The organism is Treponema sp. TIM-1 (assembly GCF_046533115.1).
Classification (GTDB): Bacteria; Spirochaetota; Spirochaetia; order Treponematales; family Breznakiellaceae; genus JAIRMO01.
Window position 1 is genome coordinate 115,344 of sequence record NZ_JAJQRC010000001.1, and the last position, 57,671, is coordinate 173,014.

44 protein-coding genes (2 of these 44 cut by a window edge) are annotated in these 57,671 nt (G+C 53.9%); 33 read left to right on the top strand and 11 right to left on the bottom strand.

All coding sequences use genetic code 11. The features are described 5' to 3' along the window. Positions 1–899, bottom strand: the 5' portion of a protein-coding gene (locus LQZ21_RS00550) for a polysaccharide biosynthesis protein (RefSeq protein WP_411042141.1). It extends 598 nt beyond the left edge of the window; 899 of the gene's 1,497 nt are visible here — the first part of the coding sequence; it begins with the start codon at positions 897–899; the stop codon falls past the left edge of the window. Beyond that, positions 896–1,465: an antiterminator LoaP gene (gene loaP, locus LQZ21_RS00555; protein WP_411042142.1), complete on the bottom strand. Its 570-nt coding sequence runs from the start codon at positions 1,463–1,465 to the stop codon at positions 896–898. The genes LQZ21_RS00550 and loaP overlap by 4 nt, the downstream gene beginning before the upstream one ends. Before the next feature lie 156 nt (positions 1,466–1,621). Here loaP and LQZ21_RS00560 point away from each other — a divergent pair, with 156 nt between their 5' ends. Both LQZ21_RS00560 and LQZ21_RS00565 read left to right on the top strand, forming a co-directional pair. Then, positions 1,622–2,128: a hypothetical protein gene (locus LQZ21_RS00560; protein WP_411042143.1), complete on the top strand. Its 507-nt coding sequence runs from the start codon at positions 1,622–1,624 to the stop codon at positions 2,126–2,128. A gap of 41 nt (positions 2,129–2,169) precedes the next feature. Continuing rightward, positions 2,170–3,216 (top strand): SPOR domain-containing protein, encoded by a 1,047-nt coding sequence (locus LQZ21_RS00565; protein ID WP_411042144.1) that lies wholly within the window; start codon positions 2,170–2,172, stop codon positions 3,214–3,216. A 24-nt stretch (positions 3,217–3,240) separates the two neighbouring features. Here LQZ21_RS00565 and secA read toward each other — a convergent pair whose 3' ends face one another. Next, entirely contained in the window at positions 3,241–5,994 is a 2,754-nt protein-coding gene (secA, locus tag LQZ21_RS00570; protein WP_411042145.1) for a preprotein translocase subunit SecA, read from the bottom strand. Positions 5,995–6,321: 327 nt separating this feature from the next. On the opposite strand from secA, the gene LQZ21_RS00575 reads away from it, so the two are divergent. From LQZ21_RS00575 to amrS, 29 genes are all read left to right on the top strand, one after another. Beyond that, the gene (locus LQZ21_RS00575; protein WP_411042146.1) at positions 6,322–6,582 is read left to right on the top strand and encodes an OadG family protein; all 261 of its coding nucleotides are present in this window, start codon (positions 6,322–6,324) and stop codon (positions 6,580–6,582) included. A gap of 60 nt (positions 6,583–6,642) precedes the next feature. After that, positions 6,643–8,676, top strand: coding sequence for a sodium-extruding oxaloacetate decarboxylase subunit alpha (gene oadA / locus LQZ21_RS00580; protein ID WP_411042147.1), 2,034 nt, complete (start codon positions 6,643–6,645; stop codon positions 8,674–8,676). Positions 8,677–8,752: 76 nt separating this feature from the next. Beyond that, positions 8,753–10,153 (top strand): sodium ion-translocating decarboxylase subunit beta, encoded by a 1,401-nt coding sequence (locus tag LQZ21_RS00585; protein WP_411042148.1) that lies wholly within the window; start codon positions 8,753–8,755, stop codon positions 10,151–10,153. Between the two features lie 81 nt (positions 10,154–10,234). Beyond that, complete coding sequence (locus tag LQZ21_RS00590; RefSeq protein WP_411042149.1) at positions 10,235–11,404, top strand: carbohydrate kinase family protein; 1,170 nt, start codon at positions 10,235–10,237, stop codon at positions 11,402–11,404. Positions 11,405–11,541: 137 nt separating this feature from the next. Then, the gene (gene ileS / locus LQZ21_RS00595; RefSeq protein WP_411042150.1) at positions 11,542–14,895 is read left to right on the top strand and encodes an isoleucine--tRNA ligase; all 3,354 of its coding nucleotides are present in this window, start codon (positions 11,542–11,544) and stop codon (positions 14,893–14,895) included. A 3-nt stretch (positions 14,896–14,898) separates the two neighbouring features. Continuing rightward, positions 14,899–15,798 (top strand): hypothetical protein, encoded by a 900-nt coding sequence (locus tag LQZ21_RS00600; protein ID WP_411042151.1) that lies wholly within the window; start codon positions 14,899–14,901, stop codon positions 15,796–15,798. Positions 15,799–15,920: 122 nt separating this feature from the next. After that, positions 15,921–16,253, top strand: a complete 333-nt coding sequence (locus LQZ21_RS00605) for an FmdB family zinc ribbon protein (protein WP_411042152.1) — start codon at positions 15,921–15,923, stop codon at positions 16,251–16,253. Between the two features lie 617 nt (positions 16,254–16,870). Continuing rightward, positions 16,871–17,635, top strand: coding sequence for a DeoR/GlpR family DNA-binding transcription regulator (locus LQZ21_RS00610; protein ID WP_411042153.1), 765 nt, complete (start codon positions 16,871–16,873; stop codon positions 17,633–17,635). 89 nt (positions 17,636–17,724) lie between these two features. Further along, positions 17,725–17,916 carry a DNA-directed RNA polymerase subunit omega gene (locus LQZ21_RS00615; RefSeq protein ID WP_411042154.1) on the top strand — a complete coding sequence of 64 codons (192 nt, stop codon included), beginning with the start codon at positions 17,725–17,727 and terminating at the stop codon, positions 17,914–17,916. 7 nt (positions 17,917–17,923) lie between these two features. After that, positions 17,924–18,889, top strand: coding sequence for a tRNA (adenosine(37)-N6)-dimethylallyltransferase MiaA (gene miaA / locus LQZ21_RS00620; RefSeq protein WP_411042155.1), 966 nt, complete (start codon positions 17,924–17,926; stop codon positions 18,887–18,889). An 80-nt stretch (positions 18,890–18,969) separates the two neighbouring features. Then, the gene (gene secG, locus LQZ21_RS00625; protein WP_411042156.1) at positions 18,970–19,314 is read left to right on the top strand and encodes a preprotein translocase subunit SecG; all 345 of its coding nucleotides are present in this window, start codon (positions 18,970–18,972) and stop codon (positions 19,312–19,314) included. 24 nt (positions 19,315–19,338) lie between these two features. Further along, positions 19,339–19,812 carry a PTS sugar transporter subunit IIA gene (locus tag LQZ21_RS00630; protein ID WP_411042157.1) on the top strand — a complete coding sequence of 158 codons (474 nt, stop codon included), beginning with the start codon at positions 19,339–19,341 and terminating at the stop codon, positions 19,810–19,812. Between the two features lie 14 nt (positions 19,813–19,826). After that, positions 19,827–20,135, top strand: coding sequence for a hypothetical protein (locus LQZ21_RS00635; RefSeq protein ID WP_411042158.1), 309 nt, complete (start codon positions 19,827–19,829; stop codon positions 20,133–20,135). A gap of 1 nt (position 20,136) precedes the next feature. Beyond that, on the top strand, positions 20,137–21,183 hold the full coding sequence (locus LQZ21_RS00640) for a V0D/AC39 family V-type ATPase subunit (protein WP_411042159.1): 1,047 nt from the start codon (positions 20,137–20,139) through the stop codon (positions 21,181–21,183). Positions 21,184–21,197: 14 nt separating this feature from the next. Beyond that, on the top strand, positions 21,198–23,237 hold the full coding sequence (locus tag LQZ21_RS00645) for a V-type ATP synthase subunit I (protein WP_411042160.1): 2,040 nt from the start codon (positions 21,198–21,200) through the stop codon (positions 23,235–23,237). Between the two features lie 223 nt (positions 23,238–23,460). Beyond that, the gene (locus LQZ21_RS00650; RefSeq protein ID WP_411042369.1) at positions 23,461–23,790 is read left to right on the top strand and encodes an ATP synthase subunit C; all 330 of its coding nucleotides are present in this window, start codon (positions 23,461–23,463) and stop codon (positions 23,788–23,790) included. A gap of 6 nt (positions 23,791–23,796) precedes the next feature. Beyond that, the gene (locus LQZ21_RS00655) at positions 23,797–24,138 is read left to right on the top strand and encodes a V-type ATP synthase subunit F (RefSeq protein ID WP_411042161.1); all 342 of its coding nucleotides are present in this window, start codon (positions 23,797–23,799) and stop codon (positions 24,136–24,138) included. 8 nt (positions 24,139–24,146) lie between these two features. Next, positions 24,147–24,782 carry an ATPase gene (locus tag LQZ21_RS00660; protein WP_411042162.1) on the top strand — a complete coding sequence of 212 codons (636 nt, stop codon included), beginning with the start codon at positions 24,147–24,149 and terminating at the stop codon, positions 24,780–24,782. Then, entirely contained in the window at positions 24,775–26,565 is a 1,791-nt protein-coding gene (locus LQZ21_RS00665; protein WP_411042163.1) for a V-type ATP synthase subunit A, read from the top strand. The genes LQZ21_RS00660 and LQZ21_RS00665 overlap by 8 nt, the downstream gene beginning before the upstream one ends. Positions 26,566–26,602: 37 nt before the next feature. Beyond that, positions 26,603–28,015, top strand: coding sequence for a V-type ATP synthase subunit B (locus LQZ21_RS00670; RefSeq protein ID WP_411042164.1), 1,413 nt, complete (start codon positions 26,603–26,605; stop codon positions 28,013–28,015). Positions 28,016–28,024: 9 nt separating this feature from the next. Beyond that, positions 28,025–29,680, top strand: coding sequence for a FumA C-terminus/TtdB family hydratase beta subunit (locus tag LQZ21_RS00675; protein WP_411042165.1), 1,656 nt, complete (start codon positions 28,025–28,027; stop codon positions 29,678–29,680). Between the two features lie 354 nt (positions 29,681–30,034). Further along, positions 30,035–31,861 carry an ABC transporter substrate-binding protein gene (locus tag LQZ21_RS00680; RefSeq protein WP_411042166.1) on the top strand — a complete coding sequence of 609 codons (1,827 nt, stop codon included), beginning with the start codon at positions 30,035–30,037 and terminating at the stop codon, positions 31,859–31,861. Beyond that, positions 31,858–32,943, top strand: a complete 1,086-nt coding sequence (locus LQZ21_RS00685) for an ABC transporter permease (protein WP_411042167.1) — start codon at positions 31,858–31,860, stop codon at positions 32,941–32,943. Before LQZ21_RS00680 ends, LQZ21_RS00685 begins: the two co-directional genes overlap by 4 nt. Next, positions 32,944–35,106 carry a dipeptide/oligopeptide/nickel ABC transporter permease/ATP-binding protein gene (locus LQZ21_RS00690; protein WP_411042168.1) on the top strand — a complete coding sequence of 721 codons (2,163 nt, stop codon included), beginning with the start codon at positions 32,944–32,946 and terminating at the stop codon, positions 35,104–35,106. Next, positions 35,106–36,107 carry an oligopeptide/dipeptide ABC transporter ATP-binding protein gene (locus LQZ21_RS00695; protein ID WP_411042169.1) on the top strand — a complete coding sequence of 334 codons (1,002 nt, stop codon included), beginning with the start codon at positions 35,106–35,108 and terminating at the stop codon, positions 36,105–36,107. Before LQZ21_RS00690 ends, LQZ21_RS00695 begins: the two co-directional genes overlap by 1 nt. 221 nt (positions 36,108–36,328) lie before the next feature. Continuing rightward, positions 36,329–36,796: a hypothetical protein gene (locus tag LQZ21_RS00700; protein ID WP_411042170.1), complete on the top strand. Its 468-nt coding sequence runs from the start codon at positions 36,329–36,331 to the stop codon at positions 36,794–36,796. A 189-nt stretch (positions 36,797–36,985) separates the two neighbouring features. Then, the gene (nudC, locus tag LQZ21_RS00705; RefSeq protein ID WP_411042171.1) at positions 36,986–37,741 is read left to right on the top strand and encodes an NAD(+) diphosphatase; all 756 of its coding nucleotides are present in this window, start codon (positions 36,986–36,988) and stop codon (positions 37,739–37,741) included. 56 nt (positions 37,742–37,797) lie between these two features. Continuing rightward, positions 37,798–38,175: a hypothetical protein gene (locus LQZ21_RS00710; protein ID WP_411042172.1), complete on the top strand. Its 378-nt coding sequence runs from the start codon at positions 37,798–37,800 to the stop codon at positions 38,173–38,175. Continuing rightward, positions 38,172–39,203 carry an AmmeMemoRadiSam system radical SAM enzyme gene (gene amrS / locus LQZ21_RS00715; RefSeq protein WP_411042173.1) on the top strand — a complete coding sequence of 344 codons (1,032 nt, stop codon included), beginning with the start codon at positions 38,172–38,174 and terminating at the stop codon, positions 39,201–39,203. The genes LQZ21_RS00710 and amrS overlap by 4 nt, the downstream gene beginning before the upstream one ends. Before the next feature lie 67 nt (positions 39,204–39,270). Here the strand turns inward: amrS and LQZ21_RS00720 are convergent, their stop codons facing one another. Next, entirely contained in the window at positions 39,271–40,317 is a 1,047-nt protein-coding gene (locus tag LQZ21_RS00720) for a hypothetical protein (protein WP_411042174.1), read from the bottom strand. A 268-nt stretch (positions 40,318–40,585) separates the two neighbouring features. Beyond that, entirely contained in the window at positions 40,586–44,974 is a 4,389-nt protein-coding gene (locus tag LQZ21_RS00725; RefSeq protein ID WP_411042175.1) for a DEAD/DEAH box helicase, read from the bottom strand. 127 nt (positions 44,975–45,101) lie between these two features. Here LQZ21_RS00725 and LQZ21_RS00730 point away from each other — a divergent pair, with 127 nt between their 5' ends. Further along, positions 45,102–47,909: a hybrid sensor histidine kinase/response regulator gene (locus LQZ21_RS00730; protein ID WP_411042176.1), complete on the top strand. Its 2,808-nt coding sequence runs from the start codon at positions 45,102–45,104 to the stop codon at positions 47,907–47,909. A gap of 61 nt (positions 47,910–47,970) precedes the next feature. Here the strand turns inward: LQZ21_RS00730 and LQZ21_RS00735 are convergent, their stop codons facing one another. The 6 genes from LQZ21_RS00735 to LQZ21_RS00760 form a co-directional block, all read right to left on the bottom strand. Beyond that, positions 47,971–50,154: a DEAD/DEAH box helicase gene (locus LQZ21_RS00735; RefSeq protein WP_411042177.1), complete on the bottom strand. Its 2,184-nt coding sequence runs from the start codon at positions 50,152–50,154 to the stop codon at positions 47,971–47,973. Next, positions 50,151–51,458: an ATP-binding protein gene (locus tag LQZ21_RS00740; RefSeq protein WP_411042178.1), complete on the bottom strand. Its 1,308-nt coding sequence runs from the start codon at positions 51,456–51,458 to the stop codon at positions 50,151–50,153. The genes LQZ21_RS00735 and LQZ21_RS00740 overlap by 4 nt, the downstream gene beginning before the upstream one ends. Continuing rightward, positions 51,455–53,956, bottom strand: coding sequence for a TerB N-terminal domain-containing protein (locus tag LQZ21_RS00745; RefSeq protein ID WP_411042179.1), 2,502 nt, complete (start codon positions 53,954–53,956; stop codon positions 51,455–51,457). Before LQZ21_RS00745 ends, LQZ21_RS00740 begins: the two co-directional genes overlap by 4 nt. A 46-nt stretch (positions 53,957–54,002) precedes the next feature. Then, complete coding sequence (locus tag LQZ21_RS00750; RefSeq protein ID WP_411042180.1) at positions 54,003–54,914, bottom strand: polymerase; 912 nt, start codon at positions 54,912–54,914, stop codon at positions 54,003–54,005. A gap of 4 nt (positions 54,915–54,918) precedes the next feature. Beyond that, positions 54,919–56,082: a LysM peptidoglycan-binding domain-containing protein gene (locus tag LQZ21_RS00755; RefSeq protein ID WP_411042181.1), complete on the bottom strand. Its 1,164-nt coding sequence runs from the start codon at positions 56,080–56,082 to the stop codon at positions 54,919–54,921. A 221-nt stretch (positions 56,083–56,303) separates the two neighbouring features. Next, on the bottom strand, positions 56,304–57,290 hold the full coding sequence (locus LQZ21_RS00760; protein ID WP_411042182.1) for a tol-pal system YbgF family protein: 987 nt from the start codon (positions 57,288–57,290) through the stop codon (positions 56,304–56,306). Between the two features lie 200 nt (positions 57,291–57,490). Between LQZ21_RS00760 and LQZ21_RS00765 the strand changes: the two genes are divergently transcribed. After that, positions 57,491–57,671 carry the beginning of a LiaI-LiaF-like domain-containing protein gene (locus tag LQZ21_RS00765; protein ID WP_411042183.1) on the top strand. It continues 371 nt past the right edge of the window, so the window shows 181 of its 552 coding nt (coding positions 1–181); it begins with the start codon at positions 57,491–57,493; its stop codon lies off the right edge, out of view.

A 57,671-nucleotide genomic window follows, 5' to 3' on the forward strand; every position in this document is an offset into this window, starting at 1 on the left:
TTCAAAACAAGCCCTTCACAGAGATTTTTGGAAACCCCATAGACAGAAACAGGATCCACCGCCTTATCGGTGGTGATAAGGACAAACCGCTTAACCCCATGTTTCCGGGCCCCGTGGACCAGGTTATCCGTACCGAAAACATTATTTTCAATGGCCGCCACAGGGTTTTCTTCCATCATAGGGACATGTTTATAAGCGGCGGCATGGAAGATCACATCCGCCTTGAGCCGTCCCAGGATATAATCAATATAATCCCTATCCTTAAGATCCCCGATAATGGGCACCAGGGTAGCTTTTTCACCCACCCCCTCATCCTGGAGGAGTCTGAGTTCCCGATCTATCTGGTAGATTGAATTTTCCCCATGCCCGAAAAGGTAGAGCCGGGATGCCCCTCCGGAGAGGAGTTGCCGGCATAGCTCACTGCCGATGGAACCTCCCGCCCCGGTTACCAGGACCCGTTTTCCCCGGAGATAGGAGAGGCTTTGTTTCAGATTTACCGTTACCGGGGTACGGCCCAGGAGGTCCTGGGGGTCAATGGAACGGGTTTGTATCAGATGGGCATCCCCTTCGATAATTTGGGATATCCCCGGTAAGATTCGGATACGATCAAACCCCGCCCGTTTGAGGATTCCGTAGAGTTCCTTGAGGTATTCCCGGGAAGCGCTGGGAATGGCGATGACGGCTTCGTCGGCGGGGTTCATCCTGAGGAGCCGGGCCACATCCCTAATTGGACCCAGGACAGGGATTCCGTCAATTTTTCGGCCTATTTTTTCCGGATCATCATCCAGAAAGGCCACCACTTCCCCAAAGATGGCCTTGGTCTTGATTTCATTTGCCAAGGTCTGTCCGGCAAATCCCGCGCCGATAATATAAAGGCGTCCCGCTTTTATGGTATTCATATAAATTGAACAAAGTTCTTTTGTGGTCTCTTATCAACCGGTATTGCCGCTGGTTCCAGATATTCAAAGGCTAAATCAATGGCAAAGGATTCATGATAGAGATCCAGTTTGATCTTTGCCCTCCCTTTTCTTTTATCGACCTTTATGATGTTTCCCTCCAGTCCTTTTAATGGGCCGTCTAGTACCACAATCCGGGAGTTTTCATCCAGGTAGACCCGGGATTTTCCCGCCACGGGACCGACCTTTTTGATAAAATGGAGGACGAGGTTAAGGTCCTCGTTTTCCAGGGCTACAATATTCTGATTTGATTCCAAAAAACGAAAAAATCCGTCGGTTCTCCTGAAATACCATTGATAGTCGGTAATATTTTTACCCGCTTCCAATTCAATAAAAATATACCCCGGGAATATACCCCGGGTGGTATGAACCCAAACCCCCTTGCGGCGTATATCAAGGGTCCGTTTGGGAAAGTAGATTTCCACCGGTAGTTCAGGGTAGCGGCTCTTAAAAAGCCTGATATACCGTTCCTCGGCTCTGGTCTTTATCTGAGCCGTATAATACTTCATGTCAGGTTAATACCACAAAAAACCTCCTTCCGCAATATTGGGCGGCTGCCGGCTCGGGACAAAGCCATTTACCTTGAACAGAGGAAGAGGGGTCGTATTTTGAAACAGCCCCTATAGAAACCCGGTTTTTTGCCGATAGTAAAAAAGGAGGCTTCGATGGGTTTTATAAAGCGGGGATATGTTCTGGTCATGATATTGTTTTTATTGGTCCCTCAAATTTTTGCCGCTAATATTTCTTTTCTTGTCATAGAAACGGGGATTCGGGAGGGGAATCCGGTTAACGAATCCTCAAATCTCTGGGAAACCATCCTCTTGGATGTATTTTTTGACGCGGGACATATCGTTAGTAACGCCCCCATTATGCGGCTGCCTAATCCCCAGGGCAAAGAAATTCCCGACGAAGCCCGGGAGAATCTGGAAGATGCCGTCCGGGGTGGAGCCGACTTTTTTGTAGTAGCCCTCCTGGATTATCAGGGAGCCGCGGCCGTTAATTCTCCAAAAATAAAACCGCAAGGGGTGTCTTTGCGGCTTTTTAGTATGAATCCTTATAAATTTTTATATGAACAGTCTTATTCCGCGCCGACACAATCCCCGGAAAATGATGAATTGGCCGATGCGAAACGTATTGTCCGAATGATAATACCCCATTTAGGGGATAGATAAGCCGGTTTTAAACTTGTTCTGAAAGGAAGGGTAGGTAAAGTATGAAAAAAATTCGTATGACGATAGGTATCATGGTTGCTTCGGTTTTTTTTATCGGTGCTTCTATTTGGGAAGGAGCCGCCGTAGCCGCTCCGGGGAATGAATTGCCCCAGGAGGGATATTTTGCGGCTACCAATTCTTTTCCCCCTAATACGGTGGTATATATGACCAACCTTGAAAGCGGAAAGACCATCCAGGCCGTCATCACCTCCCCGCTTGATTCACCGGTCCTGCTCGCCATGCTTTCCCGGGATGCCGCCCAAGCCATAGACATCCAGGATCAATCCATAACCAGGATCAGGATCATCCAGCCCGGTGAACCGGCGATAGCTTCCCATTTTGCCGAAAGCATATACCCCGAAGGAACGGCTATAACGAAGGGTCCTGAACAAGATCAGGGGTTTCTCTTATTATCTCCGACAATTCAGGATAAGGCCACCGATGTCCCCATACCGGAAGAATTAGCCGCCGGCGCTTATTCATGGTATGAAGATCTTCCCGAAACCGGGACAACCGTTCCCCAACCGGAAGCAGGGAACCCCGGGACTCTTGGAGGGTATGATCTGTCTTTGATTCCCGCTGAAGAACGCCCCCCAACGGAAATCACCAATTCCTGGCGGCTTCCTCCGGAAGCGGAAATAACCGCCCTGGATTCCTCCTTTTCCGAATCCTCCACTGAAGCAGCAGCAATAGATCCCTCCCTGATTATACCCTCCTGGGAGGATAGGGAACCCGCCGCGTCTCCGATTCAGCAAGCGTCCGCTCAGCACGGGGAAAGTCTCCTTTTTTCCGTGCCGGTGATTAGTTCTCTGGAAAAAGGGAAATACTACCTCCAATTACGGGCCTTCGGCCAAATCGAATTGGTAGAAGCGGAGTTATCAAGGATAGGAAAAAATTATCCCCTGGTCATTCAACCCTCGGAGGGGTCCAACGGCTCCGTATACCGTATCCTGTTAGGTCCGGTTGGTTTGGGGGAAAGCGGCGCCCTGTTACAACGGTTTAAAAGCATCGGATATGGAGACGCCTTTATTCGGCAGGGGATATATTAGCATTGTTCGGAAACCGAAGATCCCTTATGTATGTTTTCCGTGGCAGAATTTGTACTTTTTCCCGCTGCCGCAGGGGCAAGGGTCGTTTCTTCCTACTTTGGGATACGCCCTGACCACAGTGACCGCCTCAGGTTGGGATTTTGCCGAAGGACCCGGAGCGGTTCCTCCGCCGCTTTGTCCCGTTCCTGAGGAAAAGGCTGTCAAGCTGCCGTGGGATTGGACCGTTACCGTAGGTCTGCCCCGCCATTCCCGGTCTCCCGCGGCTTGGATCCGTACCAAATGTACCCGGGAGGCTATTTCCTCCCGGATCATATCGATCATGGTATCGAAGATCTGGAACCCCTCTATCTTGTATTCCGTCAACGGATTTTTTTGTCCGTAACTGCGGAGATATACCGCCTCCCGCAGACCTTCCATATTTTCCAGGTGATCCAGCCATTTGCGATCTATGGCCTGAAGGTACTGCATCCGAATAAAGGCGTTTAAATTAACGGTCCCTACCAGGTTTTCCTTTTCATCCAGGTCCTTTTCCAATTCCTCGATGATCTGCGCTTCCAGGGCCTCGGGATTGGCTTCCTTCCCCTCAATTTTGAGGGTATAGCCGAACTTTTCCTTGAGGTAATTGCCCAGTTCCTTAATGACCCCGGCCTGATCCCGGCGTTGGGATGCACGATATGTTTCCAAGGCGCCCTTTACCATGGAAAGGGTGGCGTCGTTTACCCGATCTTTGAGGTTTGTATCCCGTAATATGGCATCCCGTTGTTCATAAATATACTTTCGCTGCTGGTTAAGGACATCATCGTATTCCAGGAGGTGTTTACGAATTTCAAAATTCCGTTCTTCCACCTTTTTTTGGGCCTTTTCGATACTTTTATTAAGCCAGGGATGATAGATAGGTTCCCCCGGCTCCATACCGATTTTGGACATGATGTTTTTAATATTGGATCCGCCAAAAAGACGCATGAGGTCATCGTCCATGGAAATAAAAAATTTTGACCTTCCCGGATCCCCCTGCCGGCCGGAACGGCCTCGAAGCTGGTTATCGATACGCCGGCTTTCATGCCGTTCGGTACCGATTACGTAGAGCCCGCCCAGGCCTTTCACTTCCTCGTAGTCCCTTTTCCACTTTTCATATTCCGCTTTGAGGATTTCGGCGTATATTTCCGGACTTGCCCCGGTTCCCGCGGCCTTTCGGGCCCGGTGTTCCGGGTTACCTCCCAGCTTTATATCCGTACCCCGACCCGCCATGTTGGTGGCAATGGTAACCGCCCCTTTGGCCCCGGCTTCGGCGATGATCCCCGCTTCCCGGGCGTGGTTTTTGGCGTTTAACACTTCGTGGCGGATCCCCCGCCGGGTAAGAAAGGTAGAGATTTTTTCTGATTTTTCGATAGAAACGGTCCCTACCAGCATGGGCTGACCTCGGTGGTGGGCCTCGGCGATTTCCTCGCAGAGGGCGTTAAATTTCTCCCCTTCGTTGAGGTATACCACATCGTCCTCGTCATTCCGGGCTACAGGGAGGTTGGTGGGGATCACCACCACATCCAGGTTGTAGATCTTGCTGAATTCCACTGCCTCCGTGTCGGCGGTACCGGTCATACCGGAAATTTTTTCATAAAGCCGGAAGTAGTTCTGAAAGGTGATGGTAGCCATGGTCCGGTTTCGCTGGGCGATTTTTATCCGTTCCTTGGCCTCAATGGCCTGGTGGAGCCCGTCGGAATACCGTCGGCCGTAGAGGATCCGGCCGGTAAATTCATCCACTATCTGAACCTGTCCGTCCTGAACAACGTAATCCACGTCGATATGAAAGAGCTTATGGGCCCGCAGGGCCTGGGTAAAGTAGTGGAGATACTCAAAATTTTCCTCATCCACGATGGCCCCTTTAATCAGGTTCCGTTTATGAAGGATATCCTCTATTTTTGCCAGCCCGCCGTTACTAAAGGAAACCCCCTTGTTTTTTTCATTCAGCTTATAATCGCCGATAACTTCCTCTCCCTGGGTCTCGTCGGGGTATTCTCCGTCCTCTTTCTTTTTAACTTCCTCCAGGGAACCTAAAAGTTTATCCACCTCCGCATACTTAAAGGTATCATCCTCGGCGGCGCCGGAGATGATAAGGGGGGTTCGAGCCTCGTCGATGAGGATGGAGTCGATTTCATCCACCACACAAAAGGCATGCCCCCGCTGAACCCGGCCTTCCAGGTCCCAGCGCATATTATCCCGTAAATAATCAAAACCGAATTCATTATTGGTTCCGTAGGTTATATCACAGCGATAGTTCTGTTTCCGCCGTTCATTGTCCATGTCCGAAAGAATGGTACCTACGGTTAATCCCAAATAGGAAAAAACCGGCCGCATCCATTCGGTATCCCGTTCCGCGAGGTAATCGTTGACGGTTACGATATGAACCCCCTTGCCGGGTATGGCATTAAGGTAGGCCGCGGCCACGCTCATCAGGGTTTTACCCTCTCCGGTTTTCATTTCCACAATCTTACCCTGGTGGAGTACGATAGACCCCAGGACCTGTACGTCGTAGGGCCGCTCCCCCAGATTCCGCCGGGCCGCTTCCCGGGCCAGGGCAAAAGCCTCCGGCAGCAGGACATCCAGGGTTTCCCCGGCCTGGTACCGTTCCCGAAACCGGGCGGTCATTCGGGGATATTCTTCTCCGGGCAGAGCGGCCGCCCAGGCTTCTTTTTCATTGACCCCGTGCAGGATAGGCAGCAGGGTTTTAAGATCCCGCTCGTGTTTGGAGCCGAACAGGAGTTTAACCATATTTTCTAACATACTGGTAATGTATCGCTTTATCCGGCAAGTTGACAAGCATCCCGTCCGGGGATCCCTAAAACGGTCTAGATAATATTTCTTTCCCTACCCTTGCGTTAACCCCGGCTTTTTTGATATATTAAAGAAAGGTGAGTTTTTTTAAATATATTAAATTTTGAAAAAGCTTTCTTAAAATAGAGCGGAAAAGCCGTCTTGGCTAATGGAGGCTTAACCGCTTTTTCAAAGTCGGTTTCAAAAAAACGTAAGCCTTGAAATCGGCTCTAATAAAAATGATTTTTGCCATTCTTTAAATAAGCGAAAATCGGATTGATTTCATGAGGAGGCTTTATGACGATAGCCGAGATGCTGGAGCAAAGCGGAGTTCTTACCCTGCTCGGTATGGGAATTGTATTTGGTTTTCTGGTGGTTTTGATTATCTGCGTAAGTTTGGTAGGTAAGGTTATTCATGCCCTGGGGGCGGATAAGGATGTGACGGCGCCTGTCACCACGGGGACTTCCCCGGGCGGCGGGGCAAGTGCGGGGAATGCTGCGGTCACCGCGGCTATTTCGGCGGCGGTTAATGAATACCGCAAGACGACAAACCCTTAAGGCGTATTGCTGGAGAGTTTTTAAAGAAAACTCCCTTTATTTAATTTATTAGGAGAAAACATGCCCAAAGTCAAACTTACCGATTTGGTACTCCGGGATGCTCATCAGTCCCTTTTTGCGACCCGGATGGTTACCGCCGACATGTTGCCGGTCTGTAATAAACTCGATCAGGTGGGATTTTTCGCCCTGGAAGCCTGGGGCGGAGCTACCTTTGATTCCTGTATCCGCTTTTTAAACGAAGACCCCTGGGATCGGCTCAAGAAACTCAAAGCAGCCCTGCCCAATACCAAGATCATGATGCTCCTGCGGGGTCAGAACCTTTTGGGATACCGCCATTACGCCGACGACGTGGTGGCCAAATTTGTGGAATACGCCGCTAAAGACGGGGTGGATATCTTCCGTATTTTCGACGCGGTAAATGACCCCCGAAACTTCGAGGCCGCCACTGCGGCGGCGAAAAAGACCGGCAAACATATCCAGGCGGCCATTTCCTACGCGGTAACCCCTTTCCACACCATCGAAAAATACGCGGAACTGGCTAAACAGTACGCCGACATCGGCGCCGATTCTATCGCCATCAAGGATATGTCGGGACTTCTCAAACCCTATGTGGCCTACGATCTGGTAAAGGCTATCAAGAAAGTGACGGACCTCCCTATCGAGATCCACTCCCATGCCACCACCGGTATGTCGGTGGCCACCTTGACCAAGGCCGCCGAGGCGGGGGCGGAGATCCTCGACACGGTCATTTCCTCCCTGGCCATGGGTACCAGCCACAGCCCCACGGAAACCATAGTTGAGATTTTCAGGGGAACCGAATACGATACGGGGCTTGATACCAAACTGTTGTTGGAAATCGCGGCCTACTTCCGGGAGGTGCGGAAAAATTACAAGAAATTCGAATCCAGTTTTCTGGGAGCCGATACCCGGATTTTGGTTTCCCAGGTTCCCGGCGGTATGCTCTCCAACCTGGAAAGCCAGCTCAAGGAGCAGGGTGCTTCCGACAAGATCGATGACGTATTAAAAGAAATCGCCGTGGTTCAAAAGGATTCGGGTTATCCGCCCCTGGTAACCCCCACCAGCCAGATTGTGGGTACCCAGGCGGTGTTTAACGTCCTCTTTGGCCGGTATAACCGGCTTTCCGGGGAATTCCAGGATCTTATGGCGGGCAAATACGGCGCCTGCCCGGCCCCAAAAAACGTCGAAGTGGTAAAAAAGGCCCTGGAGGGCCTCAAGATGGAACAGGAGATCACCCACCGGCCGGCGGATGATATTCCTCCCGAATACGACAAACTGGAAGCGGAGGCGAAAAAACTTTTGGGAACCGATGCGGTCAGCGTGGAAGATGTTCTGACCCTGGCCATGTTCCCCAAGGTGGCCCCCAACTTTTTCAAAAAACGGGCTGAAGGGCCGGTGGTCTTCAAACCCGAAGCGGAGGCTCCCGCGGCCCCGGCGGCGGCTCCCGGACAGGCGGCTAAATACACGGTGAATGTCAATGGCACCAACTACAACGTGGTGGTTGCCCCGGCAGGTACCGTGGCGGTTACCCCTGCCTCAGGCGGAGCTTCCCCGGCCCCGGCGGCTTCCGGGGGCGGCGCGGGGATTCCCGCCCCGGTGGCGGGGACGATCCTCCGCTACGCCGTGGATGAAGGGGCCGAGGTCAAGGCCGGCCAGACGGTGCTGATCATCGAGTCCATGAAGATGGAACTGGAGATCAAAGCCACCGTTGCCGGAAAGATCCACTTTCTGGTACCCACAGGTACCCAGGTTGCGGCCCAGCAGCCGGTGGCGGAAATCGGCGGTGTTCCGGGCGCGGCTCCGGTCCCGGCGGCTCCCGCTGCTCCCACTCCGGTGGAAGTGGCGGTTCCGGCGGCTTCCGTGGGCGGTACGGTCATTCCCGCCCCGGTGGCGGGGACGATCCTCCGTTATGCGGTGAACGAGGGGGCCCAGGTCGCCTCGGGGGACACCATTGTCATCATTGAGTCCATGAAAATGGAGCTGGAGATCAAGGCCACTGCGGCGGGTACGGTTCATTTTCTGACCTCCGTGGGAACCCAGGTCGCTTCCCAACAGCCAATTGCCGAGATAGGGTAAAACCGCTGGTTTTTTCCTATTTTTTGGAGGCCTTTGCCTTGAGGGCAAAGGCCATAAACTAAGACAGGACGGTATCATGTCAGATATGAAAAAGAATCCGGTGCTAATTACCAAAATATGTCTGCTTTTGGTGGTAGGCGCCTTTGTGTTTTCCTTTATGCCCCGGGTCCTTGCCCAATCCTCCACTCCGGTGGATGATCTTCCCTCATTCAGAAATTTGGGTGGTAAAATCCCCAACAGCGCGGATCTTCCCCGGGTATCCCTGGGCAGTTTTATCCGGAATATCGCGGAAACCACCGGGATTTTCGCCTTTGTCACTGACAAGGTGGAAAAAGAGACCACCCTGGTGGACAACGCCACGGGAAAAAACAAAACCACCACGGTTTTCGGCTGGCAGGAATTTCTCATGGTGGCGGTGGGGTTCCTCATCATCTATTTGGGGGCGGTGAAGGGTTTTGAACCCCTGCTCCTCATTCCCATCGGTTTTGGGACGGTCTTTGTGAACGTTCCCTTTGTCGCCATGGGTTCCCCCCCCCACGGTTTCCTCCATATTATCTATGAAAGCGGGGTGGGGAACGAATTTTTCCCCCTGATCATCTTTATGGGTATCGGGGCTATGACCGACTTCGGTCCCCTTATCGCTAATCCCAAAACCGCCATCCTGGGGGCGGCGGCCCAGTTCGGTGTTTTCGGTACCCTTTTCGGCATTGCGCTAGCCAACTACCTGCCGGGGGTGGCCTTTAACCTCAAGGAAGCCTGCTCGGTAGCGATCATCGGCGGCGCCGACGGTCCCACCACGATCTATATCGCCGCCAAACTAGCCCCCCATCTCCTGGCCACGGTGGCGGTGGCGGCTTATTCCTATATGGCCTTGGTGCCTATGATCCAGCCGCCCATCATGAAACTCCTCACTACCCAACATGAACGGCTTATCAGGATGAAACAGCTCCGGCCCGTTTCCCAGGTAGAAAAGATCGCCTTTCCCATCGTGGTATTTGTGCTTTCCATCCTGTTGATTCCTTCGGCGGCGGCCCTTATCGGCTGTCTCATGTTCGGGAACTTTATCCGGGAATGCGGGGTGGTGGAGCGGCTGTCCAAGACCCTCCAGAATGAACTTATCAACATCGTATCCATCTTCCTTTCCCTGGGGGTGGGCAGCCAGATGACCCCGGAAAAATTCCTCAATTCCTCGTCCCTGATCATTGTGGTTATGGGGCTTGTCGCTTTCGCCATCGCCACCGCCACGGGGATTCTGGTGGCCAAGTTCATGAATCTCTTTCTCAAGGAGAAGATCAATCCCCTCATCGGTTCCGCCGGGGTTTCGGCGGTACCCATGGCCGCCCGGGTTTCCAACAAGGTGGGCCTGGAATACGATCCGGGGAACTTCCTCCTCATGCACGCCATGGGTCCCAATGTGGCCGGCGTTATCGGAACCGCTATCGCCGCGGGGGTCATGATAGCGGTCTATGGAGGTTAATACATACGAGGAGCCGTGATGAATGAACCTCTCCGCCGCGGAGCGGCGGGGGAGTAGACCTCACTTGACAGGGGATTCGGTATGATAATTCACGGAACCGGTTGTTGTTTACTGGATGCTCTTTACAGGGCGGATTTTTCCGGCCCCGCTTTTCAAGCCGCCCTTTCCCGGCGGGAAGGGGATGGGGGATTGACTCCGGGGCGGCTGGTATTTGCCGAAAATTTTGAGCGCTTCATGGGAAAGCCCTACGAGGAAGCCCTGGGTGCCCTTATCGAGGGAAAGGGTTCCGATTCCCAAAACCTGGGGGGGCCTTCGGTGGTATCCCTGGCCCATGTTGCCCAGGTGCGATCCGGGGGTGAGGTTTGTTTTTTTGGCGTCCGGGGAAATGACGAAACCGGTCTGTTGGTAGAAAAAGCCCTGGCCCGGCTCCCCTTTAAAAAATGCCGTCTGAGTATCCGGGAAGGGGCAACTCCCCGGACAGACGTACTCTCGGACCCCCACTACGATAACGGCCATGGGGAGCGGACCTTCATCAACCTTTTGGGGGCGGCATCCCGGTTTGACCCCCCGGATCTGGGGGTTTCTTTTTTTGAAGCGGATATCGTCGCCTTTGGGGGAACCGCCCTGGTTCCTGCCCTCCATGACGGCTTGACGGAACTGCTCAAGCAGGCCAAGGGGGCGGTGACCGTGGTGAACCTGGTTTACGATTATAGGAGTGAATATGCCGCTCCGGGAAAAAAATGGAAGCTGGGGATTCGGGACGATGCCTATCCCTATATTGACCTGCTTATCGCCGACCGGGATGAGGTCTTAAAAACTTCGGGGCAAGGTTCCCCGGAAGAAGCCGCGGCATGGCTCCTTTCCCGGGGAGTGGGAGCGGTGGTTATTACCGAAGGGGCCCGGCCCATACGCCTTACCGCGGGAAAGGGACTTTTCGCCCCCCGGGAATTAACCGCCATGCCGGTCTGCGAACTGATAAACCAGGAACTGGCCCTGCATCGGGAGTTTCCGGGGGACACCACCGGCTGCGGGGATAATTTTGCCGGGGGGATCATCGCCGGCATAGCCGAACAATTGGGTTCCCTTCCCCGGGGCAGCCTCGATCTTCGGGAAGCCTGTATCCCCGCGGTCGCCGCCGGGGGGTTTGCCTGTTTTACCGTGGGAGGTACCTATTATGAGTCCCATCCCGGAGAGAAACAAAAAAGGCTCGAATCCTACATCAAGGCCTATAGGAAGCAGCTTGGGGGATAATATAAGCTCTTTGGACCACCGGACGCTTTAAAATTTGACCTCGTGGCGGTGAATTTTGCGGTTTTTTCTTTTCCCCTTTCCATACTGGAAAAAAATATCCCCTTATGGCATAGTAATAACACAAGAGAGGTTTAACGGTGTATAAGAGTGTGGACCCCAAGGTGAATTTCCCCAAATTGGAAGAAGAAATTCTTTCTTTCTGGGAAAAAAATGACATCTTCAAAAAATCCATAGCCCGGCGGGAGGGCGCTGAGGAGTATGTATTTTACGACGGCCCCCCCTTTGCCACGGGAATGCCCCATTTCGGTCATTTTGTGCCCGGTACCATCAAGGATATCATCCCCCGTTACCAGACCATGAAGGGTAAAAAAGTCGAGCGCCGTTTCGGTTGGGACTGCCACGGCCTGCCCGTGGAAAACCTCATCGAAAAGGAACTGGGCCTCAACTCCAAAACCGATATTGAAACCTACGGCATCGCCCGTTTCAACGAAGCCTGCCGGGCCGCGGTGATGCGTTATGTCAAGGAATGGCGGCAGGTCGTCACCCGTATGGGCCGCTGGGTGGATTTCGACCACGACTACAAAACCATGGACAGCGCCTACATGGAAACCATCTGGTGGGTCATGAAGTCCCTCTGGGAAAAGGGCCTCCTCTACGAAGGCCACTATATCCTGCCCTACTGCCCCCGCTGCGCCACGGTGCTCTCCAATCATGAACTCAACCTGGGCGGCTACAAAGATGTCTACGATCCGGCGATCACCGTACGCTTCAAGGTTAAAGAGGGGGGAAGTCTCCCCCCTCACTCCGGAGCCTCCGGCTCCTCCGTTTCCCCCCTCAGCGGGGGCACGGGCAGCCCGCTTTCCGCCCCCGCAACGCCCCCGTCCTCCCCGGGGTTAAGTCAGGATAAGCTGCTGCCCCCCAATACCTACCTGTTGGCCTGGACCACCACCCCCTGGACACTGCCTTCGAACCTGGCCCTTGCCCTGGGGCCGGATATCGACTATGTGCTGGTCCGGGACGGGGAGGAACACTATATCCTGGCGGAGGCCCGGCTGCCCGCCTACTACAAAAACCCGCCCCGGATGCCGGATGACGCGGCCCTGAAGGCGGGGGCTATGCCCACCGAAGGGGACTGCAAGATCCTCTGGCGGATGAAGGGGGCGGATCTGGAGGGCCTGGAATACGAGCCCCTGTTCCCCTACTTTGCCTGGGCCGCGGAACAGAATGCCTTCCGTACCTACCTGGGGGACTTTGTCTCCACCGAAGACGGTACCGGCATCGTCCATACCGCGCCGGGCTTTGGGGAAGACGACGCCCGGATACTGCGGGGTACCGGGGTACCTACGGTCTGCCCGGTGGACGCGGAGTGCCGCTTTACCGCGGAGGTAAGCGACTACCAGGGTCTCTTTGTCAAAGACGCGGACAAGGCCATCATAGAACGGCTCAAGGCCGAAGGCAAACTTGTCAAGCGGGAGCAGGTACTCCATGCCTATCCCCATTGCTGGCGATGCGGCAGCCCCCTCATCTACCGGGCCGTGGGTTCCTGGTTTGTCAACGTGGAGAAGATCAAACAGGATATGCTCAACGCCAACAGCCGGATCCACTGGGTGCCGGAGCATATCAAAGAGGGCCGCTTCGGCAAGTGGCTGGAAGGGGCCCGGGACTGGGCCATCAGCCGGAACCGGTACTGGGGGAATCCCCTACCCATCTGGAAATGCCCGGACTGCGGCAAGACCATCTGCGTGGGGAGCCGGGCGGAGCTCAAGGAACTGTCCGGCGTGTACCCGGAGGACCTGCACAAACACTTTGTGGACGAGATCTCCATTCCCTGCGCCAAGGTATCCCCGGAACGGGGCGGCGGGGCCGCGGACTGCCAGGGGACTATGGTCCGGATCCCGGAGGTACTGGACTGCTGGTTTGAATCCGGCGCCATGCCCTATGCCCAGAACCACTACCCCTTCGAAAACAAGGAATTTTTCGAAGGCCATTTCCCCGCGGATTTTATCAATGAAGGGCTCGATCAGACCCGCGGCTGGTTTTATACCCTTACGATCCTGGCGGCGGCGCTGTTCAAAAAGCCCGCCTTCAAGAACTGCATTGTCAGCGGCATCGTCCTGGCCAATGATGGCAAGAAGATGAGCAAGAGCCTGCGGAACTTCACCGATCCCATGGAGGTGGTCAATACCTTTGGGGCGGACGCCCTGCGGCTTTTTTTGATCCATTCGGCCCTGGTAAAGTCCGATGACCTCCGGTATTCCGACGAGGGGGTTCGGGAGGTGATGAAGAGTATCCTCATTCCCCTGTGGAATGCCTATAGTTTCTTTGTGACCTATGCCAATATTGATGGGATAAGCCCCTCGGGGGCGCCCCGGAATCCCTCGAATCCCCTGGATAAATGGATCCTTTCCATGGCGGAAACCCTGGTGGAAAAGGTGGGGGGCGCCCTGGACGCCTACGATCTTTCCCGGGCGGTGGATCCGATGGTGGAATTTATCGACCTCCTCAATAACTGGTACATCCGGCGATCCCGTCGGCGGTTTTGGCGTACTTCCGTCAGGGGAAATTTCGAGAACGATACCGATAAGACCGAGGCCTATGGAACCCTCTACGAAGTGCTAAAAATCCTGATAACCGTGGCCTGTCCCTTTATGCCCTTTACTGCCGATGCCATCTGGCAGAACCTCTGCGGGGAAGGGGATCCCGAATCGGTTCATCTGACCGATTTTCCCCTCCCCCGGGAGGAACGGCGGGACCGGGAATTGGAGTACAAGATGGGGGTGGTCCAGCATGCGGTTTCCATGGGCCGGGCCCTGCGGTCCCAGTATAACCTCAAGGTTCGGCAGCCCCTCAAGGCGGTGGAACTGGTGACCCGGAATGCCGATGAAAAGCGGGTATTTCTGGAGATGGAGGATATTATTCGGGAAGAGCTCAATGTAAAAAACGTGATCTTCCGGGACAATGAAGAGGACCTGGTAGAATACGAGGCCAAGGCAAACTTTCGTATCCTGGGGAAGGAACTGGGTAAGGATATGAAGGCCGCCGCGGATCGGATTGCCGCTTTAAGCCAGCTTGAGATTCAGGGACTCCTGGAAGGGGTCACCCTTTCTATTGAAGTCTCGGGGAAATCCATGGAAATTACCGCGGAAAAGGTGAATATCCGGCGGATTGAAAAAGAAAATTTACGGGTTCTCAACGAGGGGACCCTTACCGTTGCCCTTCACACGGAGGTGACCGAGGAGCTGATCCAGGAAGGGGATGTACGGGACCTTATCCGGGGGGTGCAAAATTTGCGAAAGGATAAGGGACTGGCGGTGACCGATCGGATTCGGCTGCACCTTTACGGTTCGGAGCGGTTGAAGGCGGCTTGGGAGTCCTTTTCGGACTATGTGGCCGCGGAAACCCTGGCCCTTTCGGTGGTATGGGAGAAAACCCAAGGACGGGAGTTGGACGCCGGGGACGAAACTTGGATCGTCGATATTGATAAGGCATAACCGATGAAAATTAAAGGGTCCGGCGTCTTGATCTTGGGGGTCATCTTTTTTGTGTCCTGCGCCACCAATCCCAAAACAACGCCCGCCAATGAAAGCGAGGATTTTGCCGCTCTGGCCCCCGGAGCCGTGGCTTATTTCGCCATTGATGTTCCCCGTTCCCGGCCCCTGCTGGAGTTCATCTCTCTGGGGGGATTCAGCGGGAAAGACGCTGCCGAGTTCCTGGATAAAACCGATTCCGCGGTGGTTGCCGCTTATCCGCCGGAATCAGGCCGGTCTTTCCTGGTGGCGGCCCGGGGTAAATACCCCAGCTGGCGGCTGGGTCTTTCCTTTGCCTTTAGTTCCGCCTGGAAGAAGATCCCTTCGACTGCGGGGATTTCCTACTGGCGTTCCGACCGGAACGGTCTTTCGGTTTTTTTGAATTCCCGCCGGGCCCTGGTCTCCGACGGGGACCCCCTGGTCCCCCCTCCGGGAGTAGCGGCCCCCGCGGTTTTTGGCACCCTCCGACGGGACGCCTTCCTGTCCGGCTGGACCGATGATGGAGGCGCCTCAATTAACCGGTTCCTGACGCTGCTGGAAATTCCCCTACAGATCCCTGCGGATCGGATCCTCTTTGGTATTTTTGATGCCCCGGAGGGAAAAAACGGGAAGGAATATGAGGCATTTTTGCGGATTGAAACGCCTTCGGTAAGCCATGCCAAGGGCTTGTTGGCTGTTTTTTCGCTGACCAGGATTTTTATGGTCGGTTTGGCCCCCATAGACGAGGAAGATCCCCTGATATTGGCCGCCGCTCTTTTTGCCCATATTCCCACCCAGGAAGATGCGGCTTTGATAATACGGACCGGCCCCCTGACACCCCAAGGGATAGCTTTACTTTTTAATATGTTGTCGTTATATTCAAATTAGAAAATTCTTGAAAACTGCGGTTTTCGAATAACGCTCGTATAAATTTAAGGTACCGTTTCAAAAAATACAACCCCGCCGGGGGAAGCGGATTTTGAAACGGCCCCATACACAAAGGATTTACCATGCCGACCTACGAATATGAATGTAAAAGCTGCGGGTATCTTTTTGAGGTTTTTCAAACCATGAGTGAAGCTCCCCTCACCAGCTGCCCCCAATGCGGCAAGGAAGTGCGCCGCCTTATTAACGGCGGTTCAGGTATTATTTTTAAAGGTTCCGGTTTTTATGTGACCGATAAGCAGCAGGGGAGTAAACCCGTTGCTGCCCCCGCTAAACCTGCCGAAGGGAAAAGTTCCGATAAACCGCAGGCGGTTCCCGCGGTCCCGAAAACTGAAAGCGGCGGGGTGGAGCCGGTGAAAACAAGCCGTGACGGTCAGGAAAAAAAAGCCGCCGGGTAAAAAGGGCTAAGCGATGGGAACCGGGGGAAGAAAAGGCATCATTGTTACAAGAAAAATCCCCCGTATTACCGAGATATGAAACATCCCCGTTTTTTTTGCGAACATTGCGGCGCTGAAGTAGGCCGGGATACAAAACATTGTCCCCGGTGTGGACGGTATTTTGCCTCAGTCCGATGTCCTGCCTGCGGTTTTGTGGGAGATGAGGGGCTTTTTAAGGGAGGCTGTCCGATCTGCGGGTATTCCGCTGTGCCGGGGCAGGGGAGGGGGGATATGAAAGCTCCCCCCCGGGAGGAGCTGGGAAGTTTACCCCTCTGGATGTACATCCTGGCCGGATCGATCCTGCTCGCGGTTTTTGGGTTCCTGTTTTTTACCCTGGTTTAAAAAAACCCGGCCCTGTTTTCGGAGTTTAGCCTCTTTTGGAGTGTATATATCAAGGACTTCCTCCGTACAGGAGACAAGCTCCCCCTTTTGTTTGGGGGAATACGCCATCCCCGGGTTTCCGGTGAATTTTTATGGGTAGCAGGGGAAGGCTGTTTTTATCCCGGTGAAAGGATTATACTATATAAAAAGCTTTCCCCTATCGTATGAAAGTTTGAAGAGAATTACTGAGGATTATTATGGAAAAACGGAGCGCCCATATTTTAAAAATTATTTCGGAAAATCAACGGATTGAGGTTTCCCGGCTCGCCGAATTATTGGAGGTATCCCCGGTAACCATCCGTAAAGACCTGGATTTTCTGGAAGAAAAGGGACTTATCAAACGGGAGCATGGCTTTGCCATCCTCGGTTCTCCGGATGATATCGGGAACCGGCTGGCCGTCAATTATGAGATAAAGCGGCGGATTGCCCAATTGGCGGCTACCCTGATAAAGGCGGGGGAAACGGTGATGATCGAATCTGGGTCCTGTTGTACCCTTCTGGCGGAAGAATTGGCCATGGGGAAGAACAACATCACCATCATAACCAATTCCGCCTTTATCGCCAATTACATCCGCAAATATTCCGGGGTACGGATCCTGCTTTTGGGGGGAGATTATCAGCGGATTTCCCAGGTGACGGTCGGTCCCATTACCCGGGCAAACCTGGAAGAGTTTTTTGTGGATAAGCTTTTTATCGGTGCCGACGGTTTTACCCAACGGACCGGTTTTACCGGCAATGACTATTCCCGGGCGGAAACCGTGCGGGATATGGCCCGGCAGGCAAACAACACCCTGATCCTTACCGAATCGAGAAAATTTAACCAGCAGGGAACGGTATCCCTGTTACCGATAGAAGCTATCGGCGGCGTTTTTACCGATGACGGGATCCCCGAAGCTCAGGAAAGGTACCTGGAAAGCCGAAATGTAACGGTTTACAAAGTACCTCTCAACCTTCCGGGCTGAGTGCCCCAGGGTAAAACAGTTATCCTGACAGGGGATCCCGGGGTATACCCCCCTTTACACCTTTTTTTGAAAAGTATATAGTAATAATTATGATATTTCCCCTAGAAGAACTCATTGAACATGAAGGCAATATGTACGAGATTACCTGCGCCGCTTCCCGTAGAGCCTTTCAGCTTTCCATGCTCAGGGATCCGGAAATTGAGGAGAATGACGGCAAGGTAGTATCCTTGGCGGCCCGTCAGATCTTTACCCAAGAGATCGAATTCCGTATAGAAGAATAGCCCCTCTATGCCGGAAAAAAACGCTATTCCGGTATGCATCCTTCTGGGCCCCACCGCCTCAGGTAAAACGGAGATAGTTGAACAGCTTTTTATACCCGGGAATTTTCTTTGTCCCGTGGAAATTGTGTCCGCCGATTCCATGCAGGTTTACCGGGGTATGGATATAGGTACCGCCAAGCCGGCTCCGGAACTTAGGGCCCGGATCCCCCATCATCTTATAGATATCCGTAACCCCGATGAACAGTTCAATGCCGGGGACTTTGTCCGTCTGGCCGACGAAGCCTGCGCCGCCATTGCCGCCCGGGGGGCTCTGCCGGTGTTATCCGGGGGCACCGGCTTTTATATCAGAAATTTTATTCTGGGCCAAAGCGACGCCCCCCCTTCCGTCATCCCTATCCGGGAAGCCCTTCGAGAAGAACTCCTCCGGCGGGGCGTCCCCCCCCTGATGGAAGAACTGGCCGCCTGCGATCCCCCCAGCGCCGCTCGGATCCATCCTAACGACACCTACCGTCTTCTCCGGGCGCTGGAGGTATTCCGAAGCTCCGGCCGGCCCTTGAGTTCCTTTAAGCTCCCCCCCCCGGTATCTCCCCGGTCCTGTTACCGTTTTCTCATCCTGGGCCTTACCCGTCCCCGGGAAGAGCTTTACCGCCGGATCGACCGGCGATGCGCCGCCATGTTCCGCGAAGGACTGCCCGGGGAGGTGGAAAGGCTCTTCAAGGCCGGTTACGGCCCCGGTGATCCCGGACTTTCCGCCATCGGCTACAAAGAATTTTTCATTGAGCCCCATCCCGGGGAATACGCCCTCTCCGGGGATCTCATCGGCGTGGAAGCCCTCGTCGCCCGGAACAGCCGCCGTTACGCCAAACGGCAGTTTACCTATTTTGCCTCCATCCCGGGACTTACCTGGATTTCCGCCACCGAGGAACCCCGGGGACAGATCCGAAGGGCCCTGGAATTTTTTTTAAAGGCTTGATTTTCGGAAAAGGTAATTTCTCTATACCGCCTTGAATAAGTTTTTTTTAAAGGATAATATAGATATATGGAGAAAGATACATGACAATCCTTGGTATTTTATTATTGGTCTTTTTTGTAATTGTCGCGGTTTTGCTTATCCTTTTGGTATTGATCCAAAACGAGGAAGGGGATAGTTTGGGAGGGATTTTTGCCGGAGGCAGCGGTTCCGCCTTCGGATCCCGATCGGGGAACGTACTAACCCGGGCAACCAGCATTTTAGGCGTCCTTTTCCTGGTGATCAGCTTCAGTTTGGCCCTTATCAACAGAACCCCCGGCGGTTCCGGGGTAGAATCGGCGGTACCAGAGTCGATAATAGAAGCGGACAGTAATTGGTGGCAAGGGGACGAAGTTGAAAATACCGAACCCCCGGTAGAATCCGAATAGGTTAAGGGTCGGGGGTTACGATAAATGTTCCTTTATGACGTATTTCCGCCTGAGTTAATCAAAGTGGGGCTTGAAGCGGACGATAAGGAAGAAGCCTTTGAAGAAATGGTGGACCATTTTTGTCATGCCGTTAAAATAAATGCCCGGGAAGACATCCTTGAAGCCCTCAGGCTTCGGGAGTCAAAGATGTCCACCGGAATCCATAAGGGTATAGCGATTCCCCATGGGAAAACCAATGTGGTTGATACGGTATACGGCATTTTAGGAATTTCAAAAAAAGGTATTGATTACGATGCTTTGGATGGGGAGCCGGTTTATCTGTTATTTATGATGCTGGCCCCGCAAAAGGATACCGAACAACACCTGCGTCTGTTAAAACGGCTGGCGGAATTGTTGGATAATCCCCAGTTTTATACGGATCTGATTACCCAGGGTGATCCCCAGGGCGCTCATGGAATTATTAAAAAATATGAGGACGTACTCATTACCCTGGATTAAAAAGCAGGTTTTCCATGGATGAACAGGATGTGCTTCGGCACCTTCTAGAAGTTGAAGCGGAGGCTTCCGCCCTGGTAGATAACGCCCAAGCCGAGGCGGATCGGCGTATTACCGAAGGGGAAAAGCAAAGCCGTCGTTTGTACGATGAACGGTACGGCCGGGAGACGGACCGCCTTGAAATTCAATACGGAGAAAGGATACTCCAGGTAAAAGAGGATTATAAAAAACAGCTTGATTCCTATCGGGAAAGCCTTGCTGCTCTGCCGGTTCATAACGAAGCCTTTATCCGGCTTGTCGAAAGTTTCCTGTGTCAGGATCGTTAGGATGATAGGATCCGGGAAACGGGCATACGCCTTTGCCAAAGCCTGCGGGATAATTGGGAAATCCTTTGTAGGAAAGGGTATTGCGCGGCTTAGTCCCATAACCCGGCTTACGGAACTGGATCGTTTGGTATTTCCCCTGGCAAGCCGGGATCTTCCCGAACGGGAACTCCTCGTAGACCTGGAACAGCGTATCGTCGGCCGGGCGATAAAACAGATGAGCGCCCTGGTTTTATCCTTTAGAAATCCCCCGGAACTGCTTTTGCGCTTGGTCAGGGCTTATGAATACGGTGATATCAAAAGCGCCCTTAGCGCTATCGCCGGAGGGGAGGTAAAACCCCCGGAATTTATCGACCTTGGGGCCTTGGGAACGGTAAATTTCAACGCCTATCCGGATCTGGCGGTCATGGTAAAGGATACGGAATTTGCCTTTCTTTTGGATGAGGATGTTCATGCCGATAAAAACGGTATCCTCCTGCAGACCAAGCTGGATCGTCAATATTATACCCTCCTGTGGAATTCTCTTTTTTCCCTGCCGGAAAAAGACAGAATTGCCATTAAAAAGATCCTGGCCGAGGAGATTGCCCTCCGGAACGCCTCCTGGGCATTACGGCTCAGGGTCTATTACGGCATGGCCCCGGAGGAAATAAAAAAAATACTTGTTCCCATCAGGAACGGAAAAAAATATGTTCCCCAGGAAGCTTCCGATACCACGGATAGAACCCTGGCGGATGACGCGGCGGCCTCCTTATCCATGGCTTTGGATAATCGGCCGGACTGGGAAAAATGGAACCGGGTAGCGTTTCTCAACCCCGAAAAATCCGGGGAGTCCTGGAATGTCGATCCCCGGTACTTTCAGAACGCCGCCTCCCAACACCTGTACCGCCTGGCCCGGCAGTTCTTTCGCCGGAACCCCTTTTCCATAGATACCGTTTCCTGTTTTATTAAACTCAAGCAGTTTGAAGAGGACCTTTTGACCAGTGTGGCCGAAGGCCTCGGTCTGGGTTTATCCGCCAAAGATGTCTTCGCCATGCTGGAGGTAGAACCATGATACGCCCCAGGAAGATGAAACAGATTGAGCTCACCGTTTTAAGCCGGGATGTGGATCAGGTAATAGAATTTTTAGGCCGCCAGGCCCTTCTGCACCTTTCCGAAGATGAGGAGGCCGGGGGTGTTGTCCATGCCCTGGATACTGCGGATTACCGGCATATCCAGGAGAATCTGGAAAGAATAAGAACCGGGGCCGCTTATCTGGGGATTAAACTTCCCCAAGAGCCCGAAGAGTCCAGCCACCTTCCCGGGGAAGCGGAGGAGGCCCTTACCGATAAAATTATCACCGCCATAGGGATCTTGAGTGACCGGGAAAATACGGAAAAGGGGGAAAAAAGAAAGGTTGAGGAAGCCCTGAATGAAGCCAAAGCTTTTGCCAATCTTAACGCCCCCTTTTCCGACTTGGACCAGCTTTCCTATTTAACCCTTCGGGTTGGGCGGCTGGATCCTAAAAGACAAAATGAACTACGGGAAAACCTCTCGGACCGGGCGGTAATTATCCCCCTGGGACAAGGGGTGGCCGGCGATGACCGGGTCCTGGCCGCGGCATCCCGAAAGGGTCGGTTTGCCCTGGATTCGGAGTTAAAAAGACTATCCTTTGTTCCCATTACCATCCCCGAAGGGTATAAGGGGGTTCCCGGAGAGCTGCTTGCGGGACTTGAGTCCCGGCTCGCGGGGGTCGAAAAGGAATTGGGGAAGCTAAATACCGAAAAGACCCAGATACGGAACGAATACGGCGGTACCATCAGCTCCCTCGCCGCGGCTTACCTTATGGCTTTCCTGGTGGAACAGCTCAAGGGAAAGCTGCGGAGCACCCGGAGTGTGTATATATTATCCGGCTGGGTCCCGTCGGATGCCGTCCCAAACCTGGTGGAGGGTCTGGAAAAATGTACCCAAGGAAGGGTTGCCATCCGGACCTTTAATCCCGATGAGGTGGAGGAAGTAAAGGAAGGTAAAACAAAGGTTCCTGTTTCCCTGGAACATGGTACCTTTGTCAAGGGTTTTGAGGGGGTGGTTTTTTCCTATGGAGCCCCCCTCTATGGGACCATAGATCCCACCCCCTTTGTGGCTTTCTTTTTTACGATCCTCTTTGGCATCATGTTTGGGGATGTGGGCCAGGGCCTGGTCTTGCTCCTCTTAGGGCTTCTAACCGGAAAAAGGGGACTTAAGGTCCTGCGGGGAAGCAGGAAGTATTCTGTCCCCCTGATCGCCGTGGGGATCAGTTCCATGGTTATGGGGGTTTTAAACGGTTCGGTGTTTACCAATGAAGAACTCCTCATCGCTCCTACCAAGGCGGTGACAGGTTTTTTTATGAATCTCTTCGGCCTGACCGGAGAACCCCCCGAACGGATCCTCCAGCTTATGCCGGAAAAGGGCAGTATAGAAAAGCTTTTTTATTTTTTCGGATTTACCATCGCCGTGGGGGTAGTCCTCAATTCCGTGGGGCTTTTGGTTAATATTGTCAACCAGTATACTCTTAAAAAATATGAAAAAGCCTTTTTTTCAAAAACCGGTGTGGCGGGGATTTTGCTTTTTTGGTATGCCCTTTTTATCGCCGTAAAGCTCCTGGCGGGAGGGCGTTTTACCTGGTTTGACCTTGGGGGTTTGTTGTTGCCTGCTTTTTGTATCTTTTTTGGTCCGGTTATTTGGCGGATCATATCCGGAAAACGGCCGGTCCTGGAGCAAGGGTTGATGGTTTTTATTATGGAAGGGTTTGTGGAAATCCTGGAAACCGCGTCGACCTATATCTCCAATACGGTTAGTTTTCTTCGGGTTGGGGCCTTCGCCCTGTCCCATGCGGTACTTTCTTTTATAGTATTTACCCTTTCCGGGATGGTCGCCCACCTTGCCGGGGGGCCGGTATTTTCGGTGATTATCATGATCTTTGGGAACGCCGTGATAATCCTGCTTGAAGGAATGATCGTAGCCATTCAGGTGGTGCGTCTACAATATTATGAGTTTTTTAGCAAATTTTTTACCGAAACCGGGGTGGAATTTTCCCCCTTCCGGTTTCGCCGGGAGGCTGTTACGGGCAAGGTCCGGAATTCCGAGTAAGGGGGGCTTTTTCAGAAGGTCAGATTTTGAAAAAGCATCCATGGATTTAAATGTAGAAACGAGCCTTCCGGCCGTTTTTGCAGGGTCAGTTTTAAACCCCACCTGAGTTTTGAAACTGACTTAATTTAAAGAAAAAACCAGTCCTTTGGCTGTTTTTTTAAGCCTTTTTTAAAACCAACCGGGTTTTGAAAAGGGAAGGCTCAAGATTTTGAGGAGTTATATGATGAAACGTTTGGTTATCCTTTTTGTCCTGGTTCTCTGTGCTCTTTCAGGCACCGTAGGTTTTGCCCAGGAACTTCAGGATACCGCTGCCGAAGCGGTATCCGAGGCCCAAGGGGGGAATACTTCAGTGTGGAAGTATTTTGCCGCGGCCCTGGCGGTGGGGATCTCCTGTATTGCCGGGGGAGTCGCGGTGGGGCAGATTGGGTCGGCGGCCATGGGGGCCATGAGCGAAAATCCGGAACTTTCCGGAAAGGCCCTGCCCTATGCGGGGCTTGCCGAGGGGATATGTCTCTGGGGTTTTCTGGTAGCCCTCCTGATCATGATATTTTAGAAGCCGGTGGATTATTTTTTTATTGGGGATGAAGAGTTGGTAACCGCTTTTCGATTTGTTGGTATTGGCGGAGAAGCCGTTACCGATGCCTACCATGCCCGTTCGGTTTTTTTAAAGATAACCCAGGGCTGGGATGAAACCGCCGGAACGGTACTTCCCAATTCCGAAAGCTGCCGGGTGCTAATCATGACCGAAGAAACCGCAGATTGGCTGGGGGATGTATTGACCCAATGGCAGCTTTCCGGCCGCTATCCCCTGGTGGTGGAGATTCCCGGTACCCTGGGAAAATTGGAGGGCCGAAAGACCCTGGTCGATTCTATCCGGGAAGCCATAGGAATACGGGTTTAGGGATTTTTATGGAAGAACTGCGATCAACAGACATACTGGATCGGGAAATACTGGAAGATGCCCGAAGAAAGGCCTACCGCATCCTCAAGACCGCGGATGACACGGTGCAATCCGCCGAAGAACTTTGGAAAAAGAAAACCGAAGACGCCGTGGCCGATATAGGCCGGCGGTATGAACGCCGGGAAGAACAAACCCGGACGGAAATCATGGCCCGGCTTCCCCTGGACAAACGGAGGATTAGATCCGAAAAGGTGGAATCCTTCCTGCAATCCGCCATAGAAGGGTACCTTACCGGTCTATCCCGGGAAAGGATTCTTTCCCTTTTGGAAGAGGAACTGGCAAAACGGTTTCGGAAATGTCCTGAACTTGAAGATCCGCGGCAAGGGGAGCTTCCGGTTATCTACCGGGGACTTACCCAGGAAGAGGTCCGGGGGCTTTTACAGCGGGTATTTCCCCAGGGGGTCTGGGTCTTAAAACAGGCGGAGCCCGGTTTCAGATTACCCGGGACCTTTCCTGCCTTGGTCGCCGATACTCAGGCGGTACGGATCATCGCCTCAATCGACGGGATAGCCCGGGAATTGCTTGAGGACAAGCGGGCCGAACTGGTAGCGGCACTTTTGGGGGAGGATTTTTGGGGTGATTGAAGGTAAGGTCAGGAGAATTTCCGGCCCCATCATCCGTGCATCGGGACTCGGTGGGGCGGGACTTTTTGATGTGGTGGAGGTGGGGGAAAAACGGATCATCGGCGAGATAGTCCGCCTTGAACAGGACGAGGCGGTGATCCAGGTATATGAGGATGAGACGGGTCTCAAGATCGGCGCTTCGGCAATATCTACCGGCAGGCCCCTTTCGGCACTCCTCGGTCCCGGACTTATCGGTACCATCTATGACGGGATTCAGCGCCCCCTGGAGGTTCTCTTTAAGCAAAACGGTCCCTTTATGGCATCGGGCAGTCGAGGGAATCCTCTGGACCCCGCCAAATCCTGGACCTTTGTTCCCGACCAGGAAATCACCGCCCGGTTAGCCGCGGGAACTGAAGTGAAGGCTCTTCCGGGCTTAACCCTGGGAACGGTTAAGGAAACGGAAAGCATCACCTGTAAAATCATGATTCCCCCTACTATTCGGGGAGGCCGGCTTACGGAACTCATCCCCCCCGGGGACTACCCTCCGGATACGGTGGTAGCCCGGACCGATGCGGGGGAGGCCATTCCCCTGGCCCAATGGTGGCCGGTACGGATCCCCCGGCCCTGTGCGGAGCGGCTTGCCCCGGACAGACCCTTGATCACCGGAGAACGGGTTATCGACGTGTTTTTTCCCCTCTCCAAAGGGGGTACCGCGGCCATTCCCGGAGGCTTCGGAACCGGTAAAACCATGACCCAGCATGCTATCGCCAAATGGTGCGATGCGGATGTGATCATCTACATCGGCTGCGGGGAACGGGGCAATGAAATGACCGATGTCCTCACGGACTTCCCCAAACTTACCGACCCCCGTACCGGAAGGTCCCTCATGGAACGAACCATCCTTATTGCCAATACCTCCAATATGCCGGTGGCGGCCCGGGAAGTATCCATCTATACCGGGGTTACCCTGGCGGAATTCTACCGGGACATGGGTTATCATGTGGCGATCATGGCGGATTCTACCAGCCGCTGGGCCGAGGCCCTCCGGGAGCTTTCGGGCCGTATGGAGGAAATGCCCGCCGAGGAGGGATTTCCCGCCTACCTCCCCACACGGCTCGCGGAATTTTACGAGCGGGCCGGCCGGGTCCGTACCTATGGGGGGGCTGAAGGGTCTATTTCCATTATCGGAGCGGTTTCTCCCCCGGGAGGGGATTTTTCCGAACCCGTTACCCAGCATACCAAACGGTTCATTCGGTGTTTTTGGGCTCTGGACCGGGATTTGGCTAATGCCCGGCATTATCCCGCCATCAGTTGGATAGACAGTTATTCCGAATATGCCGGGGAAGTGGAACCCTGGTGGGAAAAAGTGAACCCCCAGTGGGCTCCGGTACGCCAGGAAGCCCTGGACCTTCTTAAAAAGGAGGAACGCCTGTCGGAGATCGTCCGGCTCATCGGCCCCGACGCCCTTCCCGATGATCAACGCCTTATCCTCCTCGCGGCGGATATCATCAAAAACGGCTTTCTCCAGCAAAATTCCTTTGACGAAGTGGATATGTACTGCATTCCTGCCAAACAGATACGGCTACTGGAACTTATTATGGAATTTTATCAGCGATCCCAGGCCTGTATCAAATTAGGGGCGCCCCTGTATAAGATCAACTCCCTTCCCATCCGGGAACGGCTTTCCCGGCTGAAAAGTGAGGTCAAAAATGACGATCCCGAGGGGCTGTTAAGTTTTGAACGGGAAATGCGGGGGGCTTTGGAAGAACTGGAACGGGGTTACCGGAACCGGGATATGTTATGAAGGGTATGTTTAAAAAAGGTTCCCGCGGAGGTTTCGTATGAGGGGTATAGAATATCGGGGGCTTTCCCGGATTGAGGGTCCGGTGGTATTCACCAGCCGGGGCCGGAATGTGGGGTTCAATGAGGTAGTTGCGGTTTATGGCCGGGACGAAGAACGGCGCCTGGGCCGGGTGGTAGATATGAGCGAAGACTGGACCGCCATTCAGCTCTTTGGAAACAATACGGGCCTGTCCGCGGATGACAGCCGGGTGGAATTTCTGGGAAAGCCCATGGAACTCCGGGTGGGTACCGGTCTTTTAGGCCGGATTTTTAACGGTCTGGGGGAACCCATCGACGGCTATGGGGATATTTTCTCTTCCCTCACCATGGATGTAAACGGCCTTCCCATTAATCCCTATGCCCGGACCTACCCCCGGGACTTTATCCAGACCGGGATCTCCGCGATTGACGGAATGAATACCCTTATCCGAGGCCAGAAACTGCCGATTTTTTCGGGAAACGGCCTTCCCCATAATCAGCTTGCCGCCCAGATCGTCCGTCAGGCGAAGATTTTGAACGCCGGTGGGGAGAGTCCTGAGCCTTTTGTGGTGATCTTCTGTGCCATGGGGGTCAAATATGATGCGGCCCGGTTTTTCCTGGACGGTTTTGAGCGGACCGGGGTTCTGACCAATGTGGTGGTTTTCCTTTCCCTGGCGGACGCCCCTTCCCTGGAACGGCTGGTGGCACCCCGGTGCGCCCTGACCGCCGCGGAATACCTGGCCTACGAAAAAAACATGCATGTCCTGGTGGTGATGACCGATATGACCAACTACTGTGAAGCCCTCCGGGAGGTTTCTTCCGTCCGGGGCGAGGTCCCCAGCCGCAAGGGTTATCCGGGTTACCTCTATTCCGATCTGGCAAGCCTCTACGAGCGGGCGGGGAAGATCAGCGATTCCACCGGGTCCATCACCCAGATCCCTATCCTTACCATGCCCAACGATGACATCAGCCACCCCATCCCGGATCTTTCCGGGTATATCACCGAAGGACAGATCGTCCTGGACCGGGAACTTACCCAGCGGGGGGTCTATCCTCCGGTGGCAGGGCTCCCCAGTCTTTCCCGGCTCATGAAGGACGGCATAGGCCCCGGCATGACCCGGGAGGATCATAAGGATGTGTCGAGCCAGCTTTTCGCCGCCTATTCCCGGGTCAAGCAGGTGCGGAATTTGGCTTCCATTATTGGAGAAGAGGAACTTTCCGGGGGGGATAAACAATACCTCAAATTCGGCGAAAAAATGGAACAAATCTTTCTTTCCCAAGGAGAATTTGAAAACCGAAGTATTGAGCGTACCCTGGATCTGGGTTGGCAGGTACTTACGGAAATTCCCCAGGATGAATTGTTACGGATTAAGCGGGAATATATTGAAAAATACCTGCTGCCCGCCCAGGCCGCAAGGACGGCGAAACCATAAATCGTAACCATGGATAGACAGGATTTACGCCCCCTTATTTCCAACGCCTTTCAAAAAACCCAATTTAGAACTTTGGTAGCGCCCGGTACCAAGCCGGCTCTTACCGACGGGCGGCTTTGTATCTCCCCGGCACTGCTCCGGCTGCTCGCGGAGGAAGCCTTCAGTGCCCTGGCCTTTTATTTCCGGGAGAGCCATCTGGAACTTCTCGCAAAACCATTGGCCTGCCCGGAACTTTCCCCCAATGACCGGCTGGTACTCTCCTCCCTGCTGGAGAACGCCGTTGTCGCCGCCCGGGGAGAACTGGCCCTCTGTCAGGACACGGGGACCGCAGTGATCTACGGGTGGAAAGACGAGGGGGTCTATACCGGTGTAGACGACGGGGCGGAGCTGGAGGCGGGGATTGTCCGGGCCTATAAAAAAAACCATCTCCGGTTTTCCCAGACCGCCCCCGCTTCTTTTTTTGATGAATATCCGACCGGGAATAACCTCCCCGCCCAGATTCGGCTTGAGGCCCTTCCCGGAGAAGCCGCAAATCCCGGTTACCGCTTTCTCTTTGTAGCCAAAGGAGGGGGATCGTCCAATAAGACCGCCTTTTTTTCCAAGACCAAGGCCCTGCTGGAAGAAAAAGCCTTTGCGGCCTTTTTGGAGGAACAGATCCCCGCCCTGGGGACCGCCGCCTGTCCTCCCTATCGTCTCGCCGTGGTGGTGGGAGGGACCAGTCCGGAATTCAACCTGGAAGTGCTCAAACTCGCCACCACCGAAATCCTGGATGGGGCCCCCTTTTTTGATACCCATGACGGCTCCGCCGGGCAAAACCGGGGGTGGATTTTTCGGGATTCCTCTTGGGAAAACCGGATTATGGAAATCGGCAGAAAAAGCGGCCTGGGGGCCCAGTTTGGGGGAACTTCCTTTCTGTTGGATGTCCGGGTCCTCCGTCTTCCCCGGCATGCCGCCTCCTGTCCTGTTTCCATCGGAGTATCCTGCAATGCCCATCGGAACCTTCTGGCCTTTATCGACGGCGCGGGCATCCATCTGGAAAAACTCATCGAGAACCCCGGAGAATTTCTGGCCGAACGGGGTATCGCGGTTTCAGACCTTGGGGACCATGCCGGGGGTACCGGGGAGGGCCTGTCCCGGATAAACCTGTCCCGGCCCATGGGAGAGATCCTGGCGGCCCTGTCCCGGCTGCGGGCGGGGGCCCGGGTCCTCCTTTCGGGGAAACTCCTGGTTGCCCGGGACGCGGCCCATCTCCGGTGGCATACCCTCTTAAGCCGGGGACAGGGACTCCCGGCCTACCTTTTCAAATACCCTGTCTACTATGCGGGCCCCGCGGCAACCCCGCTGGGTAAGGTGATAGGAAGCCTGGGGCCCACTACGGCCCAGCGGATGGATCCCTATGGGGAGGAATTCATGTCCCAGGGAGCCTCCCTGGTTACCCTGGCCAAGGGGAACCGGGGCCCCCAATGGAAGGCGGCCTGTAAAAAATACGGGGGCTTCTACCTGGGCGCCATGGGGGGAACCGCGGCCCTTTCCGCGGAACGGCACGTTCTCTCCGAAGAAATTATCGATTACCCGGACTTGGGCATGGAGGCGGTCAGGCTCATTGAAGTCCGGGACTTCCCGGCCTTTATCCTCATCGATGATACCGGACGCGTCTTCCCGTAGGAAAGCGTGAAATTTAACCACCAAGGCGAAAAAAGAAGGAAGAATGAATAGTGGGCAGTGAGCAAGTGCCTGGCACTATGGTTGCTTTGCCCCACCTGTGGTCAATACCCAAACGCCCTATGCATCCCCACCCTGAATCCGCCCGGCGGGTCTGAACCTTATCCTATCAGGTAGACACAAAGACAAGTGAGGAATCCAATAGAACTTGATACTCAGATTTCCCCGTAGGGAACCCCCTTCAAAGGCGGTGGGGAGAGTTATCCGGGTACTTAAAAAATGTTGTTCGTTCTCTTTCTCTTTTTTGTGTCAAGCTTTTGCATTGACACCCCCCTTCGGGACAGATACAATACCCCTATGAAAACTAGCTTACCCCTTATTGGCGGTTTTTGCCTGCTTATCGCCTTTGCTTCCTGTACCCGGAGCGAGGAGCTTTCCTCTGAAGCTATCGATGCCTTGAGTACCGAGGGTCTTGAAGGAATTCTGGAGAAAACCGTGACCAAACCCTGGCGAGGGGAGGAGTTTGTCCCCGGCAGGGTTGCCGGAACCTGGCGCGACGTTATGTCTGAGGACCCCAAGAGCTTTAACATCCTCGTGGGCGAACAGGACAGCGCTACCGCCGCCGTGGTGAGGAGTATGTTGGACTGGCTCGTGGACTACGACGTGGTTAAACGGGAGTGGAAACCCCGGTGCGCTTCCTTTGAAATAACGGCCGACGAAGAAGCGGGTACCATGGACCTCGTCTACACCCTGCGGGACGACCTCTACTGGAGTTACTATAATTCGGAGATGAAAATTCCGGTCACCAGCGACGACGTGATCTTCTGGTACAACGAGATAGAGGGGGACCCCGCTTTCCGGAGTTCCGGCTACAACGGTCAATTCCTTACCCTGGAGGACGGCAGTGAAGGCCATATTGATATAGAAAAAATCGACGATAAACGGTTTGTGTTTCATTTTCCCCGGATTGTAGCGGAACCCCTCTTAGCCACCAACCGTTCTATCGCCCCCCGGCTTGATTATGGGGATGCCAAACGGGAACGGGGAGTCCAGGGGGTACAGGAGCTTTTCAGCGTGGACGGGGACCCCAAAAAGATACCCTCCATGGGAATGTGGTTCCTCACCGAATACACCCCGGGACAGCGGCTGGTGTACAAACGGAACAAGGATTATTGGGACAAGGACCGTAACGGCCTTTCCATTCCCTATATTGAAGAAGAGATCATCCGGATAATTCCCGATGAAAATACCCAGTTCCTGTTATTTAAAGAGGGACAGATCGAATCCTACGACGCCCGTCCCGAGGACCTGGAGGAACTGCTCAATAAACCTGAGGCGGATTACACAGTCTTTAACGCCGAGGGGAGCCTCAGCGCGTCCTTCTGGACCTTTAACCAGAACCCTAAATACCGGGATACCCCCCAATACGAGTGGTTTACCCAAAAGGAATTCCGTCAGGCCATGAGCTGCCTTTTGAACCGGGACCGGATCGCCTCCCAGGTTTACCGGGGGCTGGCGGAACCGAAGCTCAACTTCTTCCCCGAGCCGAACCCCTATTACAACCCGGAAATAACATTGGCATACCTCTACGATCCCCCTCGGGCCCTGGAATTGCTGGAATCCATCGGCATGAAACGGGACAGCTCAGGAATCCTGCGAGACGACCGGCAGCGGCCGGTAACCTTTGACCTCACCATCCGTTCCGAAAGTACTATGGTCGCCGATATCGCTTCGATTATTATGACGGAGCTTTCCCAGGTGGGAATCACGGTGAATATCCGGGTGGTGGATTTTCAGAAGATGGTCGAACAGCTCTTTACCAGCTTTGAATGGCAGTCCATGTTGATGGGCCTTTCGGGGTCCAATATTTTCCCTACCCAGGGAAGCAATGTGTGGCCCTCCGACGGGAACCTCCATCTGTGGTATCCCCTGCAGGAAAGTCCCGCCACCGAATGGGAGGCCCGGGTCGATTACCTCTACAACGAGGGGGCCTATACCCTGGATCGGGATAAGGCCCGGCTCCTCTGGAACGAGTACCAGGAGATAATCCTGGAACAATGCCCGGTGATATACCTCCTGCGGCCCCGGAGTTTTTCGGCCCTCCTTAATCGCTGGGATCAGTCCAATGTGTATTACGATAACCTGAACGGGTTTGAGACCACCCATATATTCCTTAAGCCATGAAAAAGCAGGAGCCCGGGGGTATCGTCCTTATCCTTTTACGGCCTTTTTTTCTTTTTAAACAAAAGGCCCCCCTCGTTTCCTATATCCTGGGGCGGCTTTTTACCATGGCGGTGATGCTTTTTATGTTGGGCCTCGCGGTGTTCGGCCTTATGGAACTGGCTCCCGGAGATATCGTGGATCGGATCATGCTCCAACAGATCTTCGGGGAAAATCAAATCCGGCCGGGACAGAACCAGCAAATCATGGACCTGGAGCAGCTTGCCGCCCGTCGGGCGGAGTTGGGGCTGGACCAGCCCTTTTACATTCAGTATTTCCACTGGCTCAGCCGGGTCCTCCGGGGGGATCTGGGGACGAGCCTTATCTCCCGGGCGCCGGTATCCTTTCTCCTCGCCTCCCGAATCTTCAACTCGGTCCTCCTCAACCTCTTGTCCCTGGTTCTCATCACTTTTTTTTCCTTTGTCCTGGGGGTCTACTTTTCCACCAAGGCGGGGACCAAAACAGACCTGGCGGTGACCTTTTTTGCCCTGGTCCTCCATGCTTTTCCGGGGATCCTCATGTTGATCCTGCTTCAGCTCTTCGCCTCGGTGACCGGGCTTTTCCCGGTAACCGCCTATCCTCCCTTCCCCTTTGCCGAAGCGCCGGTGCGGTTTACCTTCTCCTACCTCCATCACGTCTTCCTCCCCCTTCTGGCGGCTTTTCTGGGGGGTATCGGGGGAACCCTCAGGATGATCCGGGCCACCATGCTGGACCAGTTGGGACAGCCCTATATCACGAGCCTCCGGGCCCGAGGTATCGGGGAATGGCGGATCTATTTTAATCACGCCTTCCGAAACACCCTGAACCCCTATATCACCGGAAGTGCCAACCTTCTGGCAGGGCTCTTTTCGGGTTCCCTGATTCTGGAGATCATCTTCGCCTACCCCGGTATGGGGCGGCTTATGTACGAAGCGGTACTCCAGGAGGATATCAATCTGGTCCTCTCCAATATCATGTTTGTTTCCTTCCTGGTACTGTTGGGGATGGTTCTCTCGGACATAATCCTGGCCCTGGTGGATCCCAGAATACGGTACGGGAAAGGGTAGATGAAAAAGTTTTTACGCTACCTCCGTTTGCGGCCGCTGGGTTTTTTCGCCTTCATTACCCTGGTTCTCCTCTACCTGATGATGATCTTCGCCGAATTCATCGCCCCCTATGGAGCCGCCACCTCCTTTGCGGATAAAACCTACCATCCCCCAAACCTGCGTCTTTTTGAAGGGAAATTCCAGGCCCAGGAGGCCCGGGTGATAAATACCGTAAACTGGCATTATGCCCGGGTCAGGGGTTCCTATGGGTCGGTGGTCTTTTGGGGCCGGGGGGAACCCTATAAACTCTGGGGTATCATCCCCATGGATAGGCACCTCTTTACCGCCCCCCCCGGCTCCTATCCGGCCTTCCTGCTGGGGGCGGATCATCTGGGCCGGGACCTCTTTTCCCGGATTGTCTACGGCAGCCGGATATCCCTGACCATCGGTTTTATCGCCACCGCCATTTCCCTGGGGCTTGCCATCCTCTTCGGCGGCCTTTCGGGGTACTTTGGGGGCGCCACGGATTGGACCATCATGCGCTTCGCTGAATTTTTCATGCTCATTCCGGGACTCTACCTCATCCTCTTTTTACGGTCCCTGTTATCCTCAACCATGGATTCCGGCCAGTCCTACATGATGATCACCCTGATCCTCTCCCTGGTGGGGTGGCCCGGCTCAGCCCGGACTATCCGGGGTATGGTCCACGCGATTAAGCGGGAAGAATTTGTGATGAACGCCCAACTGGAAACGATCCCCGCGCCGGTGATTATCGCGGGCCATATCATTCCCCAGATCGCGAGCCTCCTTATCGTGAGTATCGCCCTTTCGGTACCGGGGTTTATTATGACCGAAACCACCCTGTCCTATCTGGGACTGGGGATCGTGGACCCCGCGGTAAGCTGGGGTTCCCTGATCAAGCGGGATATTTCCACCCTGAGTAACCTCAGAAACTATCCCTGGCTGCTCTGGCCCGTTTGGTTCCTTCTGGGGGTAACCCTAGGGTTTAACTTTATCGGCGATGCCCTCCGGGACTTTTTCGATCCCTACCACAGTTTAGGGAGGGGGGGAAAAGAAAAGCGGAGGAGTTTGGGGATAAGAAGGCTTTTGCCCTCCTTTATGAAACCCAGGGGAGGCGATAGGCCGGCTTCAGGAACGGAATCTTTACCGGCCCCTCCCGGGTCCGGCGCCCCTATACCTTTACTGGAAGTACGGGACCTTGAGGTGCGTTTCTCCGTCCTCCGGGGACTTACCCAAACCACGATTCAAGCGGTCCGGGGGGTGTCCTTTTCCCTTAACCGGGGGGAGATCCTGGGTATTGTGGGGGAAAGCGGTTCGGGAAAAAGTGTTACCACCCAGGCCATACCGGGTCTTCTGCCCCATAGTGCCGGGATCAGGGGCTCCATACGATTTGAAGGGAAGGAACTGCGGGGTCTGGATGTGCCGGAACTCAGGAAATACCGGGGGAAAAGGATCGGGATGATCTTCCAGGAACCGGGCCGTTCCTACGATCCCCTCCAAAATATGGAAAAGGTCTTTCTTGAAACCTTCCGCAACCAGGAGCCGGGGATAAGCCGGGAGGCCGCCATGGAACGGGCGGTGTCCCTCCTTGAAGAAACCGGCCTGGAGAACAGCCGGGAACGGCTCTCCAATTTCCCCCACCAGTTTTCCGGTGGACAGCTCCAGCGGATCGGCGTGGCTCTGGCCCTGGCCCAATCCGCGGAGTTCTTGATCGCCGATGAGCCCACCACCGCCCTGGATGTGACCATTCAAAAACAGATTATCGATCTCCTCAAATCCCTGCGAAAAAGCCGGGGGCTTGCCATTGTTTTTATCAGTCATGATATCGACCTGGTGGCGGACCTTTCCGACCGGATCATGGTGATGTATGGGGGGCTGGTGATGGAATCGGGGCCGTCGGAACTTATCCTTGACCGCCCCCGCCACCCCTATACCAAGGCCCTTCTTGCCGCTTCTCCCCGGTTCGGCAGTCATTATTCCCGGGAACGGCTTTTTTCCATCCCCGGTAAGGTAACGGACCCCGCGAACCCCGAACCGGGCTGTCCCTTTGCCCCCCGCTGCACTTTGGCGGAAGGCCGCTGCGCCAAAGAGGTCCCGTCCCTTTGGTCTGAAGGAAACCCCGGGGGGGCCTATGAACTCCGCTGTTTCCGGGGAGGCATCTGATGGCGGTAATCACGGTAAAGAATTTACAGAAACGTTTTAACCTGGAGGCGGGTTTTTTTGCCCGGTTCGGCCGCTTTGTGTATGCCGTGAACGGGGTATCCTTTTCCATCGGGAAAAATGAGTCCTATGGGCTGGTGGGGGAATCGGGATGCGGAAAAACTACCACCGCTCGGCTCCTGGTACGGATGTACGAGAGTGACGGGGGAACCATCCTTTTTCAGGATACCACCGATGTCAATGCCCTAAAATCGGGGGAACTTAAAAAATACCGGGAAAAGGTCAAATATGTGTTCCAGGACCCGGCCCGGTCCCTTGACCCCCGGATGACTATTTACGAGGTTCTGGTTTCGGGGTACCGCCGGTCCTCCCGCTGGCCCGGGGAAAAACGGGGCCGAAAGGAGGCGGAGGCTATCATGGAGGAGGTGGGTTTGGGGAAGGCCGATCTGGAACGACGGCCCGCGGAATTTTCCGGCGGGCAGCGGCAGCGGATCTCCATCGCCCGGGGGCTGCTTATGTCCCCGGACCTGCTCATCTGTGACGAGGTGGTTTCCGCCCTGGATGTTTCCATCCAGGGGCAGATCCTCAACCTCCTTTTAGATATCCGTTCCCGCCGGAACCTTTCTTTCCTTTTTATCGCCCACGACCTTAAGGTGGCCGGTTATTTCTGCGATCGGATCGGGGTCATGTACCGGGGGGAACTTATGGAAGAGGCCCCCGCGGGGGATCTTTTCAGGACCGCCCTCCACCCGTACACCCGGCTCCTCTTTTCCGCAGTTATCGGCGCCGCCGTGGAGGTTCCTTCCGGGGCAGGGGAACTCAAGAAAGCGGTTACCCTACTCGCGGGCTGTGCCTTTGCCGATCGCTGTCCCCTGGCGGAAGATCGCTGCTTCCGGGAACATCCGGAGTTGCGGGATCTTAGCGGAAGCTCCGGGGAACAGGACCCGGGGAATCCCGGTGAAAGCCATCACCCCCACCGGGTCCGGTGTTTTAAGGTTGGATAAGTCTCCGTGGTGACGGGGTGTATCCCGAATAAAAGCAAATATCTCTGCCCTAAAGGTGGATAGTGCCGACCTTGACAAAAGTACCCCCTGAAGGTATCGTATTATATATGGTTTAACCGGTTCAAAGGTATGTACCGGAACGTCAAAACCCTGTATACAAAACAAAAAGGGGAAAGGGGCCGTATAGTGAAATTCAGGCAGCGGTTATCCCGTAAGCGCCGATGAAAACCAAATTACCTTTTATTCTGATTTTTGCCGTCTTTTCGTTCCTCGTTGCTTCCTGTGACGTGTATATTACCAATAACGATGAGCAAAAATATTTTTCCTCCTACCTTTCGAATACCGCTTGGGAATGTATCGCGCAGGATTTTTGGCCGGAAGGACAGACCGTAAATACCGCCAGAGGTCAGCTGGAGCTTAAATCTGACACCATTATCGTTACCGGCCCGGTAAAAGCCCTGCGCGATTTTACCCATACGGTTTTACTTTCCGGCTATTCAGAAGAATCCGCAAGCGGTCGTGACGACAACGGTTATTGGGAAGAAGGCTTAATCCACATTCAGGACAAGGGAACCTGGAAAAGCGGTATAGCCTATAAACTTTGGACCGCCGGAGACCGTACCACTAAAATGTTAACCCTGCTCGATGGTACCCCTAATGAAACCACGTTAAGACGGCTTACGAAATGAGGCTGTTTCATTTGAAACAGTTGCCTTAGATTTACGGAAAAGCGGGCCGGCTCGGTTTAGGGGTTCCTAAAATAGTTCAAAAAGTATAGTCATCTGACCATTGAGGAAGGGGAGAAAATTTTGTCTACGGATCCAACAAACGGGGTTTATCTTTTTCAGGGGAATAATCTGGTTGTACCGGAGGATGTTTTGGAAACACCCGGTTTCCGGGGGCTTTCCCCGGAACAGATCCGGAGGGCCTTTGGGGAGGTGGTTCCCTTTTTGGTACCCTCCACCGATGGAACTACTACCATTGCGGGGTGTCTTCTGGATGATACGGTATCCCTTCCCCCCCATTGGTGTTCTTTGCCCAGCCGTTCTGCCCTCTCTCTCATGGCGGCGAATGGGGGGGAAATTCTTGACGGCGGCGGGTTAATCGGACGATTTTTTCGGGTTTATCATATTATGCAGTGGCGGAGGGAATCGGTTTTTTGCGGAAGCTGTGGAACCCGGAATGGGGATGCCCCGGTTGAACTTGCCCGGCTCTGTCCTTCCTGCGGCAGGCTGGAATATCCCCGGATATCTCCGGCTATTATCGTCCTCATTCTCCGGGACGATGGCAAGGCGCTCCTGGCCCATAATAAAAAATTTGCCGGTAAGGTCTACAGTCTTATTGCGGGGTTCACCGAAGCGGGAGAAAACCTGGAGGCGGCCGTGGGCCGGGAAGTTCGGGAAGAGGTGGGGCTGGAGGTCCGGGATACGACCTATGTAGCGTCCCAGCCCTGGCCCTTCCCCAATTCTTTGATGATCGGCTTTAAGACCCGTTATGCCGGGGGTACGATTACCCCCGATGGGGAAGAGATTGAAGATGCCCGTTGGTTCCGCCGGGATGAACTCCCCGACCTTCCGGGGTTTGGTTCGGTCTCACGGTACCTTATCAATCTCTGGATCGAAGGGCGTTTGTAGAATTTAGTGGTTGATCCCTCTCCGGCTAGGGTTTATAGTTAAAAAGGGAGGTAACCATGGGGATAGCAAGCCTGCTTGAACTAAAACCGTTTTATGAGATCGTAAAAACTGCGGGAGGCCCTCCTAAGGATACGGTTCCTTTTATTGGGTGTCCCCGGCAGCATCCCTCGGATAAGAACAGAATTATTCTCATTTACGATCCCTTGGGGGAAAATACCAAGCTCTTGGAATTTAAATTTGAGGATGTGCTCTGTGTAGAGGATGTCCTCTCTGCGGTCACCGAAGCCGGGGAGGGGGTGCCTCTGGTAAAGCTATGGATCCGCAAAGGGGCCCATGGGGTTATTTTGGAACCCTTTGAGGTGGAGGAGTCGATACCCTTTGCCGGTAAATACCAGGATAAACATGAAGGGCTTTTAAGGTCCTCTATTCCATGACCCCTCCCCGGGGTCGGTATTTTATCCCTTCTCCTAAGGAGGATAAATACCAAAGGATCCAATGTACCCTCTGTCCCCGGTCATGTTTTATTTTGCCGGGGGCATCAGGCCGGTGCGGGGTCAGAATTAACCGGGATGGGGTGGGGACCATCCCTTTTTACGGCCGCATCACCTCCGCAGCGGTGGATCCTATTGAAAAAAAACCTCTCTACCATTACCGGCCCGGTAGTTTTATCCTATCCTTGGGGTTCCTGGGTTGTAACCTTTTTTGTCCTTTCTGCCAAAATTGGCATATCTCCCAGGGTACCCAGGCGGATACCCGGTTGTTTCCTCCGGAGGAAGCGGTGGCGACAGCCTTGGCCGCTGGGTGTACCCAGATTGCTTATACCTATTCGGAACCCCTGATCCATATTGAATATCTTCTGGATTGTATGAAAATCGCCCATGCAGAGGGAATAGCCAATGTACTGGTGAGTAACGGGTGTTTACAGGGAGAAGCGGCGGCGGAGGTCCTGGTCCTGATCGATGCGGCCAATATCGATCTTAAGTCATTTTCCCAGGATACCTATGCCCGGACCCTGGGGGGAAATTTAACGGCGGTGCTTGATTTTATCACCCTGGCATACCGGATGGGAGTACACCTGGAAATTACCACCCTCATAGTACCGGGCCTTAACGACGGAGAAGAGGAAATTGCAGGGGCCATAGGATTTTTGAAGGACCTTTCTCCCTGTATCCCCTGGCATCTTTCGGCCTATCATCCGGACTACCACTGGGATGCCCCCTCCACGGATGCTTGCGAACTTGAAAAAATCGCCCGCCGGGCCCGGAAGGACCTGTCGTATGTTTATACGGGAAACATCCCCGGGGAAACCAACGACACCTCCTGCCCCCACTGCGGCAGCCTTTTAATTAGACGCCGGGGATATTCGGTAGCTATGAAAGGGATGGTTTTAGAAAAGACCAAGGGAAAAAACACCTATTACTGCGCCGCCTGTGCAAAACCGATACCGGTGATCCGCTGGTAAGCGAGCTACGTTTTTTGGAGCCTCCCGGTACCGGCCAATGAAAATCCCCGGGCATCCCACCTTCCGATCAATATTTCCACAGGAGAAATTTATAGCCCAGGGATAAACCTATCCTTTCCAAGGTATATTGCAGCCTGTTTATGCTCTGAACGTTCGTCACCCCCAGGTCCCTGTTGTAGCGCATATCAAAAAGGAGACTTCCGGGGCCAAGGGGGAATCCCAGATCCATGCCAAAAGAAACACCGAAGGGCGGATCTATCGTATAGTTATAGTTTCCGTCTGAACTGCTGGTTTGTACGTTTATTTTGCCCAGGGGCAGCACTCCATAGAGGCCGGTATAAATGGATAGATCAAAAGCGTCAAACTCAATAGGCATCTTTATCAAGAGGGGGAAACTCAGGGTCATGGGCTTAAATTTATTGTAGGTTCCGTCCCCGTCGCTTTCTACCGCCTTGAAGGTATCCTGGCTAAAAACCGCCTCCAGCCGGAGACTTAAAAAGCGCATAATCCTGAATTCCGCAAGTAAAGCGGCCCCATAGCTAAAGCTCCGGCTTAGGCCGCCTTCATAAGTCCGGGTTCCTTGGGGAATGGAATAGGTATTGAAAGTAGCACCACCCCGAAGGCCAAGATAGAGCCGCCCCAGGGGACGTTTATTCTCCTCCACAGGCTTCTCTAAAACGTCACCGACATTGGTGGTTACTTCGGTGGCTGTTTGCGTTTTTGGGGTCATGTCTATCATAACCAAGTCTTCGTTAGGAGGAATTTGGGAAAAAATCCAGCTTACCAACATCGGTATATACGTAAGGGATTCTTCATCATCCTCGCTGACCATCTCATCGGTATAGACCAGGCTTCCCGTGGAAGAATTCCAGAGCCAAAGCTGAAAATGCTGCAAATCTTCGGTATCAAAATAAAATTCCCCGGTAAGTACATATTTTGAGTCCCCCAGATATTTTGTATTCGGGGATAAGTCCGGGGACATATAGAGAATCTCCGGGTATTCGGCTACCGATATTGTCTGGGGATAGTAACCGTCCTGATTGTTCACTTCCGCGACCACCGTATCATAGAACTGAATGGGATCTATCGTATCATCCAAGCCGGCAAAGGGCATTATTATTACTCTCCTGGCGTCACCGGCGGGTGTTATCTGCGCAAATCCCCCCCAGGGAGTCAACAACAGAGATATCAACCATATAAAAGATATCTTTTTAATCATTTTATCTCCTTAAAAAGTCAACTAAAAAGATAAAAAAACTTTTCATATCGAGTCTTTAAATAAATTATGATTGATAATTCATAAAATGTGAATATCTTTCAACGTTTTTCACCAAATAAAAGTATGATGGTATCGGGCACCGGTTTTATGGGGGCTCTTTTCCTTATAACCAGAGGATGAGTTTCCCCCGATCCGGGAGAAAACCCAGGGATTTAAGGGCCGCCGCATATGCTCCGGAGGCGGCGGGACGATGGTTAACGGTTTCTATAGTGATTTTCCGCTCCGGATGAACCGCCCTAGTCCCCGGAAAGGTTAAAAATGCGAGGGCATCCCCCAGGTCGGGATCCTCCGGGGAGATAAATAGGTCGATATCCTTAGCCCCCCGCCCGGCAACAACCAGAAGCTGGGATCCCCGAAAGCAAAGCCGGGTATTTTGCTGCCGGGGCGGGAGCCGGGGATCAAGCCCTTCCAGAGAAAGTCCCGCGGGACTTGCGGGGTCCGCGGCGTTCATCCAATAAATCGAAGTTTCCCCTTCGGTTTCTTCCAGTTCCCCGGGGATTTCCGGGGAGGCGAATTGGAGGGAATTGATACCCTCAAAAAAACGGCCTGCCATTACTTCCCCTGCCAGCTCCAGCCGCCGGATAGCCGGGAGCAGCCGGGCCCAGGAGAGGTGGGGGAGTTCCCGTTCCAGGAGGGGTCTGCAGAGGATACCCCATCGTTTAAGGAGAAGCCTGACCCGGTCTCTTTCAAGTTCCTCCATCTCCAGGGGATCAAAGCCCCCCAATTTATCGTTAGCTAAATCCTCCCCATAGTCCGGCTCCAGGGAAAACCACCGTCCCGGTACCGGAGGGCCGGCCCGCCAGCGATCCCGCAACGCCCTGGGGAGACGTTTCGGCCTCCCCGGGGGACGGATTGGGAGGGCTTCTTTTTCCCGAGGTACGAAACCCCGGACCAAGCCCCGGCGTACCGGTTCCCAGGAATCCGCCGAAAGCCGGCCCTTCCAGACTTCTTCCCAGATGGCCGCGGCGCAGGAAGGGTTATCCATACCCAACGCTTCCTTTATTTCCCAGAAATCTTTGGGGGAATTAAAAAAAGTGGGATCTCCCCTGCCTTCAAAGGGAGGGATCGCCCCCAATTTTTCTCCCCCGGCAAGGTCCATATCTTCGGGAGGACAAAAGGCGGTCCGTTCTTTCCCCGTACCGTACCAGAGGAGTTCCCCTGCCCGGATCTTCCCATCCAGGGTCTCCCCGGAATAATCAGGGTCCCGGATGGGAAGGATATCCCGTTCCCAGAGGACCGCCGGGGCGGTATAACCCCATAGGGCTTCCCATGGCGCGATCCCCCGGGAGGATCCCCGGGGAAGTATCCCCTGACGCCGGGCGAGGTAAGGGATAAGGAGGACCGCCGGCCGTTCCTTGACTTCCCGCCGGGCCTGCTTTCGGGAAAGGCGAAGGAGGAAGTCCAGGTTCTCCCGGTCACAGACATACCCCGGTTCTTCCCCCAGGGTTACATCCCGGACCAGCCAGCCCTCTTCGGCAAGGGCCGCCACCGCCCCTTCCATTTCCGCCGGGGAAAGGCCGAAAAAGGCCCCAATCCGGGAGAGGGAGAGGGGGCCCTCATAACGAAGCCAGGGTCCCAGCAAAACCGGGGCGTCCTGTTTCCAGGAGAGGGCCCATTCCCGGTGAACCACGGCAGGAAAAGCCCCCCCCTCCCGCCGGACAAAACCTATCTTTCCTCCCAGGGTTGGGTCTTCCCGGCAGCGTTTCCGGAATTCTTCCGGCAGTACCCGGAGAAGGTCCTCCCATTCATCCTGGGGAATTGCTATCCGTTCCTTAACCCATTCCGTAAGCCCCCGCTCATCCTCGGGAGCCCAGCCGGGAAATTCCCGCCGGAGCCGGGCACAAAAGTCCGCCGTCACCCGGGGGGACAGGGGAGGCCGGGACCGGGCATTTTCCAGGGCTTCCTCAATAACCAAACCGGAAAGGGATGGCCCTCCCTTTCGTAGTTCCCTTTGTTCGTCATATTCGTAGAGAAGGGTATTGGTTTCCTTCCAGACCAGGTCCCGGGCAAAGGGGCTTGGTTTTTGGGTTCTAAAAAAGGAGATCGCCGTCTTCCCCTCCCGAATATCCCGGAGAAGGCCGGTAAACCCCGTGAGGTCGAATTGGTCTCCAAGGCAGCTCCGCCATGCTTCAGCCACCATGGGAAAATCACCGTAGGAAGAAACCTCGTCGAAAAGCCGTTTTGCCCTTTGCCTCATGACCCAGAGGGGGGTCCGTTTTCCGAATCCCGCCCGGGGGAGGAGCAGGGATCGTTCTGCCGCTTCCCGAAAAGAAGCGCCGAAAAGCCCGGAAGACTCAAAGCGCCGGTAAAATTGCCCCTCCCCCCGGAGTTTATCCCCCTGGTACTCCCCCAGGGTTTTTAGATGGCGAATCAACAGTTCTTCCGGCGTACCAGCAATGGACCGGGGCAAAAGGAGGAGAACGGCGTTATCGTCGGGAAAGGTTTCTATCCGGGTGTGGAGGGCATCTTCCAGTTCCTCCGCCAGGGCCAGGGCCAGGGGATAATTCACCATGCCCCCCCGGAAACTGTGGAGGATCACCTGGTAGGAATCCCCCCGATTCACCGGATCATCGACAATTTCCACCGGGATAAATCCACTCCCCGGCAAGGGAAGATCCCCCTGGGTGGATCTTTCGGAAGAGATAAAATCCATAAGTTCCCGGAATGCCGAATCGGAAAGTCCCAGCCCCGTAAAGTAATCCCGGTTATCCGAATTAAGACGGTCAAAATTTTCCAGGATCCGCCTCACCAGAACAGGGCTGCGGAAAGCCGCTTCCGCCTTCCAGAAGGGGGTAAAGTCGGCTCCCGCCGGGAGGGGGCTGACCTCCACCGCTTCAGGGCCTATGGAAAGGATCCGCCAGGAACGGTTGCCGAAATCAAAACAGTCCCCAATACGGCGCTCCCAGACGAATTCCTCATCCAACTCCCCAATTTTGGTTCCTTCGGGGGTCCGCAGGGAATAAGCCCCCCGATTGGTAATAACTCCCCCGGAAGCGTAGAGGAGAAGCTTTGTCCCTTTAAGGGGACAGAGCTCTCCGGTCTCCCCATCCAAGTAGAGCCGGGGCTTTAAATCCCTAAGCCGGAGGGCCTCATAACGGCCCAGGAGCATCCGGATGACCCGGTCATAGGCGGAGCGGGAGAGGGTTTTAAACACATAAAACCCCCGGAGGGTATGGTATAGCTCGTCGATGTTCCGGTTTTTTTCCACACAGAGGGCGAGCATAATCTGGGCCAATATATCCAGAGGATTTTCTATGGCCCTTGTTTCTTCAATCTCCTTATCTTGAATCGCAGCCCCCAGGGCCGCCGCCGTGAGCAAATCCAGGCCGTGGAAGGGCAGCAGCCTGCCCCGGCTTACCAGCCCCACCCCATGACCGGATCTCCCGATCCGTTGGAGGGCCCCGGTGGAAGAAGCGGGGCTCCCCGCCAGGATCACCTCCGCGATTCGGCCTATATCTATCCCCAGTTCCAGGGAAGAGGTGGCCACCACACAGGGCAGGCGTCCCGAACTTAGCCCGGCTTCCACCTCCCGGCGTACCTCCCGGGAAAGGGAACCGTGATGGGTAAAAGCAAGGGTTTCTTCCGCGGCCTCGTTTAAAAGAAAGGCGATCCGTTCCGCCCGGCGGCGGGAATCGGTAAATACCAAGGTAGCCCCGCCACCGGCTCCATGGTTTACGGCTATCCGTTCCAGGATGGTGTTGACCAGGACCGTGTATCGTTTTCCGTAGCGGTCCGGTTTCCGGAACTCCCCCTGGTCGGAGGGGAAATCGATGACCAAGTCGATGTGCTTTTCCATGGGGGGCGCTACGATGGAGACCTGCCGCTTTTCATACCCCCCGTCTAAGGCTTTAAGGCCGCCTACCAATTCCGCGGCCCCTTGGGGGGGATGTATGGTGGCGGAGAGGCTTACCCGCTGGAATTCTCCGGCAATGAGGGCCAGCCGGTCCACCTGGCAGAAGAGGAAACTTCCCCGTTTGGTTCCCAAGACCGCGTGGATCTCGTCGAGGATTAGATACTTCACCCCCGACAGGATAACCCGGCTCCGGGGGTTGAGGAGCATGATGGCCAGGCTTTCCGGGGTTACGGCTAGGATGACCGGGGGAGCTTTAAGAAAACGCCGCCGTTCCCCCTGGGGAGTATCCCCGGACCGGGTTTCCACCCGAAGTTCTGGAAAGGGGATGCCCTGGGCTTCAAAGCAGGATCGGAGGGCGGCTATGGGTTCCAGGAGGTTCCGCCGGATGTCTTCGTTGAGGGCCTTGAGGGGGGAAACGTAAAGTACCGAGAGGCCCTCCGGTGGATAGATTCCCCGAATAAACCGATCAATAACCACGAGGAAGGCGGTGAGGGTTTTTCCGCTTCCTGTGGGGGCCAGGGCCAATACGTGTTCCCCCCGGACGATCCGGGGCCAGGTTTCCTGCTGGACCGCCGTAGGTTTTCCATAGATTTCGGCAAACCAGGTTTGTATAATGGGATGGAACAGTTGGGGCAGCATGGCATTTTACTATCCTGGGGGACAGCGGTTTTGTCAAGGCGGCTGTTTAGGGGGGAGCCTATTTGGAAGGTAATACGGGTACTATACAGGGTATCTACATTAAGATAAAGTGATTAGGATACGAAAAATGGCCGAAAAAAAATTATTATACGGTAATCTCGCGGTATTTCTTTTTTCTATAGCCGCTCTTTTGGTGCTGATAATTTCAATAAGTACCAGCATCCTTATCGACTCCATCTCGAAATTTCTACTGGAAAATATTGAGGAACGGCTCTTGTCCGCAAGCCGTTCCGTTGCGCATCTGGTTACCCCCGAGGAACTGGCGGAACTGGTTGTCCCCGAGGATATGGAAAAACCCCTTTTTACCGAAATCAGGGAACGGCTTATCGCCTTTGCCGATGAATCCAACCTGCTTTTTGTTTACTACATCCGGCCGGTGGATAATAATATGTGGCAGTTTATCATGGATAATGATCAAAGCGAAGATACGGTAAACCTTGCCTCCGACCTCATAGCCGATGAAGAAGCTCCTCGGCGGGTTCTGAACGAAGGCCGGGCGGTCACCGTAGATCTGGGAGAATATTCACCGGGTTATGACCACATCCTTTCGGCCTTTGCCCCGATATTTGACCGTACCGGAAAGATTATCGCCATCGCGGGGGTAGATATCAGTGATGAGCAGCTTATATTGACCCGGTACCGGATCAGAAGCCATTCACTGATGTTGCTGCTTTCCATAATTTTTGTTATTGTTTCGGGTTTTTTGAATTTTTTTGTGTATAAAAAAAAGGAAGCCACCTTTTCCCGGCGTTTCAAGCAGCAGGAGCTTATGTCCCTTTTGGCGCAGAGTTTTATTTCCGCCCAGGATATCACTTCGGTCATCAACGACGCCCTGCGGATAAGCGGCGAATTCCTTAAAACCAGCCGGATCCTTATCGGCATTGCCGAGGAAAATACGGCGGTAAGCCATGCGGCCTATGTTTGGTGTGGAGTGGACACGATTATTACCGCCCAGGCCACGGAAGGGCTCAACGATATTATCAACAGCTTTCCCCTGGAACAGCCCGTGGATATTCCCCTCATCTCCTGTGATGACATCCATGAAAATTCCCGGTATGGGGTTATGGAGATCGTGGGGGTCAAGGCATTCATCATGGTCCCCCTGTATTTGGACGGCAAATTCTGGGCGGTGCTGAGCGTAGAGGAATGTCAAAACGTCCGGAAATGGACGGAGAGTGACCGGCAGCTTATCATTACCCTGAGCAGCCTTATCGCCGGCGCCGTGAATCGGGATCTGCGGGAAAAGGAACGTGACGCCGCTCTTACCCAAGCCGAACAGGCAAGCCAGGCGAAAAGTATCTTTCTTGCCAATATGAGTCACGAGATACGAACCCCTATGAACGCCATTATCGGTATGACCACTATCGCAAAATTCTCTCAGGATATCGCAAAAAAAGAAGACTGTCTAAAAAAAATCGAAGACGCTTCCAACCATCTTTTGGGGGTAATCAATGATATTTTGGATATGTCAAAAATCGAGGCAAATAAATTTGAGCTTTCCTTTACGGACTTCAATTTTGAAAAGATGCTTCAGAAAGTGGTGAATGTGATCAATTTCCGGGTGGGTGAGAAGGAGCTCGATTTTTCGATATTTATCGATAAAGATATACCTTCTTGCCTCTACGGGGATGATCAACGCCTTGCCCAGGTAATAACCAATCTGCTTTCTAACGCCGTTAAATTTACCCCGGAACAGGGTTCGGTACGGCTGGATACGAAACTGGAAAAAGAAGAAAACAGGGTGTGTACCATCCGGATCAGTGTGGCCGATACCGGTATAGGCATGACCCCGGAACAACAGTCGCGGCTGTTTTCCTCTTTTGAACAAGCCGATTCAAGCACTTCCCGAAAATTCGGCGGTACAGGTCTGGGGCTGGTCATTTCAAAACGTATTGTATCCATGATGGACGGTGACATCCGGGTGGAATCTGAACCAGGGAAGGGTTCTACCTTTACTTTTTGGATAAAATTAAAACGGGGAAAGCATCCGTCGGAAAACCTCCTGGCCCCCGGAATAGGATGGAAAAACATCCGGATCCTTGCGGTAGATGACGCGGAGGATATTCGGGAATATTTTAAAGAGATCGCCAAGGAAATGGGTTTGTCCCTGCAAACCGCGTCAAACGGTGAGGAAGCCTTGGAATTCATCGAAAAAAAAGGCCCCTATAATATTTATTTTGTGGACTGGAAAATGCCCGGCATGGACGGTATCGAGCTTTCCCGCCGGATTAAAGAAAAAGGCGGCGCTTCCGTGATTATTATGATATCCGCCGCCCAATGGATAACCATCGAAGTTGAGGCCAAAACCGCGGGGGTGGATAGATTTTTGTCCAAACCCCTGTTTCCTTCCACTATCGCGGATTGTATTAACCAGTGCCTGGGGCATAATAATCTTGTCGCAGATGCCGGACAAAGACTTGAAAAAATAGACGACTTTGCGGGCCGGCGGATATTGTTGGCCGAGGATGTGGAGATCAACCGGGAGATAGTGATTGCCCTGCTTGAGCCGCTGTCCTTGATTATAGACTGTGCCGAAAATGGCGCCCAGGTGGTAGAACTTTTTATTAAGGACCCGGAAAAATACGCGCTTATTTTTATGGATGTGCAGATGCCCGAAATGGACGGTTATGAGGCCACCCGCCGTATCCGGGCCTTTGAGGAAGATCGGCGAAAAAACTTGGGCCGGGAGTTTTCCTTAAAAACTCCCCATGATTCGGAGGCACCGCAAGAAATTCCCATTATCGCCATGACCGCCAATGTATTTCGCGAGGATATTGAAAAATGCCTGGCGGCGGGAATGAATGCCCATGTGGGTAAGCCCCTAAACCTTGACGAGGTACTTACCATCCTGCGGATTTATCTGAAAAAAAAATAAGCCTCTGCGAGCGGCGCCCGGACCAAGGTCCGGTACGGTAGCTTCCTTTTTTCGCTCAATTTCAGGAAATAACTCCACCAAACCGAAGATAAAGTTCATCCATATTCAGCATATTCGCCGCATATTGTTTTCTGCGGAGCTCCGGGGGGAGGAGATAGTCGTATTTGTCTGTTAAGGGAATATCTCCGGCAGCGGCATATTCCGGGGGAATGCCCTGGTCAAAGATGCTCTTTAAGCGATTTCTCAATTCGGAGACGGACAATTCCGAGGTGATACGGAAAATATATTCCTTTTCCCGGGAACAGGAGTTTAAACAAAGCCGCTTCCGGATCTCTTTGTGCCGGAACAGGGCCGCCAAAGTCCGCATAGCCCGGCTGCCCAGCCAGGGGATAAAGAAAAAGACCCCGGGACCGATGGAAATAACATAATCCTCCATGAGGTTGAGTTCCCGTGCCCGCCTTCGTCCTTCATCCAGCCGAATCCGGGCTCCTTCCGAAAGATAGGGGTAAAGCTCCCCCTCGGCGAGGATGCTCCGCATCCGCTCCACAATCCGGGAATGGGTTTCCCCCCGGGAACCCCGCCAGACCCGTTCCCCTCCTTCTTCGCCGGGGATTACCATAATTTCCCGGCGCCGGAGATCCCACCCCTGTACCTGCCAATACCGTCCCCCCAGTACCAGATTGGTCCCTTCCGGTGGGATAAAGTGAATTTCCCCCAGTTCTTGCCCCTCCTGGGTGACCCGGTATATTTCTTCATCGGGAAAAACCGAATAAAAGGAGTAATGGTTCACTAATTTTTCCCCCGCAAGACCAATGATAAGGCTCCCTTTTTCGGTCTTTTCCAGATAGTCCAATGCCAGGAGACGACGGAGCAGTTCCCGGTAATCCTCTCCAGGAATTTGCGCAAAGGGGGGGAGGGAGAGGATCTGCCGGGCTAAATCCTGGGGAGCGCTTTCTCCATGGGAGCTGAGAAAACTTAAGGTCTGGTGGCAGAGGAGGCTGAAGGGGAAGGGTTTGACCGGGGCCGCTTCTATCCATTTTTCTTTGAGGTAAAGCTCTATCACCGCGATGGTCTTAAGGAGCGCCCAGGGGATACGGGTATCATCCGCCTGCCCTTTTTCAGTATCCTCAGGACAGGTAAAGTAGATCTCCGCCTTACCGGTCCGCCGGCCGGAACGGCCCAGGCGCTGGACTAAGTTTGAAACTCCCGCGGGAGGTCCTATCTGGATAACCCGATCCAGGCTGCCGATGTCGATACCCAGTTCCAGGGTCGCCGTGGCGGCAATAACCACCGGGCCTTCTTTTTCCCGGAGTTCCCGTTCAGCCTCCTCCCGGAGGGCCGCCGAGATACTCCCGTGGTGGACGTGGAATACCGTATCCTCATGGTATTGTCCCGCCAGATCCCGCAGTCGGGCTATGGTTTCCTCCGCCTCAAGGCGGCTGTTGGTAAAGATGATACACCGTTTACCCCGGCATTGGCCGTAAAGCTCCCGGTAATACCGGTCCCCTGCTCCGGGATTCTCCCGGTTGAAATAATCCAGCCTGAGACGGACCTGCCTTTTTGGTTCCTCCCCATAAACCAGGACCGCTTTCCCGCCGGTCCCCAGGGCGAGCCAGCGGAGGGCTTCCCCATAATCCCCCAGGGTCGCCGAAAGGCCTATTCGCCGGGGCCGGACACCGGCGGCGCGCCCAATGCGTCCTAGGTGGCAGAGGATCTGGGCCCCCCGGTCACTCCCCATAAAGGCGTGAACCTCGTCAATAATCACGAAACGCAGATCCTTAAACAGGGGGGCTATTTTCCCCGGATGCTTCATAAGGAGAGCTTCCAGGGATTCGGGGGTTATCTGGAGTATCCCCGCGGGATTATCCAGAAACTTTTTTTTGTATCCCCCCGGAATATCCCCGTGCCAGGGCAGGACCGGAATTCCCCCCTTACTGAAAAGGGAGCCGAGCCGCGCAAACTGATCGTTGATCAGGGCCTTGAGGGGACCTATATAGAGTACCCCCACCGACACCGAGGGGTTTTGGGCCAAAAGAGAGAGGATAGGAAAAAAGGCCGCTTCGGTTTTACCCGAGGCGGTTCCCGAGGCGATGAGTACCTGGTCCTCCCCATGGAGAATCGCCGCAATGGCCGCTTCCTGAATACCCTTAAGGGTATTCCATCTTTTTTCGTAGATGTACTCCCGCACAAAGGGCGCGAGCCGGGAATAGGCCTCCCCGGTATTTCCCGGATCGGCTTCCTTCATAGGTCAAAGGAGGCGTACAGGTCCTCCTCCGGGGGCGGGTCCTTTATGGTAAAACCTTCCCGGCTTATCAGGGTATTAAAATCCAGGTGGGGATCCTCCCTGAGGATGTTGAGGAGGCTGAGAAAATCCCGGGTGATCTCCCGGGGGGTGATGAACTCTGCGGCCCCGGGAGCGGAGAAGACCAGGTTCATAAAAGCCACCAACTCCGATTCCCCAAGACGGCTTTCATAGTCGAAATGCCGGGCATGGATGTCGGTAAGCCGTTCTAAAAGGAGGTAGATCTCCTCCGGGGAGAGCTGGGCCAGCTTGATGATGGGACTATTAAAGTCTGCCCGGCCTTCCCGGACAAAACGGCTGTCCGCCAGGCGGCTCTTCAGGGCGGGATAGCTGAACAGTCCCCGCCGTTCATCCTCCACAAACTGGGGGGTCCCGGCCAGGTAGATCCCCAGGTGCTGAACCTTTCCCTGCATCACCTCGTTAAACATGGCAAGGAGTTTTTCGTAATTGTTTTCCCGGGACTGACGATGGGAGATCTTGTAGAGGTTCACACATTCATCTATAAAGAGGAGGAGCCCCCGGTACCCCAACTGGGCGCTGAAGGCGGCAAAGAGTTTTACGTATTCATACCAGTTCTCATCGGTGATGATCTCCCCCACAGGAAGGAGGGAACGGGCTTCGGTCTTGGTAGCGTATTCCCCCCGAAGCCACTTGATGGCGCCGTGTTTTTTTTCATCCTCATCCAAGATAAAGGCCTTGTAGTAGGTGGAAACCACCGCGGCAAAATCATAACCATGGGCAAATCCTTCCATTTTGGAGATAGTCTCAAAGATCCGCCATTCAACCCGGGAAACAAGACTTTCGTCAAAGGGGGATATCCCTTCCGCAATAAGTTCCATCTTTATGGCGTTGATCCATCCCTGGAGTATCCCTTCCAGGGCCCCTCCGTCGGGCCGGATCCGGGTGGAAAGCCGCTGCATCAGTTCCCGATAGGTTTCAAGCCCCTGGTTATCGGAACCGGAAAGACGTTTTTCCGGGGAAAGATCGGCGTCGGCGACCACAAAATTTTTTTCCATGGCAAAGTTCCGTATGGCCTGGAGGAAAAAACTCTTCCCGCTGCCGTAACGACCCGTTACAAAACGGAAGACCGCCGCCCCCTGGTTTAAATTTTCAAGGTCCCGGAGGATAGCCTCAATCTCCCGTTTCCGTCCTACCGCCACATACTCAAGACCCACCCGGGGGACCACCCCGGCGGAAAAGGAATTGATGATCGCCGCGCTTATCCGTTTTGGTATGGTTCCCCTCATGTGTTCCCATCCTCAAAGGCAAAATATCCCCGGATGTCCTCCGTATATTCTGCCGATATTTGGGGCGCTTCGTCCATGGTTTCAATGAGGATATCGTGAAAAGACCCTTGAAAGTGTTCATTAATTTCATCGATGAGGAATTCCGGCATGGTCATCGTGGTTTTTGCCAGCGCCCCCAGGGCATTTTTTTTCCTGTCCCCGTCGTCCCCTCCCGCCAGGATCCGCAGGACCTCTGCTTGGATTTCGTCAAGTCCCGCGAGAAAATCCGCAATAGCCGGAGGCCCCGGTTCCGGCAGGGAAAGCCCCCGGATTAACGGCAACGGGGCTTCCGTAATATCGGATAGCTTATCTTCCGGGGGCTCCCCATCATCGATATGCAGCAAGTCCCGGACCTCGTCGGATTCGATCCGGAGCCGGCTCACCCGTTCAGGCTCAAGTCTGATATCCGGACCCCCATCCCCGGTCAGGGGGCGGCCCCGGATTTTATCCGGTTCAAACCCGAGTTCTCCGTCAATAAGGTTCTTCCAGACCTCTTCCAGGACCGGCTCCCTGCCTTTTTTTTCAAACCCCAACCGCTCTTTGAGTTTGTATTCAATATAAATGGCCAGGGCGTCAAAAAAATCCAAAAGGGGCCGGTGGCGGTAAAAACAGATCCACTCCACGGAATAGGAAGAGTTGCCGGTACCGTAGAGTTTTTCAAAGCCCTGGACCAGCACCGGTTCCGTATGGGGGGGATAAAAAAATTCCAGGAACCGCTTCCCATAATTTTTCCGCAGAAAAGCGTCAATCCCCCGCAGGGCGGTTTCTATGGTTCTTTCCAGCAGAGGACCCTGGGGACCCCGGTGGAAGGGACCGTTCCGTACCTTAAGGGGGAGCATCGGCTCAAAATCGGTAAAAGCCAGGGAAGTATCCCCTTCGATGTACCGTTTGTGGAGGAGGAGGTCCCGAAACAAAACCAAAACCGGTTCCCCCTGGGGGGGGATCAGGTGAGGGAAAGCCCGGTCCCCTATTTTGTAGAGTACCATAAAGTCCATAAACCAGGGGAGAAAGCGGGCATCCAATTCGGGTTCTTCCTCCCGGTAGATCCTCCAAAGCCGCAGGAGTTCCTGGAAATTATCCAGGGGTTCCCCCTGTCCCATGGAGAGGATCAGTTCCCGGGCATAGAGGGTTATATAGCCGGCAGTGGTTTTACGGGGATTTCCCCGGCGGAATTCTCCTCGCCACCAGAAAAAATAGTCCCGCTGTTCCGGTTCCAGCCGGTTAAAATCCAGGTCATGATCATGCCGGAGGGTATAGGCCCTATAGGGTACTTCCTTCCCGTCAAAGAAGAACCACTGCTGTTCCTCCTTTAATTCCGGGGTCCTAATGCTTTTGAATTTGGTCCGGATCACAAACCGGGCCCCTCCGGATATGACGACGTTACTCCGGTCAATACCTTGCCAGGCCAATTCCTCCTCATCCGGCCTGAAAGGGCAGGGGGGTCTTCTGATTGTCCGGGGGGAGAAGTAATACCGCTGGGGCATCCTGAGGGATGAATTTTCATCCCGGATTACATATTTCCCCAGGGCTTTCAGGTTACCCCGAAGGGAGAAAAAATCCCGAAGTTTCACCCCATAGGAACCGGGGTAATGGTTGTCCCAGGAATGAGTAAAGATCCCCAGCCGAAGCCGGGTTTTTATCTTTTTAAGCGTATCAAAATACCCCGCTTCCCTGGATATACCTGAATTTTCATAGGTAATCCCTTGGGGTTCTATGAAAAAGAGGATATCGCATTGGGGCATAAGAAAATCCAAATTGTTGGGTATGTCTTCGAAGCAGCACAGTCCGATCCCCCGGAACTGGGAGGAGAAGAGGGAATTTCCCTCCGTAAGTTTTCCCCCGGCAAGGGTGAGGGGCGCGGAAGCGGGCCAAACCGTGGGTAAGACCCGGCAAAACCAGGCGTCATAGTAATCCCGGGTCATAAATACAAAAACCCGTCCGTCCCCAAGTTCACCGGAAAGCCCCCGGAGATATACCCCCAGGGATGCCGCGGAGCGTTCCTCCCCATGGGTCAAAACCCCGCCGGGGATACCGTAAGACGTAAGAAAATCCAGATGGGATCTGAAGATCCGGTCCGGGGGAGCGGATATTACCCAGGGGTTATCTTTCAATTCCAAATCCGTCCAAACTCCCAAAAGGGCATCCCCGCCCCGGCGCATGACCTCCAGGGGTTTGAGTTTCAGGGGTTCCAGGAGTTTTCCCCCGGCGAGCCTTCCCAGCGGGCCGATGCCTAAGCTTTCCAGGGTTTCCCGTTTGACCCATTTATCCCCCAGGGGTATAAAGGCTTCCTCAAATTGCCGGGACAGGGCCGAAGCGGGGTAGTACCGTTTTCCGTATCTCAGGGTCGGAACGGCCACCGGTTCCCCCACCCCCCGCCGGACCTGGGAGACACAGGACAAAATCAGGGAGAGTTTTTCCCGGGGGATCAAAGTCCCTTCCGGGGGGACAAACAAGGACATAGCTTAAGTATACAAAAAATCCACCCGCCGCAACAGGCGGCTTTCCTTAGGGATGCGTATCTTCGACGGCCGTCCCGATGGGGCTTTTGAGGACATCCCGGTGGAGTACCAAAACTACCTTTCCCTCCCGAAGGAGCCTCCGGTTTTCCTCTGATGAAATAATGAGGAGGGCGTCTTCCCGGTCTATGATTGGGTCGGTGGGACGGATCCCAAAGACCCCCCGGGCAATTATCCGCAGGGGGTTGGGGCCCACCAGATTCAGCAGGTCCTCGTCCAGGCCGGAAGGGGTAGGGCGGAATATGGCGCTTTCGGATACATAGCGGATCATCCCGCCGGTTTTACCAATCTCGGGGGTCAGCATATTCCGTTCAAAGATCAGGTTCATTTCGGTATCCCAAATTTTTGGAAAAAAACAGGGCAGGGGAAGGGCCTGGATGTTTCTTCCGTGGACCGGCAGTTCTTTATCGGCGATGATAATGATCCCCGTATGGGCCGTTGTGGGGACCGGGGTAAGGGTCCGCGGAATTTCCGCGGGACGCCGGTGGCGGATCAAGGCGGCGCCCATGGTATACATACTCATGGTATATTGGGAGAACATGGAAACCAGGTCCGCCGACAGGGCGGGAGGGACCTGTCCTGCGGAACGGACAAAATCACCGATAGCCGAAAGGGGCAATTCCCCCCGGTTAATCATATCTTCCATGGTTTCCGAAGAATCCATGGGAAGGGAGAGCAGATAGGGGCGGATTAAACGGGGATATTCGGTATTGATAAGCGCTTCAGCCCGGAACCTTTCCGTGGGGATCCGGATCCCGGCGGCGGGCAAATTCACGGTCACGGTGGAGTTAATTTGCATCCGGTCCCATTCGATGATCCCCCGGATATCCACACCGGATTCCTCAGCGATCCCCCCGAGGGTAGTCAAAAAGAAAAAAAAACATACGATATTTTTTTTCATACCCCTATCTTATCGGCGTTTTCAACATTCTTCCTTCACGAAGAATATCATTTAAGGACATCCCATTGGCTTCCGCCAGAACTTCCGGATCCACGTTATAGGCCAGGGCGAGGGACCAAAGGGTTTCCCCCCGTTTTACCAGGTGATTCCCCGAAAAAACCGGGGAAGAAGGCCCTGAGGGCTGCTTTTTATAGGGCTCGATCTCTTTAAACGCGGGGATAAGCAATTTGGCACCGATTTTGAGGAACCGCTCTTGGATACCGGGGTTGAACGAAAGAATTTGATCCACGGATATATCGTAATACTGGGCTAATGCCGAAAGGGTATCGCCGGATTTGATAACGTAAACATAATATTTGATCAGCGTCAGGTCCTTCCGAGCCAAGACCTCGGCGATTGCCCCGGCATAGGAAGCGGGAACCTTAAGTTCATAGTTAGGATCCGAGGGGGTTATCCGGTGGAGGAGTTCCCTATTTGCCCATTTAAGTTCCGCCGGATCTACCCCCGCCTGTGCCGCCAATAACTCCAGATCCACCGTTCTGCCTACCGTAACTTTAGTCCAGTGGGGATCCTCCACCCAGAGGGGAGCCATGCCAAACCGCCGGGGATTGGAAAGAATATAGGAGACGGCGAGTAATTTGGGGAGATACTGGATGGTCTCGGTCTTAAGCTGTTTCCGTTCGGCCAGGAGCCAATAATCGGTAATCCCCGTCTGGGCCGTAACCCGGCGGATAGCTCCCAATCCCGCGTTATAGGCTGCCAGGGCCAGGGCCCAGTCATTAAAATACCTATAATTTTCTTCCAGTTTACGGAGGGCCCCGATGGTGGATTTCCAGAAATCCAAGCGCTCGTCCAACAAATCGGTTATCCGCATATCGAAAGGGGCCATACTGTTCTGCATAAATTGCCAAAGTCCGGCGGCGCCGGCCCTGCTTCTTGCCGAAGCCTGATAGCCGGACTCAATGACCGGAAGATAGATGAGTTCCGGGGGAAGCCCCCGCCGGGCTATCTCTCCGCGGATAAAGGCCAAATAAGGACCGCCTTGGGTCATGATGGAGTTGAGCCATTCAATTCCCCGGGGGCTTGAATACTGACGGATATAGTATTGGGTTAGTTCCCGTTCCAGCCCCGGTATGGAAGGAAGGACCTCGTCCCCTTTGAGAGACATAAATCGCTCCGGTAGGAAGACCGGATACTGGCGTTGGGGCCGTTTCCAAGCCATTGGTTCAGGTTCGTTTTCCTCGGACAAAAACTCCTTCTGGATAGAAACCGGTACCTCCCCGGCCGTTTCCGCCTCCAGAGGCATTATCGCCAAAGTCATGAGCCAAAGGAAAAAGAACCCCCCGGAGGATGGCTTGTTTTTTACGGAAAAAATAGTCCGGAGCTTCATCAAAATTTTTCTCCATAATATACCCCTGCCCATTCCCAATGACCATGAATATCAGGATCCAGGGGAAAGTAGATTTTTCTGAAGTACAGGTACCAGGTCGAGATACCCTTGGACCATCCCCAGGTCCGTAAATATGCCTCATTGGCATTGGAAGCGGCGTCCAGTTCCGCGGCATAGGAAATCCGGGTGTCCCGCATGAATTCGGAGATGTTGAATTCCGCCATCCCCGCGTCATCCGTAGCCTCCTGGGACCAGGAACGGGCAAAAAAATTCACCTTGGCCCGGTAACTCCATAGCCGGGAACTGCTTCCCGAATCCAGGGCGCTTTCAATGGCCGTAATCAGGGCATTGAGGTTTTCAAAGGTCCAGTCCTTGGGGGAGTTATAAAAATCCACAAGTTGTTTTGCATAGGTATAGGCGTCGGCAAAACCGCTCACTATGGTTCCGTTGTAGGGTAAAAAATTGGTATAGGTTTTTATAGCCCGGTTCCAATCGCCGATCCGCTCATAGGCCTGGGCTAGTTGAAAATAAGCCACCCCCAAATCTATTTTGTCGGAAAAACGGGAGATAAGCTCCTCATAATACCAAACCCGCTGTTCAGGATCATCCACCAGATTGATCAGCTGGCTGAGGCATGCCAGGTGTATGGATTCCTCCTGGATGGTAAGGTCGGGATAATTTTTTATTATCCGGTTAAAATACAGGGCGGCCACGGCATGGGCATCCTGTTGTATATAAGCGTAGGCAACTAAAAGTAAATAATAGGCGTTATAGGCGTCATCGGGGTGGGTATCGGTCCAGAAGTTTAAAAAATTTATCAGTTTACCGTATTCTTTAAGCCGGATGTATTCTGCGGCGATTTCCCTAATTACTGAAAACTGTTCTATCCCAGGCTCTGTTTCCGTTGCCAGCAGATCAAAGAGGGTTTTTAACATTTCCCGGTTGTTTTTGGAGCCGCCGGTATAATACCCATTGATCCCCGCCATTTCTTCGGCATTGATATGATTACAACTTAAAAAGACCCCACTCCCCCCACAGAATATACCTAAAACGACCGCTAGTAAAACGGTTTTTCCCCTTTCCCCGGGACAGCACTTTTTCACGAATCGATCCTAACATAGAAGGTCTAAATAAACAAGCGAATTGCCCATTGGCAAAAACAACCATATATTGCTATATTAAAAATATGGTTCCACCCGTAATCCGTCGGATCATAGCCCGGTTTGTCTTTTTCAGCGGTATTTTGCTTATGGCGTTCGGAAGCGTTTCTCTTTTGGAAACCTTTCCCGGGGCCTTCCGAATTTCCGTTGTTTTTGCCTTCTTATTTGTAATTATCGGTGTTCTCTACGCCATATTGGCGTTAAAAT

Bases quoted from the DNA above. Each gene is read 5' to 3' on its own strand.
- loaP (WP_411042142.1), bottom strand. From the start codon at position 1,465: ATGAAGTATTATACGGCTCAGATAAAGACCAGAGCCGAGGAACGGTAT.
- LQZ21_RS00560 (WP_411042143.1), top strand. From the start codon at position 1,622: ATGGGTTTTATAAAGCGGGGATATGTTCTGGTCATGATATTGTTTTTA.
- LQZ21_RS00565 (WP_411042144.1), top strand. From the start codon at position 2,170: ATGAAAAAAATTCGTATGACGATAGGTATCATGGTTGCTTCGGTTTTT.
- secA (WP_411042145.1), bottom strand. From the start codon at position 5,994: ATGTTAGAAAATATGGTTAAACTCCTGTTCGGCTCCAAACACGAGCGG.
- LQZ21_RS00575 (WP_411042146.1), top strand. From the start codon at position 6,322: ATGACGATAGCCGAGATGCTGGAGCAAAGCGGAGTTCTTACCCTGCTC.
- oadA (WP_411042147.1), top strand. From the start codon at position 6,643: ATGCCCAAAGTCAAACTTACCGATTTGGTACTCCGGGATGCTCATCAG.
- LQZ21_RS00585 (WP_411042148.1), top strand. From the start codon at position 8,753: ATGTCAGATATGAAAAAGAATCCGGTGCTAATTACCAAAATATGTCTG.
- LQZ21_RS00590 (WP_411042149.1), top strand. From the start codon at position 10,235: ATGATAATTCACGGAACCGGTTGTTGTTTACTGGATGCTCTTTACAGG.
- LQZ21_RS00600 (WP_411042151.1), top strand. From the start codon at position 14,899: ATGAAAATTAAAGGGTCCGGCGTCTTGATCTTGGGGGTCATCTTTTTT.
- LQZ21_RS00605 (WP_411042152.1), top strand. From the start codon at position 15,921: ATGCCGACCTACGAATATGAATGTAAAAGCTGCGGGTATCTTTTTGAG.
- LQZ21_RS00610 (WP_411042153.1), top strand. From the start codon at position 16,871: ATGGAAAAACGGAGCGCCCATATTTTAAAAATTATTTCGGAAAATCAA.
- LQZ21_RS00615 (WP_411042154.1), top strand. From the start codon at position 17,725: ATGATATTTCCCCTAGAAGAACTCATTGAACATGAAGGCAATATGTAC.
- miaA (WP_411042155.1), top strand. From the start codon at position 17,924: ATGCCGGAAAAAAACGCTATTCCGGTATGCATCCTTCTGGGCCCCACC.
- secG (WP_411042156.1), top strand. From the start codon at position 18,970: ATGACAATCCTTGGTATTTTATTATTGGTCTTTTTTGTAATTGTCGCG.
- LQZ21_RS00630 (WP_411042157.1), top strand. From the start codon at position 19,339: ATGTTCCTTTATGACGTATTTCCGCCTGAGTTAATCAAAGTGGGGCTT.
- LQZ21_RS00635 (WP_411042158.1), top strand. From the start codon at position 19,827: ATGGATGAACAGGATGTGCTTCGGCACCTTCTAGAAGTTGAAGCGGAG.
- LQZ21_RS00640 (WP_411042159.1), top strand. From the start codon at position 20,137: ATGATAGGATCCGGGAAACGGGCATACGCCTTTGCCAAAGCCTGCGGG.
- LQZ21_RS00645 (WP_411042160.1), top strand. From the start codon at position 21,198: ATGAAACAGATTGAGCTCACCGTTTTAAGCCGGGATGTGGATCAGGTA.
- LQZ21_RS00650 (WP_411042369.1), top strand. From the start codon at position 23,461: ATGAAACGTTTGGTTATCCTTTTTGTCCTGGTTCTCTGTGCTCTTTCA.
- LQZ21_RS00660 (WP_411042162.1), top strand. From the start codon at position 24,147: ATGGAAGAACTGCGATCAACAGACATACTGGATCGGGAAATACTGGAA.
- LQZ21_RS00670 (WP_411042164.1), top strand. From the start codon at position 26,603: ATGAGGGGTATAGAATATCGGGGGCTTTCCCGGATTGAGGGTCCGGTG.
- LQZ21_RS00675 (WP_411042165.1), top strand. From the start codon at position 28,025: ATGGATAGACAGGATTTACGCCCCCTTATTTCCAACGCCTTTCAAAAA.
- LQZ21_RS00680 (WP_411042166.1), top strand. From the start codon at position 30,035: ATGAAAACTAGCTTACCCCTTATTGGCGGTTTTTGCCTGCTTATCGCC.
- LQZ21_RS00685 (WP_411042167.1), top strand. From the start codon at position 31,858: ATGAAAAAGCAGGAGCCCGGGGGTATCGTCCTTATCCTTTTACGGCCT.
- LQZ21_RS00690 (WP_411042168.1), top strand. From the start codon at position 32,944: ATGAAAAAGTTTTTACGCTACCTCCGTTTGCGGCCGCTGGGTTTTTTC.
- LQZ21_RS00695 (WP_411042169.1), top strand. From the start codon at position 35,106: ATGGCGGTAATCACGGTAAAGAATTTACAGAAACGTTTTAACCTGGAG.
- LQZ21_RS00700 (WP_411042170.1), top strand. From the start codon at position 36,329: ATGAAAACCAAATTACCTTTTATTCTGATTTTTGCCGTCTTTTCGTTC.
- LQZ21_RS00710 (WP_411042172.1), top strand. From the start codon at position 37,798: ATGGGGATAGCAAGCCTGCTTGAACTAAAACCGTTTTATGAGATCGTA.
- amrS (WP_411042173.1), top strand. From the start codon at position 38,172: ATGACCCCTCCCCGGGGTCGGTATTTTATCCCTTCTCCTAAGGAGGAT.
- LQZ21_RS00720 (WP_411042174.1), bottom strand. From the start codon at position 40,317: ATGCCCTTTGCCGGCTTGGATGATACGATAGATCCCATTCAGTTCTAT.
- LQZ21_RS00725 (WP_411042175.1), bottom strand. From the start codon at position 44,974: ATGCTGCCCCAACTGTTCCATCCCATTATACAAACCTGGTTTGCCGAA.
- LQZ21_RS00730 (WP_411042176.1), top strand. From the start codon at position 45,102: ATGGCCGAAAAAAAATTATTATACGGTAATCTCGCGGTATTTCTTTTT.
- LQZ21_RS00735 (WP_411042177.1), bottom strand. From the start codon at position 50,154: ATGAAGGAAGCCGATCCGGGAAATACCGGGGAGGCCTATTCCCGGCTC.
- LQZ21_RS00740 (WP_411042178.1), bottom strand. From the start codon at position 51,458: ATGAGGGGAACCATACCAAAACGGATAAGCGCGGCGATCATCAATTCC.
- LQZ21_RS00745 (WP_411042179.1), bottom strand. From the start codon at position 53,956: ATGTCCTTGTTTGTCCCCCCGGAAGGGACTTTGATCCCCCGGGAAAAA.
- LQZ21_RS00750 (WP_411042180.1), bottom strand. From the start codon at position 54,914: ATGAAAAAAAATATCGTATGTTTTTTTTTCTTTTTGACTACCCTCGGG.
- LQZ21_RS00755 (WP_411042181.1), bottom strand. From the start codon at position 56,082: ATGTCTCTCAAAGGGGACGAGGTCCTTCCTTCCATACCGGGGCTGGAA.
- LQZ21_RS00760 (WP_411042182.1), bottom strand. From the start codon at position 57,290: ATGGCGGGGATCAATGGGTATTATACCGGCGGCTCCAAAAACAACCGG.